This is a genomic window from Xanthomonas sp. NCPPB 1638 (genome assembly GCF_041475635.2).
Taxonomy (GTDB): domain Bacteria; phylum Pseudomonadota; class Gammaproteobacteria; order Xanthomonadales; family Xanthomonadaceae; genus Xanthomonas; species Xanthomonas cucurbitae.
Window position 1 is genome coordinate 1,429,971 of sequence record NZ_CM192984.1, and the last position, 55,794, is coordinate 1,485,764.

Here is a 55,794-nt window from a genome sequence, read left to right on the forward strand (position 1 = left end):
GCCTGTTTGGCCAACTGCGCCTGCGCGTCCGCCTGCTGGGTGGCCTGCGGGGTATGGCCCAGCGCCTGGTCATAGCAGGCCAGGCGCGCGGCATCGGAGGTCACGGAGGTACAGGCCTGCGGCGAGGCAGGTTGTGCGGCAATTTCCTGTGCCTGCGCCACCGGGGCGGTCGCCAGGGCGATCAGGAGCAACGGGCGGGTACGTGGTAGAGGCATGGGGCTGGGGCCAAGAGGGGCGCCAGGCCGGCGCGATGCTGGGCAGCTTAATGGCGACCCCTGCATACGTGACGTGTACACAGCCGCATAACAACTGTCGTCGCTGCGGCAGGTGCCGCCCACGTCGCGGCACGCGTCAGCGGCTTGTCTGGCCGGGGCGCCACGTCGGCCGCTGCCGTTTGGCCGGCGCTCAGAACAGCCAGGCGACCGCAAACACGCCGAGCATGCACAGCCCCAGCGCCAGCTTGGTGGCGGTGCCCAGCACGATGCCCAGCCAGGTGCCGACGCCGACCCGGGTGGCCTGGCCGGTCTTGCGGGTCTGCAGATATTCGCCCAGCCAGGCGCCGGCAAACGGGCCGACGAACAGGCCGATTGGCAGGAACAGCAGGCCGGCGAAGGCGCCGACCACTGCGCCCCACATCGCCGCCTTGCTGGCGCCCACGCGTCGGGCACCGTAGACGGTGGCCAGCAGGTCGACCAGGAACGACGGTGCGGTGATCGCGGCAAGGATGAGCAACGCCACCCAGCCCACATGCGCAAAGCCGTCGGCCCAGGCTACCAGCAGCAAGCCGGCGAAGACCAGCGGTAACCCGGGCAATGCGGGCAGGATCACGCCGGCCAGGCCAACCAGCACCAGCACGGTGGCCAGGACGTAATAGACGACGGTGGTGTCCATGGTCATGGAAAGGTGCCCTGTTTCAGACTTGAAATGCTTGCGCAAGGGGTGCTTGAAAATTGATTTTGCGCAAGTTAAGTTGCAGCCGCTGTCGTTTGCAAAGGTCACCGTGAATCGTGGCCTGATGCGGTAACTCACCCGATCCGCGACGTCCCGTTCCTCGCCTTCTCCTTGCAACCACAGCCACCACCGCCAGTCCATCACAGTGTCGTAGGGAGTCAGTCGAGATGTCCAACATCGAACGCGAACACGGTGTCGTGAAGTGGTTCAACGATGCCAAGGGCTTTGGATTCATCAGTCGCGAGAACGGCGAAGACGTCTTCGTCCATTTCCGCGCGATCCAGATCCAGGGCTTCAAGAGTCTCAAGGAAGGTCAGAAGGTCAGCTTCACCGTCGTGCAGGGCCAAAAGGGACTGCAGGCCGACGCGGTGCAAGTGGTCTGAACTGCAGGGTCGCCAGCGCGTTGCCTGCAGCAGAAAGGCCCGTCACCGGGCCTTTCTGCTCTCCGCCGTTGGCAGTGCGCAGCGGTCAGCGCAGCACGACACGCCCGTTGACCACGCGCACGTAGGCGTTCTCGCGCACGCCGTCCAGGTCGCGCTGGTTCACCACGATCACCCGGCCATCGTCCATGCGCACCTGCACGTCGAAACTGGAACTGGTGACGTTGTTCTGGATGGCATTGCCGGCCAGCGCGCCGGCCGCTGCGCCAGCCACGGCCGAGACGTTCTTGTTGCCCTTGCTGCCGCCGGTTTCCTTGGAAATCTGGCGGCCGGCCACGGCGCCGACGATGCCGCCCAGGACCGCGCCGGTGCCGGTCGGAGCCGTGCGGGTCGGGCCGACTTCGTCGATGCGGGTGACGGTACCGCAATCGACGCAGCGCGGTGCCGGCTGCGCATAGCCACGGTCGTAGCCGCGGTCACCGCGATAGCTGCCGTACTGGGGCTGGGAGGTGGCGCAGCCAACCAGGGTTGCGGTTGCAGCCAGGCCGATAACGAGCAGTCGGGTCTTCATGGGATGTCTCCGGAGTGGTTCTGAAGGCGGTCGGGGCCGCGGCGATGTCATCCTGTGGTGGTCCAGGTGAACGGCCTGCCAACTGGAGCACTCCAGGCTTAACGAAACCCGAGCGTCCTATTCATCGAAAGTCGCGGTGGCAGGCTTCACAGGCATCGGAAACCTGCGCTGCCAACCCGGCAATGGCGGCGCAATCGGCCGCTGGCGCGTGTTGCGCGCCGTTCAGCGTCGCGCGCAGCGTGCCGGCATGTTCCGCAAAGCGGCGGTCCTCGCCCAGGGGTGCAAATGCCGGTTCCAGCTCGTTGGCAAGCAGGCGCAACGAGCGCAGGCGCGCATGTTGCTGCGCCGGGACGCAGGCCGTGCCGGGCGGGGGGCGCAACGCGCGCAGTTGGTAGGCCATCACGTGCATCAGGCTGTCCGGCACCGGGTCGCGCCGGGCCTGCAGTACGCGTGCCACCATCACGGTGGTCACCAGTCCGATCAGCACGCCCAGCACCAGCATGAAGGCGTAGCGCGCCGCGCGCGATTGGTTTGGAGGGGCATCGGTCATGGCGATTGCTCTGGCAGCGGGGCGTGCGGATGGGCGGACGCGCCGCAGGTGGCGCGCGTAAAATAGGGCGATGAAAGCACAATGGCGTGAACGCTTTGCCGGTATCGACCGGCTGTATGGAGTCGGCACGGTAGAGCGCCTGGCCGCCTGCCGCGTGGCGGTGGTTGGCATGGGCGGGGTGGGCTCGTGGGTGGTGGAGGCGCTGGCGCGTACCGGCGTGGGCCACATCCGCCTGATCGATGCGGACGATCTGTGCGTGTCCAATACCAATCGGCAGTTGCCGGCGCTGGCCGGGCAGTACGGGCGCAACAAGGCGCGCGCGATGGCCGAGCGCTGCGTGGCGATCAATCCCGAGATCGCGGCCGATGCGGTGGAGTCCTTCCTCACCGCCGGCAACATCGACACGCTGCTGGGCGATGGCCTGGATCTGGTGATCGATGCCTGCGACAGCTTCCGGGTCAAGGTGGAAACCATTGCCTGGTGCCGCCGGCGCAAGCTGCCGCTGCTGACCGTAGGGGCCGCCGGCGGGCGTACCGATCCCACCCTGGTGCGGGTGCGCGATGTCTCGCGTACCGAACACGATGCGATGCTGGCGCTGATCCGCAAGAAGCTGCGCAGCGAGTTCAATTTCCCCAAGAATCCACAGCGCTATTTCGGCGTGCCGGCGGTGTATTCGCTGGAGAACGTCAAGTATCCGCAGGCCGACGGCAGCGTGTGCGGCATCCGTCCGCAGCTCGACGCCGATGCCACGCTCAAGCTGGACTGCGGCGCCGGGCTGGGCGCGGCCACGCATATCACCGGCACGTTCGCATTCGTGGCGGTCGGCAAGGCGCTGGAGATGCTGCTCAAGCCCAAGGCCGGCACGGCCACGGCAGCGGCAGCGCTTGCCGCAGCGTCGTAATCGCATCCAGACATGCCGCCGTGCACGGCTATCCGCTGGCCGGCAAGCCGAACAGGCGGCGCGCGTTGGCGGTGGTCTGCGCCGCGATGACGGCTGCGTCCTCCCCGCGCAGCTGTGCGATGCAGTCCAGCACCGTACGCAGCCGGGTCGGCTCGTTGCGCTGGCCACGGATGCTGGCGTCCGGCTGATCGGGGGCGTCGGTTTCCAGCAACAGGTGCTGCAGCGGCATGGTCGCTACCAGCCCGCGCAGGCGATTGGCGCGCGGATAGGTCACCGGCCCGCCGAGGCCGATCAAGAAATCCAGTGTCCACAGCTGCCGGGCCTGTTCGGGGCTGCCGGCAAAGCTGTGCACCACGCCGCGCAGGCCGCCCACGGCCTTGATGCGGGCGATGACCTCTTCGGTGGCGCGGCGTGCATGCACGATCAGCGGCAGGTCGAAGCGCTTGGCCAGCCGCAACTGGCCATCGAAGTAGTCGCGCTGCGCCTGCACATCCAGCCCATCCAGGTAGAAATCCAGCCCGCACTCGCCGATGGCGCAGGGGCGCTCGCGCGCAATCCAGTCGGCCAGCCCCTCCAGATGCTCGGGACGATGCTGGTCCAGAAAGATCGGGTGCAGCCCGTAGGCCGGGTATAACCCGGGTGCCTGCGTGCACACCTCGCGCAGGCCCGCCCAGCTGGCCGCAGTGATGGCGGGGATCACCTGTTGCACCACGCCGGCAGCATGTGCGCGGGCGATGACCGCAGCGCGGTCATGGTCGAATTCGCCGGCATCCAGATGGCAGTGACTGTCGATCAACTCCATCAGCGGCGGCGCGCGGGTGCCGGCAGCGGTGCCTTGCGGGTCTTCCAGTTCGCCAGCAGCAGCGTGGTCAGGCCAAACAACACCTCGTCCAGCAACGGAAGCGGGTCCGGCAGTATCAGATCCGCTGCAAACACCACCGCCGCCAGTTTGAATAGCGTGGGGTAGCGCAGTTTTCCGGCCCACTCCAGCGCCCGCGTGATGAAAGGATTTCGCATGCATCGGCTCCTGCTGTTAGAAGTGCATGAAGTAAGCGCTAGCTGAACTTAACTGTCGCGTTCATGAGCGAGCGCGTTTTCGTTCAGGGTTGCCATGCTGGAATCAAGCCGTCAACAACGCGGCGCGTTCCGCAGGGAGCTGGTGATGAAAAGCAATACGACAACTATACTGGTCGCTGCCGGTGCCTTGCTGGTGGGAGGCGTGGCTACGGCCGCCTTCATGAACAACCGTCCATCATCCGGCGACTTCGTCGCCAACGGCCAGCCGGCCCCGCGCGGTCTGGAATACGCCGACGTGGTCAAGGTGGCGCCGATCACCGAGCGCGAGCCGCAATACGCGCAGGTCATCAACAGCAACGCGATCCGCGAGACCACCACCAGTTCGTCGCCGCGCGAAGTGTGCCGCGACGTGGTGGTGCAGGAACGTCTGCCCGAGCGCGACGGCAACGTCGGTGGCACGGTGGCCGGCGCGGTCATCGGCGGCCTGATCGGCAACCAGATCGGTGGTGGCAACGGCCGCAAGCTGGCGACCGCCGCAGGTGCGGTGGGTGGCGGCTTTATCGGTAACCGCGTAGACCGCAACCATGTTGGCGGCCGCGTGGTGGACCGTACCGAGCGCCAGTGCCACACCGAAAATGCCAATTCGTCGTCCTCGCGCGTGGTCGGCTATGACGTGACCTACCGCAATGCCGATGGCACCACCGGCACCATGCGCATGGACAGCAAGCCGGGCGAGCGCATCTCGCTGGGCGATGCCGACAACGTGGTGGCCTATGACGTGACCTACCGCTACGACGGTTTCGAAAAGACCGTGCGCATGAACGACAAGCCGGCCAGCGATCGCCTGCCGGTGGTCGATGGCCAACTGGTGACCCAGACCGCCTCGGCGGCGGGCGATGCCGGCCTGCCTCGCGACGGCATGGGCCGTAGCCGCCAATAATCGGGGCATCGCGCAACGCACGACAGAGCCGGCATCGCCGGCTCTTTTTTTGCGTCGATCCACGCCGACAGCCGCCTTGCGCCACGGGCCGGGCAACTGGCAGATAATCGCTGCTTCCCCTGTTGCGAAGAGCGGAGCTGCCGGTGCGTCCCGATGACCTGTTCGATGTGCGTGCGCGACTGACCGAGGAAGAACGGGCGGTACAGGATGCGGTGGCGCGTTTTACCGATGCACGCGTGTTGCCGGCGATCGGCGCTGCCTTCGATGCGGGGCATTTCCCGCACGAGTGGGTGCCGGAGTTGGCGCAACTGGGCCTGCTGGGCGCCAGCCTGCCCACCGATGTCGGCGGCGCGGGCCTGGGCGCGGTGTCCTACGGGCTGATCTGCCAGGAACTGGAACGCGGCGACAGCGGCCTGCGCAGTTTTGTCAGCGTGCAGTCCTCGCTGTGCATGTATCCCATCCACGCCTACGGCAGCGATGCGCAGCGGCACCGTTGGCTACCGGAGATGGCGGCCGGCCGGGTGATTGGCTGTTTCGGCCTGAGCGAGGCGCAAGGCGGCTCGGATCCGGCGGCGATGACCACGCGCGCGGTGCGCGACGGCGACGGCTGGCGCTTGAATGGCGCCAAGATGTGGATCACCAACGGCAGCATCGCCGCGCTGGCGATCATCTGGGCACATACCGACGATGGCGTGTGCGGCTTTCTGGTGGAAACCGACAGTCCCGGCTTCAGTGCGCAGGACATCGCGCACAAGATGAGTCTGCGCGCGTCAGTCACCTCGGCCTTGTTCCTGGACAACGTATTCGTGCCCGAGCAGATGCGACTGCCGAATGCGGCCGGGCTGAAGGCGCCCCTGGGATGCCTCAGCCAGGCACGTTACGGCATCGCTTGGGGCGCGATCGGTGCGGCGGTGGCCTGCCTGCGCGAGGCGCTGGCCTATGCCGGCGAGCGCATCCTGTTCGGGCGGCCGCTGGCTGCCACGCAGAGCGCGCAGATCAAGCTGGCGGAGATGGCGCGGCGTATCTCCACCGCGCAGCTGCTGGCGCTGCAGCTCGGTCGCCTGAAAGAGGCCGGTACGCTGCGGCCGGAACAGATCTCGCTGGCAAAATGGAATAATTGCCGCATGGCACTGGACGTGGCGCGCGAGTGCCGCGATCTGCTGGGCGCGGCCGGCATCACCACCGACCATGTGGCGATCCGGCATGCGCTGAACCTGGAATCGGTGATTACCTACGAGGGCACCGAGACCGTGCATCAGCTGGTGGTGGGCCGTGCGTTGACGGGACTCAATGCGTTTTGACAAGGAGTGGGCGTTGATCGGCAAGGATGTGGAACGAGGCCTGCGCGGCGTGGTGTGGACGATCTGGGCCGCCGCCGCAGTGGCGATGATGGCGATCTTGCCCGTGCAGGCCAGCGACGCGCCGCGCATGGCGCCGGCGCCGGCTTGGGTGGTGGCCGATGCGGTGCCCGGCGCGGTGCCGGGCGCGGGCGGGTTGCGCTATGAGCTGGTGTCCGATCAGGTCGATCTGACCGGCCGTGCCGTGAGGGCGTACCGACGGCTGAGCTATACCGTGCAGCGCGCCAAGAGCCTGGACGAGGCCGGGCAGATTTCCATCGACTACCACCCGCTCTACCAGAGCCTGGAACTCCATAGCCTGGACGTGTGGCGCAACGGACAGCGCATCGACATGCGCCGCCGCGCGCACTACGCCAGCCTGCGCCGCGAAAGCGGGCTGGAGAACGGCTTGCTCGATGGCGCATTGACGCTGTCGATCACCGTGCCCGATCTGCGGGTCGGCGACCGGGTTGATTATGCGGCGACCGTCACCGGCGCCAATCCGGTGTTCGGCAAGGGCTACTTCGATGTGTTCGACGCGCGCTATGGCGTGCCGCTGGGCGAGCGCCGGGTGCGCCTGCGCTATCCCGCCGGGATGACGCTGCAGTGGCGAATCAGCGCGCCGGGTTTCAGCCGCAACCACGGCACGGCCGACGGAGTGGCCACCTTGGACATCGCGGCCAGCAACCTGGCCGCCGCGCAGCCGGAGCCACGCGCACCGGATGACGTGGATCCGTATGGAATGATCGAAATCTCCACCGCCGGCAGCTGGGCTGCGGTGGCAGCGTGGGCCGCGCAGCTGTATCCGGACGGGTTCAAGGATGCACAAGTGGCTGCCGACATCGCGCAGCGCCTGCAGCTGCGGGGCGACGACCCGCAAGGCGCTTTGCTGCGCGCAGTGGCCTTCGTGCAGGGCGACATTCGCTATCTCGGCCTGGACATGGGCGAGAACTCGCACGCCCCGCATGCGCCGGAGGCCACCTTGCGCAACCGCTACGGCGATTGCAAGGACAAGGCCACGCTGTTGATCGCCCTGCTGCAGCTGGCCGGTATTCGCGCCGAGCCGGTGCTGGTCAGCAGCGACAAGGGCGGCGCTTTGGATACGCGCCTGCCCAGCCCGTACGCGTTCGACCACGTGGTGGTGCGCGCGCACCTGCCGCAGGGCGCGGTGTGGGTGGACGCCACCCGCGACCGCGAGGACGGCCCGCTCGCCCAGCGTCGGCCGCTGCCGTTCGTGCGTGGGCTGCCGGTCCTGGCCGGGCAGGCGGCATTGGTCGACGTGCCGGCGCCGATGCCGTCGTTGCCGCAGGTCGAGGTGCATGAAGACATCCGCATTTCACTGCGCGCACCGCAGCGGGTGGCGACCTTTGCCGTAGAGACGGTCTATCGGCAGGGACGTAGCGAACGCGTGGCGTCCAGTTTCGACAGCGGTGGCGCGCACGCCATCGGCGAGCACTACCTGGAGTTCATGCAGCAGTACTACACCGCGCTGACCCAGCCCGCGCCGCCGACCATCGACGCGGCCGACAGCTTGAACGTGCGCACGCATGAGGCCTATCGGCTGCAATGGCCAGACACGGAGGGCGATGAAGTGGGCTTTCCGCTGTTTCAGCTGGCCGAGTGGATGGACGCCTTGCCGAAGGGCGCGCGCAAGACACCGCTGGCATTGGGCGGCCCGCAACTGGCGCGCCAGACCATCCAGATTCAGGTCGATCCGCCACTGCAGCTCAACGCCCAGACCCAGGTCGTGGTCAACCCCTGGTTCCGCTTCTCGCGCACGATCGCCATGCATGAAGGGCGCATTCGCATCGTCGGTCAATGGCAACGCTTTACCGATCGGATTCCTGCCGACGGTGTGGCACGCGCGGCGGCCGACATGCAGCGGGCGCGCAACCTGCTGTACTTCGAACACGATTTCAAGCCGCAGCGGCGGGCGCAGCCGCTGCAGTGGCGTGCGCTGGGCTACCCGCTGGCCGGGCTGGTGGTGCTGGGGGTGATGCTGCTGGCGTGCCTGGGCTGGTGGCGTGGCGGTGGGTTGGGCGGCCTGCTGTTCGACCCGCATGGCACGGTGCAGCGCATGCCGCACCAGCCGGGTTTGCGTTGGAGCGCCTGGGCGGCATGGGCGGTGAGCGCGCTGGTGTCGAGCTGGTTGTGGCTGCATGCATGGCCGTGGTGGATGCAGCTGCTTGGCACGCTGGCGGCATTGGCGAGCCTGCCGTTGGGCGGTGTGTTGCTCGAACAGGTATTGCGCTGGATGGGCAGCACGGCACAACGCGCGCGCCTGCTGCCGGCGCTGGCCGGATGCGGCTTGCCCTGGCTGGTCTGTGTGCTGGCGGCGCTGGTGGCGATCCGGGGCAGGGTGGCACTGCTGCAGGGCGGTGCGACCGATGCCACCGGCCTGGCGCAGCTGGCGATGTGCCTGCTGTTGCTGCTGCTGGGAGGGGTGTGGTGGTCGGCCTGCTCGGTCCAGGCAGTGGCCGCTGCGGCCGGTTGTGCACGCGCGCGCGCATTCGGCGCCTGGGCGCTGACGGTGTCGCTGCTGGGCATCGCGGTCGCGGTGCTGGGCGTGCCGCTGGCCCTGGTGGCACTGCGCTAAGGCAGCCTCGACGCGGGTGCTGGCGCGGGCCGAATGAAGATCGGCCTGCATCGCCTCAGGCGGGGCTTTGCAAAGGCGCACGGGGCTGTGACACTGCCAGCCCCCTCGTCGCTGCCGCGGAGCCAGCTTCATGTCGACCGTGCGTCCCCCGTTGACCGTCCATGGCATGTCCCGTTCCGGCAACTGCTACAAGGTGCGCCTGCTGCTGGAACAACTGGGCAGCCGCTATCACTGGGTCGAGGTCGACAGCGTCGCCGGGCAGACCCGCACGCCCGAGTACCTGGCCAAGAACCCCAACGGCAAGGTGCCGATGGTGGAGCGCGACGACGGCCGCGTGCTGACCGAATCCAATGCGATCCTGTTCTGGCTGGCCGAAGGCACCCCGTACCTGCCCACCGACGCATGGCAGCGCGCGCAGGCGCTGAGCTGGATGTTCTTCGAGCAATACAGCCATGAGCCGTACGTGGCGGTGGCGCGTTTCATCCGCCTGTGGACCGCGCCGGGTGCGGCGCGGCGCGCCGAGCTGCCGCAGCTGCGCGTGCGCGGCGAGCAGGCATTGGCGGTGATGGAACAGCATCTGCAGCAGCAGGCCTGGTTCACCGGCGGCGACTATGGCATTGCCGATATCGCGTTGTTTGCCTACACCCATTGCGCCGAAGACGGCGGCTTTGACCTGGAACGCTGGCCGGCGATCGGTGCCTGGCTGCAACGCGTGCGCGCGCTGCCGGGATTCGTGCCGATGCCGGCACCCGCAGCGGTGACCGCATGAGCGGAGCAGACAGGAACATGGCGGCGCCTGCGGCACTGACGCAGGCGTCTGAGCGTGCTGCGATGCGCGCCAGCTGCGCGTGCGCCAGCAGCCGAGGGGAGCCCTGACGATGTGCGGATTGGCAGGATTGCTGATGGCCTCGCCGCGGCTGCATGGCGAACAGCTGGAGGCATTGGTGCGGCCGATGGGCGCGGCGTTGCGTCATCGCGGCCCCGACGATGCCGGCAGCTGGTGCGATGCGCAGGCCGGCGTGGCCCTGGCGCACCAGCGCCTGAGCATCCTGGACCTCTCGCCGCTGGGCCATCAGCCGATGCGCTCGGCCGATGGCCGTTACGTGCTGGCCTATAACGGCGAGGTGTACAACTTCGCGCAGCTGCGCGGCGCGCTGTCGGCGCTGGGGCATCGCTTCCGCGGGCATTCCGATACCGAAGTGCTGCTGGCGGCGGTGGTGGAGTGGGGGCTGGACGACACCCTGGCCCGCTGCAACGGCATGTTCGCCATCGCATTGTGGGATGCGCGCGATAACTGCCTGTTTCTGGCCCGCGACCGGGTCGGCAAGAAGCCGATGTACTACGGCTGGGCCGGCGACACGCTGGTGTTCGGCTCCGAACTCAAGGCGTTGTGGCAGCACCCGGATTTCGACAACGGGGTCGATCGCAATGCGCTGACCCTGCTGCTGCGGCTGGGCTACATCCCGGCGCCGGCCTGCATCCACGAGCACACCTTCAAGCTGATGCCGGGCCGGGTGCTGCGCCTGGATGCGCAGACCGTCGCCGCCGGGGCGGCCGCGCATCGGCCAGATCAGGCACAGCAACCGTTCTGGAATGCGCGCGAGGCGATGCAGCGCGCGCTGGCGGCGCCGTTCACCGGCACCGATGCGCAGGCCGAAGACCAGCTGGACAGCGTGCTACGCGATGCGGTGGCGCTGCGCATGGTGGCCGATGTGCCGGTGGGTGTGTTCCTGTCCGGTGGCACCGATTCGTCCATCGTCACCGCGATGATGCAGGCACAGAGCGCGCAGCCGGTGCACACCTTCAGCATCGGCTTCGAAGGTTCGCACCACGACGAGGCGCCGCTGGCGCGCGAAGTGGCCACGCATCTGCAGACCGACCACACCGAGCTGTACGTCAGCGGCGCCGACGCGCTGGCGGTGGTGCCCATGCTGCCGGACATGTTCGACGAGCCGTTCGCCGATGCCTCGCAAGTGCCCACGGCGCTGGTGGCGCGGCTGGCGCGCGGCGGGGTGACGGTGGCGCTGTCCGGCGACGGCGGCGACGAATTGTTCTTCGGCTATGGCCGCTACCAGCGCGCATTGCGCAACTGGCGCATGCACGGACTGGTGCCCGGCCCGTTGCGTCGGCTGATGGCGGTGGCGGCGCGCAGCAACGGCGAATCCTCGCGTACCGGCGGGCTGGCCGCGCTGGTGGCCGAGGCCGGCGCGCGTGGCATCGGCGACATCTACCGCAACCGCATCTCGCGCTGGCGCGACCCGGCTGCAGTCGTGCTGGGCGCCACCGAGCCAGACAGTTTCTACAGCCTGGCCGACCCGTTGCATGGCTCGGGCACGCCGGCCGACGCGATGATGCTGGCCGACTTCGCCGCCTACCTGCCTGACGATCTGCTGTGCAAGGTGGACCGCACCACCATGGCGGTGGGGCTGGAGGCGCGCGCGCCGCTGCTGGACTGGCGCGTGGCCGAGTTTGCCTGGTCGCTGCCGCTATCGCTCAAGTACCGCGACGGGGTCAGCAAGTACCTGCTCAAGCGCGTGCTATGCCGCTATCTGCCCGATGCGATGGTCTACCGTGGCAAGCGCGGCTTCGGTGCGCCGGTCAGCGCGTGGCTGCGCGGTGATCTGCACGGCTGGGCGGATGATCTGCTGGCGCATGGCATGCTGCAGCGCGAGGGTGTGTTCGCCGCCGACACCGTGGCCGGGCTCTGGCGCGATTTCAACAAGGGCGAACGCAAGTGGCATACCCATCTGTGGACGGTGCTGATGTTCCAGGCCTGGCAGGCGCACTGGCGGGCCCAGCGTGCCGCGCTCGGCCGCTGAGTGATGCGCTTCACCGCCCGTGTGCGCTGCCGACTAAGGTGCGCCACTGGTTTTCCAGATGAATTGACCACAGCCTGGCGCGTTCGGGCGGTGCGTGTCGCAAGGGTATTGATAGGGTGTTCAAACCCTGGCAGCGCAAGGGTCGCGACTGGTGCGACAGTGGCGGTGTAGAACAGTGCTGCACTGGCTGTCCACCAGTTATCCACAGAGTTGTGCATGGTCGTCGGCGCTGCCGATGACTATGCTTCCTGCCCTCGTGTCCCCTGCGTCAGGTCTGTTTGTCCATGTCCGCTCGTCCTGGTTTCCGTTCCAAGCGCAATCGCGATCGCGACGATGACGATTACGATCGTCCCGAGCCACGGCTCGATCAGTTGCGGGTGCCGCCGCATTCGGTCGAGGCCGAACAGGCGGTGCTCGGCGGGCTGATGCTGGCGCCGGATGCGTTCGACCGGGTCAACGACCAGCTCACCGAGAACGACTTCTACCGGCGCGACCACCGGCTGATCTATCGCGCCATCCGCGAACTGGCCGAGAAGGATCGCCCGTTCGACGCCGTGACCCTGGGCGAGTGGTTCGAATCGCAGGGCAAGCTGGAGCAGGTGGGCGATGGCGCCTATCTGATCGAGCTGGCCAGCACCACGCCGTCGGCGGCCAACATCGCCGCGTATGCGGAGATCGTGCGCGACAAGGCCGTGCTGCGGCAGTTGATCGAAGTGGGCACCACCATCGTCAACGACGGCTTCCAGCCGGAAGGCCGCGAGAGCGTGGAGCTGCTGTCGGCGGCGGAAAAAGCGGTGTTCAAGATCGCCGAGGCCGGCGCCCGCGGGCGCACCGACTTCGTGGCGATGCCCGGTGCGTTGAAGGACGCCTTCGAGGAACTGCGCATCCGTTTCGAAAACGGCGGAAACATCACCGGCCTGCCCACCGGCTACAACGATTTCGATGCGATGACCGCCGGCCTGCAGCCGACCGATCTCATCATCCTGGCCGCACGCCCGGCCATGGGCAAGACCACCTTCGCGCTGAACATTGCTGAATACGCCGCGATCAAGTCCAAGAAGGGCGTGGCGGTGTTTTCGATGGAAATGTCGGCATCGCAGTTGGCGATGCGCCTGATCTCCTCCAACGGCCGCATCAACGCACAGCGTCTGCGCACCGGTGCGCTGGAAGACGAGGACTGGGCACGCGTGACCGGCGCGATCAAGATGCTCAAGGAAACCAAGATCTTCATCGATGACACCCCGGGCGTGTCGCCGGAAGTGCTGCGCTCCAAGTGCCGCCGGCTCAAGCGCGAACACGACCTGGGCCTGATCGTCATCGACTACCTGCAGCTGATGTCGGTGCCGGGCAACAGCGAAAACCGCGCCACCGAAATTTCGGAAATCTCGCGTTCGTTGAAGGGCCTTGCCAAGGAACTCAACGTGCCGGTGATTGCCTTGTCCCAGCTCAACCGCTCGCTGGAAACGCGCACCGACAAGCGCCCGGTGATGGCCGACCTGCGCGAATCCGGCGCAATCGAGCAGGACGCGGACATGATCGTGTTCATCTACCGCGACGATTACTACAACAAGGAAAATTCGCCGGACAAGGGCCTGGCCGAGATCATCATCGGCAAGCACCGCGGCGGCCCGACTGGTTCGTGCAAGCTCAAGTTCTTCGGCGAATACACCCGCTTCGACAATCTGGCACACGACTCGGTGGGCAGTTTCGAGTAGTCGAAGTGTTGTGGGGTCGCTCATATGACGACTGCGCTCGCCGCTCCGCAGGACGCAGTCAGCGTTTGGTTGTATCCGCGCAGACGCTGCGGATGTGTCTGGTGCAGGGCGGGCGATCTGCGGCTTGGCTGCAGGGTCCTTGCCCGCTCACCATCGCAGGACACGCTGCAAGTACGTCCCTGTAAGCTCTTTGGCGGCGTCCATGCCGCCAAAGGTCCCGCGACGGTGAGCGGGCAAGGACCAGTCGAGTTGGTCGGTGCGTAGAGCTTTCAAAAACCACCAGCCAACTGTCTGGTGCGGTGAGAGCACCGCGCACTCGACCGAAGCTGAGAGTTTGCTGCAGGGCCCTTGCCGCAGCAGAATCGCCCGCCAATGCATCGCGCCATCGTTGCATCTGCTCGCTTATGCTGCGTAGCCTTATCGTCGCTGCCGAGTCCGTATGTCCTACGCCATCGTCTGGTTCCGTCGCGACCTGCGCCTGGAAGACAATCCGGCCATGCGCGCCGCGCTCGATGCCGGCCACCACCCGATCCCGCTCTATATCGATGCGCCGCACGAGGAAGGCGAGTGGATGCCGGGCGCGGCCTCGCGCAGCTGGCGGCATCGTTCGCTGGCCGCGCTGGAGGCGGGCTTGCGCGCGCTGGGCAGCGGCCTGGTGATTCGCGCCGGCAACAGCGCGCAGGTGCTCGATGAGGTGATCGCGCAAACCGACGCGGTGGCGGTGTACTGGAATCGCAAGTACGAACCGGCCATCCAGCCGCGCGATGCACAGATCAAACGCGGCCTGCGCGAGCGCGGCATCGAGGTGCAGAGCTGCAATTCGGCGCTGTTGTTCGAACCCTGGCAGCTGAGCACCCAGCAGGGCGGCCCTTACAAGGTCTTCACTCCGTTCTGGCGCAACGCGCTGACCCAATTGCAATTGCCCGACCCGGTGGCGGCGCCGCGCAGCCTGGCGCCGCTGCCGGCCAAGCTCAAGAGCGACGCGCTGGAGACCTTGGGGCTGCTACCGACGCTGAGCTGGGACCAGGGTTTCTGGGAGCATTGGCAGCCAGGCGAGGCGGGCGCGCACGAGATGCTGGAGATCTTCATCGACGGCGCGCTTTCCGGCTACCGCGAAAATCGCGACCGGCCCGATCGTGTTGGCACCTCGCAACTGTCGCCGCACCTGCACTTCGGCGAGATCGCGCCGTGGCGGATCGCCGCTGCGTTGAACGTACAGCGCAACGCGCGCAACGGTGCGGAGATCGATGGCTATATCCGGCAGCTGGGCTGGCGCGATTTCGCCTATCACCTGCTGCACCATTTTCCGGAGACCACCAACCAGAATCTCAATCCGCGCTTCGAAGGCTTCGATTGGGCCAAGGCCGATCCGGTGGCGTTGCAGGCCTGGCAACGCGGGCGTACCGGCATTCCCATCGTCGATGCCGGCATGCGCCAGCTCTGGCACACCGGCTGGATGCACAACCGCGTGCGCATGATCGTGGCGAGTTTGTTGTGCAAACACCTGCGCATGCACTGGGTCGAAGGTGCGCGCTGGTTCTGGGACACGCTGGTGGATGCGGATCTGGCCAACAACACCATGGGATGGCAATGGGTGGCCGGTACCGGCGCCGATGCCGCGCCGTATTTCCGCGTATTCAATCCGGTAACGCAGGCGGAAAAGTTCGATCCGCAGGCGGTCTACATCACGCGCTGGGTACCGGAGCTTGGCAAGTTGCCAGTGAAGGAGCGCTTTGCGCCATGGCAGCATCCGCTGTCGCTGGCACGCCTGGCACCGGAGTATCCGCGTTCGCCCATCATCGGGCTGGCCGAAGGGCGCGATGCAGCCCTGGCGGCGTATGCGAAAACGCGCGGCTAGCGTCCCTGCGCCATGCGCAGGATCTCGATGAGTGCGGCCGGAAACGCTTTCCTGAATGGTGAGCCAGTTGCGTGCAACCAGTGCGCAGCTTCCTCATGTGGTAGTCGCACAGTGCTGTTTATGCTCGCCCACACGATTGAGTGCCGGAAAATCCGGCGATAGGAGAACCGCATGTCTTCAGCAGCCACCAAGCCTCTTGCCGTCGCCCTGGCCAGTGCCATCGCACTGTCCGCCTGCGCCACTGGCGGTTCGTACGTGCAGCGCGATCAATATGGCGACCAGACCCAACAGCAGAACCGTACTGGGCGCAATGCGCTGATCGGCACCGCCATTGGCGTGGCTGCCGGCCTGCTCACCGGCGACAGCGCCACCGAGCGCCGCCAGCATGCAATGGTCGGTGCGGGTATCGGCGCGCTGAGCGGCGCGGCAGTGGGCCAGTACCAGGATCGCCAGGAGCGGGCGCTGCGTGAGCGCACCGCCAACACCGGCATCGACGTGCAGCGGCAGGGCGACAACATCACCTTGAACCTGCCGGACGGCATTACCTTCGACTTCGGCAAGTCTGCGTTGAAACCGCAGTTCTACAGCGCACTCAATGGTGTTGCCTCCACCCTGCGCGAATACAACCAGACCATGGTGGAAGTGGTGGGGCATACCGATAGTGTCGGCAGCGATGCGGTGAACCAGCGCCTGTCCGAAGAACGCGCCAATGCCGTGTCGCAGTACCTGACCGCGCAGGGCGTGCAGCGCGAACGTATGGAGACCATGGGCGCCGGCAAGCGCTATCCGATCGCCGACAACAGCACCGATGCCGGGCGTGCGCAGAACCGCCGTGTCGAAATCCGTCTGATCCCGCTGCGTTCGGAAGGTGCTGCCGGCAATACCGGCATGCGTTGAGTCGCGCGCGCTCATGCAGGGCACGGCGCGTGAGTGGCCAGCGCCGGCGTCATGATGCAGGCCGCGAAAGCGGCCTGTTTTCATGTGCCCTCATCCGCCCTTCGGGCACCTTCTCCCGCGAGCGCGAGAAGGCGTCACCCAGGCGCCCTCAGTGCGTCGTCGCGGCCCGACTCATGCCGTCGCATTTTCCAGAATGCGCTTGCCTTCGGCACGTAGCGCCGCCTCGCTGCCTGCCTGCAGGTCCGTCGCACTGTTGGCGTTCTGCGCCACAAGCCGGGCAGGGCATTGCGCCATCATGTAGTCGGCATCGAAGTTCATGCGCGTGACCAGGAAGTCCACAAACGCGCGCACCTTGGGCGAGACCAGTCGCCCGCCGGCAAACACGGCATTGAAATCCACTTCCGGCCCGGTCCAGCCAGCCAGCACGCGGCGCACCAGGCCCGATTGCACGAACGGCTTGGCCATCACATCGCCGGTCAGCAACAGGCCTTCGCCGCACAGTACTGCGCCGTTGAGCGCGGCCGGGTCATTGGCCACCATCAGTGGATTGACCGGGAAATCGCGCACGTCGCTGCCATCGCTGAGCGACCAGAAAAAGCGGTTGTTGTGCACGTTGCGGTTCTTGCGTAGCGCCAGCGTGCGGTGGAATTGCAACTCGTCCGGATGCAACGGCTCGCCATAGCGTTCGATATACGACGGGCTGGCAAACACCTGCGTGCGCAGGCTGCCGAGTTTGCGTGCGACCAGGTTGGAGTCGGGCAGGGCACCGACGCGCAGGGCCAGATCGGCTTCGCCACCGATCAGGTCCAGCTTCTCGTTGCCCAGATGCATGTCCAGCTGGATTTCCGGGTATTGCGCATGGAATTCGCCCAGCAACGGCGCGATCCAGGTGATGCCCAGCGAATACGGCACGGTGAAGCGCAACCAGCCGCGCGGGCCGGACTGCAATTGCCCCACCGCGCTTTCGGCTTCTTCCAGCTCGCGGGCGATGCGCTGGCAATGTTCGTGGTACACCGAGCCGGCTTCGGTCAGCCCGATGCGGCGCGTGGTTCGATGCAGCAGGCGCGCGCCCAGCCGCGTTTCCAGCTCCTGCACCTTGCGGCTGACGGTGGTCTTGGGCAGGCCAAGCGCGTTGGCGGCGGCGATGAAGCTGCCTTGTTCGACCACCTTGACGAAGATCAGGGTGTCGTTGAGATCGTGAGTCATGGGACTGCCTTCCGGGGGTCAGGAGGGATTAGACCGCTTGCGGGATGATTATTCCCCTAAATCCGGACTAATCAAGTGCTGCTTTGAGGCCTAGCGTATGCGGCCTCCCTTCCATCCAGGAGCACGGCCATGTGGTTGTGCGATGTCTTCGGCGTGTCCTCTCCCTCCCGCAGCGCCATTGAAAGCGCCTTCGATCCGGTGCTTTCCCCGGCGAAAGGCCAGCGTGCCAGCGTTTCGCGCAGCCTCGCCGCCTCGCCGAGGCGGCAGGCCGGTGGCGCGCCAACGAAGCGGACTGGACTGTATTTGCGTTGGGCGCAGCGCGGTATTGTCCCGATGTCGGGAACAAAAGTCCCATGAGCGGGATGGTGCAATCCGAGACAGCCGTGATCGGCGGCGCGGGCGACGTGGGCGCCGGCATCGTGGCCGCGTTGCTCGATGCCGGCATGCCGGTCGTGGCGATCGGACGCGATGCTGCCAAGCTGGCCGCCTTGCGTGCCCGGCATGGCGATTCGGCGCTGCTGGACACGGTGCAGGGCTCGGTGGCCGACGATGCTTCCGCGCAGCGCCTGGCGACCGAACTGGCGCAACGGCCGCGGCCGCTGGGCGCGGTGATCGCCAGCCTGGGTAGCCCGCCCAAGGCCGGGCGACTGTTGGACCGGCCGGTGGCCGCGCTACGCCGCCGCCTGGAGCGCGACGTGCTGCCGCATCTGGCGGCCGCCCGCCATCTGCTGCCGCTGCTGGCCGAAGCCGATGGTGGCGGCCGTTATCTGCTCCTGGGCAGCCCGTGCGCGTTGCGTGCGTGGTCGGCGCACGGCGATCGCTCGGTAGCCGCGGCCGCTAACCGCATGCTGGCGCAGGTGCTGCACGAGGAAGCCAAGTCACTGGGCGTTCGCGTGCACCTGCTGTCGGTCGAGCAGCCGGTGTGTACGCCGGGCCGTGCCAAGGAGGCGTGTCCGGAATGGATTCGCGCCGTGGACGTCGGTCGCGCCGCCGTTTCCCTGATCGCCGGGCCTGGCCAGCCCGGACAACCCATCGTGACCGTCAGCCGTCGTCCGTATGCCGCCCCGTCGGCGGACCGGCTGGCCGGTCTGCATTTGCCTATCACCACCCGAGAGATCTCCCCATGACCCCGAACGCCACCCCGTTCCGTTTTCCCGTGCGCACCGTCCTGACCGCCGTTGTCCTGGCGGCCGTGCTTGCCGCGTGCGGCGGCGGTGCCGCGCAGACCGGCGCACCGCCGCCGCCCAGCGTCAGCGTCGCGCCGGTGCTGATGAAGGACATCAGCCAGTGGGACGAATTCAGCGGCCGCATCGAGCCGGTGGAAAGCGTCGCGCTGCGCCCGCGCGTGTCCGGCTACATCGACAAGGTCAACTACACCGAAGGCGCGGAAGTGAAGAAGGGCGATGTGCTCTTCAGCATCGACGACCGCAGCTACCGCGCCGACTTCGCGCGTGCCAATGCCGCGCTGGTGCGTGCGCGCACCCAGGCCACCCTGGCCAGGAGCGAGGCGGCCCGCGCGCGCAAGCTCTCCGAGCAACAGGCCATTTCCACCGAGATCTGGGAGCAGCGCCGCGCCGCCGCCGATCAGGCCGATGCCGACCTGCTGGCCGCGCAGGCGGCGGTGGACACCGCCAGGCTCAATCTGGACTGGAGCCGCGTGCGTGCCCCCATCGACGGCCGCGCCGGGCGTGCGATGGTCACCGCCGGCAACCTGGTGACCGCCGGCGATAGCGCCAGCGTGCTGACCACCCTGGTATCGCTGGACAAGGTGTTCGTGTACTTCGACGCGGATGAAGGCACCTTCCTGCGTTATGCGCAGATGGCGCGCAGCGGTGAGCGCCCGGACGAGCGCGGCGGCCAGTTGCCGGTACGTATCGGCCTGGTTGGCGAGCAGGGCTTTCCGCACACCGGGCGGGTGGACTTCCTGGACAACCAGGTGACCCGCAGCACCGGCACCATCCGCGTGCGTGCCGTGCTCGACAACGCGCAGCGGCAGTTCACGCCGGGCCTGTATGCGCACGTGCAGTTGCTGGGCAGCGGCCAGTTCAAGGCCATGCTGGTCGACGAAAAGGCGGTGCTGACCGACCAGGACCGCAAGTACGTGTACGTGGTGGACAAGGACGGCAAGGCGCAGCGCCGCGACGTGGAGCTCGGCCGCAGCGCCGATGGTCTGCGCATCGTGCGCACCGGCCTTGCCGCCGGCGACCGCGTGGTGATCGACGGCGTGCAGAAGATCTTCATGCCCGGCATGCCGGTCGATGCCAAGGCCGTGGCCATGGCACCGGCGGCGGACAAGCGCACCGCTTCGAACTAGGACTCGCCCACGCACGTTGCGCGCAGTCGTGCCTGCCCGGCGACTGCGCGCCACCTGCCACGGTTGCACTGCTTCATCGCTTCATCGCTGCATCGCAGCCCATGGCCGCCGGCCTTCTCATCAGGCCGGCCCGGGGCCGCTGTGCCGCGCCGCCACCCGGCGGCACCCTCTTTCAGGACCACCCCAATGGACTTTTCCCGTTTTTTCATCGACCGGCCGATCTTTGCCGCGGTGCTGTCGATCATCATCTTCGCGGCCGGCCTGATTGCCATGCCGCTGCTGCCGATCAGCGAATACCCGGAAGTGGTACCGCCGAGCGTGCAGGTGCGCGCGGTGTATCCGGGCGCCAATCCCAAGGTCATCGCCGAGACCGTTGCCACGCCGCTTGAGGAAGCCATCAACGGCGTGGAAAACATGATGTACATGAAGTCGGTGGCCGGCTCCGATGGCGTGCTGGTGGTCACCGTGACCTTCAAGCCGGGCACCGACCCGGACCAAGCCCAGGTGCAGGTGCAGAACCGCGTCAGCCAGGCGCAGGCGCGCCTGCCCGAAGACGTGCGCCGGCAGGGCGTGACCACCCAGAAGCAGTCGCCGACGCTGACCATGGTCGTGCATCTGACCTCGCCCAAGGGCAAGTACAACTCGCTGTACCTGAGCAACTACGCCACCTTGAAGGTCAAGGACGAGTTGTCGCGTCTGCCCGGCATCGGTCAGGTGCAGATCTTCGGCTCGGGCGATTACGCCATGCGCATCTGGCTGGATCCCAACAAGGTGGCCGCACGCGGGCTCACCGCCAGCGACGTGGTCGCCGCGATCCGCGAGCAGAACGTGCAGGTTTCCGCCGGCCAGCTCGGTGCAGAACCCATGCCCAACAAGAGCGATTTCCTGCTCTCGATCAACGCGCAGGGCCGCCTGAGCACTGAAGAAGAGTTCGGCAACATCGTGATCCGCAGCGGCAACAGCGGCGAGATCGTGCGGCTGAGCGATGTGGCACGGTTGGAGCTGGGCGCGGGCAACTACACCTTGCGCTCGCAGTTGGACAACCAGAACGCGGTGGGCATGGGCGTGTTCCAGGCGCCCGGTGCCAACGCGATCGAATTGTCCGATGCGGTGCGCGCCAAGATGGCCGAGCTGGAAAAGCAGTTCCCGCAGGACATGGCCTGGTCGGCCGCCTATGATCCCACCGTGTTCGTGCGCGACTCCATCAGCGCGGTGGTGCACACCCTGCTGGAAGCGGTGCTGCTGGTGGTGCTGGTGGTGATCCTGTTCCTGCAGACCTGGCGCGCGTCGATCATTCCGTTGCTGGCAGTGCCGGTGTCGGTGGTCGGTACGTTTGCCGCGCTGTATGTGCTGGGTTTCTCGATCAATACGCTGAGCCTGTTCGGGCTGGTGCTGGCGATCGGCATCGTGGTCGACGACGCGATCGTGGTGGTAGAAAACGTCGAGCGCAATATCGAAGAAGGCCTGAGCCCGCTGGCCGCTGCGCATCAGGCGATGCGCGAGGTATCCGGACCGATCATCGCCATCGCGCTGGTGCTGTGCGCGGTGTTCGTGCCGATGGCGTTCCTATCGGGCGTGACCGGCCAGTTCTACAAGCAGTTCGCGGTGACCATCGCCATTTCCACGGTGATTTCGGCAATCAACTCGCTGACCCTGTCGCCGGCACTGGCGGCCATGCTGCTCAAGGCGCACGACGCACCCAAGGACGGCCCGTCGCGGTTGATCGACCGGTTGTTCGGCTGGCTGTTCCGTCCGTTCAATCGCTTCTTCAACAGCAGCTCGCACAAGTACCAGGGTGCGGTGTCGCGTGCGCTGGGCAAGCGTGGTGCAGTGTTCGTGGTGTATCTGTTGCTGCTGGTCGGCACCGGTTTCATGTTCAAGGTGGTGCCGGGCGGCTTCATCCCGACCCAGGACAAGCTGTACCTGATCGCCGGCGCCAAGCTGCCGGAAGGCGCATCGCTGGAGCGCACCAACGAGGTGATCCGTCAGATCACCCAGATCGCGCTGCAGACCGAAGGCGTGGACCACGCGATTGCGTTCCCGGGTTTGAATCCGCTGCAATTCACCAACACCCCCAATACCGGTACGGTGTTCCTGACCCTCAAGCCGTTCAGTCAGCGCAGCCGTAGTGCGGTGCAGATCAATGCGGAAATCAATGCGCGCATCAGCCAGATCCAGCAGGGCTTTGCGTTCGCCTTCATGCCGCCGCCGATTCTGGGGCTGGGCCAGGGCTCGGGCTATTCGCTGTACATCCAGGACCGTGCGGGCCTGGGCTATGGCCAGCTGCAGAGCGCGGTGAATGCGATGTCCGGTGCGATTTCGCAAACGCCCGGCATGCAGTTCCCGATCGGCACCTATCAGGCCAACGTGCCGCAGCTCGATGCCAAGGTCGACCGCGACAAGGCCAAGGCGCAGGGCGTGCCGTTGACCAATCTGTTCGACACGTTGCAGACCTATCTGGGTTCGTCGTACATCAACGACTTCAATCGCTTCGGTCGCACCTACCAAGTGATCGCCCAGGCCGATGGACCGTTCCGCGATAGCGTCGAAGACATCGCCAACCTGCGCACCCGCAATGCCAACGGCGAGATGGTGCCGATCGGCAGCATGGTGACGCTGGGCCAGACCTATGGCCCGGATCCGGTGATCCGCTACAACGGCTACCCGGCCGCCGACCTGATCGGTGAAGCGGACCCGCGCGTGTTGTCTTCCACCGAAGCGATGCAGACGCTGTCCAGCATGGCGCCGCAGGTATTGCCCAACGGCATGAACATCGAATGGACCGACCTGAGTTATCAGCAGTCCACGCAAGGCAACGCGGCGTTGATCGTATTCCCGATGGCGGTGCTGCTGGCGTTCCTGGTGCTGGCCGCGTTGTATGAAAGCTGGACGTTGCCGCTGGCGGTGATCCTGATCGTGCCGATGACCTTGCTGTCTGCGTTGTTCGGTGTGTGGCTCACCAATGGCGACAACAACGTGTTTGTGCAGGTGGGCCTGGTGGTGTTGATGGGCCTGGCCTGCAAGAACGCGATCCTGATCGTGGAGTTCGCCCGCGAACTCGAAATGCACGGCAAGGGCATTGTTGAAGCAGCACTGGAAGCCTGCCGCCTGCGCCTGCGCCCCATCGTGATGACCTCCATCGCCTTCATCGCCGGCACCGTGCCGCTGGTGTTCGGCCATGGTGCCGGCGCCGAAGTGCGTTCGGTCACCGGTATCACGGTGTTCGCCGGCATGCTGGGCGTGACCCTGTTCGGACTGTTCCTGACGCCTGTGTTCTATGTGGCGCTGCGTAAGTGGGTGACCCGTCGAGGGCCCGCTGCACCGGCTGTGGTTCCGCATGACGCCGTCAAGGCGTAATTCCTCATATCCATCATCCAAAAGGATTCAGCACATGAGCAACACCAAGATCGCAGTGGTCACCGGCGCCACCCGCGGCATCGGCCTGGAAACCGTTCGTCAACTCGCCCAGGCCGGCGTGCACACGCTGCTGGCCGGCCGCAAGCGCGACGACGCGGTGGCCGCCGCGCTCACGCTGCAGGCAGAAGGCCTGCCGGTGGAAGCGATTCAACTGGACGTCAACGACGACATCAGCATCGCCGCGGCCGTCGGCACGGTGGGGCAGCGTCACGGCCACCTGGACATCCTGGTCAACAACGCCGGCATCATGATCGACGACGTGCAACGCAAGCCGTCCGAGCAAAGCCTGGACACCTGGAAGCGCAATTTCGACACCAACCTGTTCGCGGTGGTGGGCGTGACCAAGGCGTTCCTGCCGTTACTGCGTCGCTCGCTGGCTGGCCGCATCGTCAACGTGTCGAGCATCCTCGGCTCGTTGACCTTGCATAGCCAGCCCGGTTCGCCCATCTACGACTTCAAGGTGCCGGCCTACAACGCCTCCAAGAGCGCCTTGAACAGCTGGACCGTGCACCTGGCTTACGAACTGCGCGACACCCCGATCAAGGTCAATACCGTGCACCCGGGCTACGTCAAGACCGACATGAACAGTGGCGAGGGCGAGATCGAGGTAGCGCAGGGCGCGCACAGCAGCGTGCAGATGGCGCTGCTGGACGCCCACGGCCCCACCGGTAGCTACACCCACCTGGGAGAGACCTTGCCATGGTAAGAACATTGCTCGGCACGGCACTGGCCGCGCTGGTGCTCGGCGGTTGCGCGGTAGGGCCGGATTACCGGCCCGACCCACCCGCCTCGGTCACGCTGCAGGGCGCGCAGAACGCGTCCTTCAGCGCCGAATCCCCGGTCGGCACCTGGTGGTCGCAATTCGACGACCCGGTGCTGGAACAGCTGGTACGCGATGCCTTGTTCGCCAACCACGACCTGCGCATCGCCGTGTCGCGTGTCAAGCAGGCGCGCGCGGTGTTCGTCGAACGTCGTCTGGATCAGGCGCCGCACATCGCCGCACAAGGCAGCTTCGATCGTCGCGAACAGCAGCAGGTGATCGCCGGCAATCAGCGCTTCCTCACCGAACAAACCACCCTTGGTCTCGATGCAGCCTGGGAACTGGATCTGTTCGGCCGCCAGCGCCGCGCATCGGAAGCGGCGCGTGCCGACCTGGATGCCGAGCAGGCCAACCTGCAGGACGTGCAGGTCACCGTGGCGGCCGAAGTAGCGCGCAATTACTTCCAATTGCGCGGCACCCAGAAACAGCTCGCTGTCTCCAGGCGCACCCTGAGCAATCTGCACGACACCCAGAAGCTGACGCAGACGCGTTGGGACCTGGGTGCCGGCAGCGAGCTGGATGTGCAGAGCAGCCTGGCCCGCCTGAAAGCCATCGAAGCGGATATTCCGTTGCTGGAAACCGCCGAGGCACAGTACCGCCACCGGCTGGCCGTGTTGCTTGGCCAACAGCCCAATGCGCTGGACGCCACCCTGGTCGCGCGCAGCATGCCGGCATTCGTGCGGCCGTTGCCGCTGGGCGATACGGCCGGATTGCTGCGTCAGCGCCCGGACGTGCGTCGCGCCGAACGCCAGCTGGCGGCAGCCACCGCGCAGGTGGGCGTTGCCACGGCCGATCTGTTCCCGCGTATCAGCGTCAGCGGCTTTGTCGGCTTCCTGTCCGGCGATGCAGCGCGGCTGACCGACGGCAATGCCAAGGCCTGGTCGATCACCCCGTCGATCAGCTGGGCGGCGTTCGATTTCGGCACCGTGCGGGCGCGCTTGCGTGCCAGCAAGGCGCAGGCCGAAGGTGCGCTGGCACAGTATCAGCAGGCCGTGCTACTGGCGCTGGAAGACACCGAAAACGCCTTGATCGGCTACGGCCGCCAGCAGGCGCGCCTGGCCATCGTGGTCGAGCAGGCCAATGCCGCACGGCGTGCCGAACAGTTGGCGCAGATCCGCTACCGCGAAGGTTCGCAAGACTTCCTCACCTTGCTGGATGCACAGCGCACCCAGCTGGCGGCCGACGATGCCCTGGCGCAGGCCGAGGCGGCAGTCAATGTCGGCGTGGTCGGTGTATACAAGGCCTTGGGCGGGTGGAAGCAGGGCCAGGCGCCGACGGCCGTTCCTCTGGCAATGGGTGCCGTCGAGGCATCCGGGCAGATGGCAAGCGGCACCTCGTTCGAGCGCGGGCAGACCGCGCGCTGACGATCCGGCATCGCGGTCTGCCAGTGCTGCTGGTCGACATCGTCACGCGGCGCGGGAGGTCCCGCATCTGACCGGTGACGCCGCGTCGCCCGGCGGGCGAGGACGCATGCGCGTTGTGGCGATGGTCGCCGCGCGCATGTCCTGCTGTCCCTTAGTCGGCAAGCCGCACGCTGTCGCGGCCGCTGTTCTTGGCCAGGTACAGCGCCGCATCTGCGCGCGAAAACCAGTCCTGCCAATGGGTTTCGCCATCGTGCCGTGCCGCGCCCAGCGAGACGGTGATGCGCCCGCCCGGCCCGCGTAACCCGTTGCGGATCACCTTGCGCAACCGCTCGGTGGTCGCCTCCAGTTCGGCCAGCGAAGCGGCGCGCAGCAGCACCACGAACTCCTCGCCGCCAAAGCGGAAGACCTGATGCGGCGCGCGTACTTCGAAGCGCAGGATGGTGGCCAGGTCCGACAGCGCCGCATCGCCTGCGGCATGGCCGTACAGATCATTGACCTCCTTGAAATGGTCCAGATCCAGGATGATCAGGCTGTTGAGCCGGTCCTGCGGTTGACGTTGCTGGATCTGGTGGGTCAGCGCGCGTTCGAGCATGCGTCGGTTCGGCAGGCCGGTCAGCGCGTCAAGCGACGCCAGCTCTTCCAGATGTACGCGGTCGTCCTGCATCCGCAGCGAAAACACGTAGCCCACCGCCAACGTGACCAGGGTCACCGCCACGGTCGACACGCCCTGGCCGGCACTCACGATCAGGCCGGGCAGGAACAGCAAGGCGGCCAGCAGCGGCAGGCTCAGCAATACCGCACGCTGCGGCCCACACAGGAAATAGTTGGTCGCCAACACCGGAAACAGCCAAGGCAGCGCGCCGTCGCCGCCGGTCCAGCAGGCCACCAGGCAACCTCCGACATTGATCGACGCCAACCAGACGCCACCGGCGCCCGTACGTTCGGCGATACGCATCCGCCAGCCGCGCCAGATCGCCAACATGCCCAACGTAGTGGTGACCAGGCACGCCACCACTTGGCCGGACACAGCCAGATAGACCGCGTAAAGGCAGAGCAGTAGCGCAGTGATTGGCCCAAGCAGCTTGACGATGCCCAGACGAAAATCCCGCCGCAGGTGGAGGATCACATTGAAGGTTCTTTAGGAATCTGCAACATTATCGACCGGGCTCGGCAGAAATTGAGCCAGCGGGTGCCGCGACCACGGGTCGGAAAATGAAGCGTTGTCTGGCCGGATTTTCGCCTGCTTGACGGCTTCGTCGTCGCGGCCTTGATGCCGCCGAGGCAGCCGGGCGTGCCCTGCTGCGCACAACTTGACAGATCTCTGGATGCATTGCCGCAGTTGGCTACCAGTCGGGATGCAGGTTCCGATTATCTGGATTTTTTTTGCACTGTGCCAGGTTGCTGCTAAGCAGCACAGGACCTGGCCGGACCGCAGGAAGTTGCTGAGACGGGCGGCCGTATCGCTCGCATGACAGCAAATGCGGGCCGGTTGGCCCCTGGCAAGCAGGTGCGCGGCGTCAGTCAGCTAGCAGACGGAACCGTGGGCCTTTCCGCATGGATCGAGACGTTCACGTACCCGCTGCTTCATGCATGAAAAAGGCCGAGAACCCTTGTTTTACAGGGGTTCCCGGCCTCTCCAGGACCTCATCGGTCCGCTCATTGGTGGAGGTGGGCGGAGCCTGTAAACGCCCTCAGACAATCCACTGATCCTAAACAAATTAGAACTCAATGGATGGGTTTGCTTTGATACCTCAGATGATACCCGACCACCGTCACAACCGTGGACGGATCCAATCCCAGACATCTTTGGCGAGCCATCCAGCGTATTGATCGACACTGAGTTTGCTCACAAAGAGGCGATCATTGTTGTCAAGCTTCTGACGGAGGTCATCACTCAACTGCTGAGCAGTTCCGGTGCTCTGCATCCATCGCACGCTTTCCAATCCGCTGTCCTGCGTGTTGGCGTAGCGCTCCAAATGCTGGATGAACTGGCGGCGCGCAGCGTCATAGTTGCTGCGTTCTTTGTTGAGGTTCCAAGTCACGACGTAGACAGCCATTGCACTTCCTCCGTCCCAAGACCCGTCAGAGAATTCCGACTACAAGGACTTGTCGAAGTCGACAATTACCGACCACCGGGGTTGCAACGAAGCAAAAGATACGCTAAACGTAAGATACGGGAAACGTAATTTACGAGAAACGTAGCTTACGTTCATCCTTGGGGCATGACTTCTCCCAACGCCCGCAGTGTTCGTGTCGTCTTCGCCGCCCGCATGAAGAAGCGGAGGAAGACACTTCGGCTCAGCCAGAAGGCATTAGGAGTGCTCATGGGACTACCAGAAGATGTCGCAGCCGTTCGAATCAATCGATACGAGCGGGCAGTGCACGAGTGCGACAGTGAGACCGCCCAGAAGATGGCTGATGCCCTAGGCGTCTCTCTCGCCTACCTCTATGCAGAGACAGAGGAACTAGCAGAACTCATCCAGGAGTTCATGCAGCTTCCCACCAAAGATCAGCACGCGCTTTTGGCTGACATCAAGTCTCGTTCCAAGACCAATCGTGTGCGTTAACTGGCATCACATGTGTCGGTGAAGTTCGAGCTAGCTGTGTAAGCGTCCGCCAACCTCACCTACCCCGAAACCTCACTCCGTGCGCAACGGCAGCAATTGATCGATGTCCCGATCCAAGGTCGTCGGCAGCCGCGCCAGGGTGTCATGCAGCCAGGCATGCGGTTCGATACCGTTGGCCTTGGCGGTGGCCAGTAGGCTCATGATCGCCGCCGCGCGCCTGCCCGCCTGCGCTGAGCCGGCAAACAGCCAATTCTTGCGTCCCAGCGCCACCGGACGAATCGCGTTTTCGATCAGGTTGTTGTCGATCGGGTAACGTCCGTCCTGGACATAACGCGTCAGCGCGTCCCATCGCTTGAGCGTATAGGCCAGTGCACGCGCGGTGCCGCTGTTGCCCATCACCGTCTGCTGCAACTCCAACAACCAGCAGTTCAGCCGCGATAGCACCGGCACGGCGTGTTCTTGTCGGTAAGCCAGACGCTCATCGGGCTTCAGCGCGCTGGCTGCCGCTTCGATGGTGTAAAGCACGCCGATGCGCGCGATCGCTTCAGCCGCAATCGCGCTGCCGCTGGCCGCATGCTGCTCATGCCACTTGCGCCGGGCGTGGGCCCAACACCCCAGCTCCGTGACACCCTGCGCAAAGCTGGCTTTATAGCCGCTGTAGTCGTCCACCATCAGTGCGCCGCGCCACTTCCCAAGGAAATCGCGTGCGTGCTGGCCGCTGCGGCTGGTCTGGAACTGGAATACCACCATCGGTGGATCGGCGCCCGGGTGGTGGGCGGTGGCATACGCAAACAGATACGCACGCTTGGAGGAGCCTGCTGTTGGATCCAGCAGCTGCACCGGGGTTTCATCGGCATGCAGCACCGATTGCTGCTGCATCCGCACCGCCAGGCGGTCGGCCAACGGTTGCAGCGCCACGCCGATGGCGCCGATCCACTCGGCCATCGTGCTACGCGACAAGGCAACGCCGCTGCGTGCATAAATGGCTTCCTGCCGATACAGCGGCAAGTGATCGACATACTTTGCGACAGCGACCTGGGCCAGCAGGCTGGCATCGGCCTGGCCGCGCTCGATGATCGCCGCCGCCACCGGCTCGGCGACGATCAGCTCACAGCGACGGCAGCAATACTGCGGGTACACATCGCGCTTGACGTAGAACTCCAGCGGCTTGCAGGCCAGACGCTCGCTGACATGCTCGCCGATGGCCACCAGCGCGCTGTTGCACTGCGGGCAGTTGCAGTTGGCCGGCTCGTGCCGAGTTTCTACACGCTCAAGATGCTCGGGTAACGGCTTGCGCCCGGCGTTTGCTGCACGCCGACGCTTCTGGGTCACCGCTGCGGTCTCGCCCTCGGCCTGGAGCGCGGCCAACTGCGCTTCCACTGCGGCGATATCGGCGGCCATGGTGTCTTCGAACAGCTGGCGCTGGTCCGGGTCCATGCGCTCGGTCTTGGCCGAGAATTGCAGCCGGCGCAGGCGGGCGATCTCGGCGGTGAGCGCGGCGATCTGCGCATCGCGCAGGGTGATGGTGCGTTCGCGCGTATCGATCAACGCCTGCTGGCGTTCAATGGTGGTCTGCGCGGTCGCCAGCAAGGCGCGTGCAGCCTGGCGCAGCGCATGCGGATCATCAATCGTATCGAGGGCGGACAGGTCCATGTCCGCCACGATGCCACGGGTTACAGCTGACGCACACCTGCCATTGGTGCAATGGACAACCGCTGCCAGTCCACGCCCACGCACAACCAGGCCCATTGCTCAGCGCTCAAGGTCCACGCGGTATCGCCCACACGCGGCCAGATGAAGTGTCCCTGATGCAGCCGGCGCGCGCACAGCCAGACACCATGACGATCAACGCACAGCACCTTGAGGCGGCTACGCGCGCGATTGACGACGACGTAGGCCTCGCCCTCGGCCACGGGGCGATCCAGCAGTGACTGCATCTGCAGCAAGAGCCGGTCCATGCCACAGCGCAGATCCACCGGGGCGGTGACAAGATGCCACGCCGACACGCTCAGCATGCACCAAGCTCGCGCAGCAGACGCGCAAGCCAGCCCGGATCACCGGCCGCCACGCTGAGGCTGATGCCACCGGCGAGACGGATCTCCACGCTGGTCGTGGGAACGGCGGGGGTGATGTGCAGCGGTAGTGTGGCTGGAAGTGCTGCAGGCGCTGCGGACGCTGCAAGTTTGCCGCGCCAGTAGGTGAAGCTGCTCAACGAGACACTGTGCTCGCTGCACCACGCCGATGGCGTGGCGCCGCTGGCGGACCAGGCAGCAATGCGGTGGGACCAATCATCGTGCTTTGAAGACATCGGGGAGATCCGTTGGGAAGAACGCGATATCCCAACGGGCTGCTGGCTGCTTGTATAGGTGAGGTTGGCGGACGCTTACCTAGCTGTAAGGGTTTTCTGATAATCATCGAATTTTAACCATTTTTGTGACGCGCATTCATTCATTCATTATTTTTACCTTGCTTTGACATAGTTGTCAGGGCATGTTGCCCGGGCTTGGTCAGTGCGTCGAAATTTTATGGATGGAAATTTTGAGTTAGCGCCGCTTGATTTGGCCTTTGCGCCACTTCCAGGACGACGCGATGCGCCTGATGCTTCGGTTTGGCTCGATGCATCGTTTTCGGTCTATACGCCAGCGTTGTTGGATCCACCACTTCGAACCTATGAAAAAATAGGGGATTACCAACGGTTTGAGTCAGATGCTCAATGCGTTGGCTACCTTTCAGCTCTGTCTTCTCGGTTAGTTCATGTATGCAGAGGAACCTGGAAGTTCTCCGGCATTGCTGATTTGAGGGCAAATCGCTATGCGACATCAGCCATCAATGCATCCCTTAAAGCAGGGCTTCCAGATGCGCATGGTATTTTAAACTGGTCATTAAATTTGGCCAAAAATTTAGGCAATAGCCAAGTCAGAAGTCGCACAGATAATGCATGGGTCGGTGGAAAGAAGCCGTCAGAAGCCTGGCTTGTTTTACCGCAGGCAAATCAACTACCTTATCTTCTGAGAAACCTCGAAGATTTACTACAAGGCAAGAGCGCCCAGACAATCAACTGCGCATTTTTCGAAGCCATTGCGTATCAGATGATCTGCATCCATCCACTTAGTGATACTAATGGACGGGTGACCCGCACCCTCTTGATGAATCTTGCGGGACGCTATCGAAACCTCTATCCACTATACATTGCTCACTGCCTGACCTTTGCCAAACAGCGAACGGGTCAAACCTGGATGCAGGCATCTTCGACAGCCATAAGCACAGATCTCAGTAATTCAAATTTGTGGTTAGATCAAATCAATTTGATCTTGCAAAAAATATCCGATCTCGCCACGGCTGGCTTGGATCCAAGAGTGTTGTGGTCGCTTCTTTCATACGGATATGTATCCGAAGACACGCTTTGTGCTGGCAAAAATGCATGCAGTCCGGCACTTGCTGCAAAAATTATGAGGCGCCTACCGGCGCTATTAGAACAGGAACAGGGGATATTTTACTCAGCCGAGCTTGAAATCCTGAACATCGGAATTGATCGCTCTATTAATAAGGATAGTTATGAAATTGAATGAGTCGCAAGACGGCAAGTCCAAGCAGCTCAAAGCTGCGATCAGGCGAACCATTTATCTGACCTTGGTGCTAGCAGGGGTTGCCAGCGTCTTATCGCCATTGGCAACAGCCTCCGATACTGAGGGGACCACGACAATGCCGCCCGTCGAAGTTCCGCCTCCCTACATCCCGCCGCCGATTGAAAATCCGACACCACCTTACTATCCAGATCCGGGCGACGGCGGCGGTGACAATGGTGGTGGTGGTGGCGGTAGTGGGGAGGATCCGGAAGTGGTTTGCGCAAACCTGAGGGCAACGAAGCCTGCGATGTGCCCCAACCCAATACCGCTTCCATCTGGCGCGACCTACGCCCAAGACAAATTGCCCGGGGCTAGCATTAATGGAAAATCTACTGTGCTGATGGCTATTGGCTATTCGCAAGGTAGAGCATTTGGCCCCAATGGAACGACCGCTGCACCCAATGTTACGGCAGCATGGCTGATGGACTTTGTTTTAAAAAAACAGACGGAAAATTATGCAAATCCCGGCATGTCTTTTAAGGACGCGACCAAGATTTTTCGAGACGACATAAAGCAAGTCTGCGAGTTGGAGAGTATTGAGTCTAGCAAGTATCGAATTCCTGGCCAACTGACCGTCCCTGAGTATTATTGCTTCGAGATTATGAAGGCGCTTGATATTGAAGCAGACGACCAGATGAATTTCGTGCAGTTTTTCATCGATTGGTCCAAGCGCTATGCAGTTAATCTTGAAAGCTATGTGCCAGGAGCAGTGATAAGCTCAGGGAGCTTGGATAACTCTATTGGCGTCAAATGGAAAGTCACATCTGCTGACGGTGCATGCTCAGCATGGTGGACCAACTTCCAGCAGAATCAGTGCAGTCTATAATGGATAGAACTATGAAAGCCAAAATGATCTTGTCCATGGCACTGCTTTCCGGCGCGCTTGCTGCGTGTGGAAAAGCCGACAAGCCAGCGGAAGACACCAATACAGCGGCTTCGCAGGCTGAAACGTCTGCGACGGCAAATCCCGACCACAGCGCAGCTGTGAATGGAGCGCAGCAGACGGCAAAGCTAGAACAGCCTAGCGGCGTGCAAGATGCTAAGCAGTATTTGTGTCAAGGTGGCGGGAGTGCCTGCAAGGCAAGTGGCCCGCTGGTGGCTAACTCGGATGCCGAGGCAAAGTGGCTTTTGTCTAACGGCTATCCGACTGAGGCCGAACTTGCACGACTGGACAAACTGTCTTTGGATCAGCTGAAAGCAGAGTCGCAGGCAGGCAACAAGGCCGCAACTGTCATCTATGGAAAGAAAACGGCAACGAGTGGCCACTTCCAGGAGGGGCTTGGCATTTTGAGGAATGCAGCATCCTCTGGAAACTTGTATTCGTATTATGGTCTATCGGATATCTATGCCAGCGAGACAAAAGATAAAAACCTGATCGATAGTGCCGCGTATCTACGCCTGGCCTATCTGTTGGGCGATGGCAAAGCGTCTGCTGACATTGCTCTGAGAGGGTTGAGTAGCGTCGAAAGTGTGGCTGCTGATGAGCGTGCAGCTTCGCTTTATAAAACATTCTCAAAATATCAACGTCCGTCTCCAAGGCCTGTTGAGTAAATGGTTTAACGAATAAACAGAAATGAGGAGGTTTCGCCTCCTCATTTCTGTGTGAGTTTAAGTTGTGATACTACGCATTTGCGCTTATCTGGCGTTCGTCAAGGATGGCTTTGAGCATGTTCGCTGAGAGAAGCTCTCTGAATACTGTGTAGAACTGCCAGGCGCACCACAATGCGAAAAGAAAGCCTGCCAGTGAAACAACTCGTTGCTTAGGCACTTCTTTTGCAAGATGGGTTTTTAGAGCGGGATCAGTCCAGACCTGGCAAAGAATTTCCTGATTAGCCCCATTCCTCAGCCGGTAGTTGCAGGATTTGCGACGGGTCGGCTGGACAATGGCCCCACTTGAAGGCAACGGAGGTGGGGCATGGGTATCAACATCGTGCAGTTTCAGCCTGGATTGTCGATGACAGAGTTCGTGGATCGTTACGGAACCGAAGCCAAGTGTTATCGGGCCTTGTATCGGTGGCGCTGGCCGAATGGATTTCGCTGCCCGCAATGCGAAGGCCGCGCGCGCTCGCGCTTTCGACGCGATGGGCAGGTGTACTACCAGTGCCGTGCGTGCCGGCATCAGACCACCTTGCGTGCTGGCACGCTGTTTCAGTCCAGCAAGCTGCCCTTGCGCTTGTGGATGCAGGCGATCTACCTGCCGACATCCAGCAAGACCAACCTGGCGGCGCTGGAGTTGAAGCGGCATCTTGGAGTGAACTACAAGGCGGCCTGGCGCATGAAGCACAAGATCATGCAGGCGATGGTCGAGCGCGAAGAACCGCGAAAACTCAGCGGATTTGTGCAAATCGATGACGCGTACCTTGGCGGCGAACGCACCGGAGGCAAGCGCGGACGAGGCTCGGAGAACAAACAGCCGTTCGTGATCGCAGTGCAAGTGGACCAGAACAATGAACATCCTACCTTTGCGGTGATCGAGCCGGTGAAGGCTTTTGACAACGCCTCGCTGAAGGACTGGATCGAACGGCGTCTGGAGCCGGAATGCGAAGTTTACAGCGACGGATTGGCTTGCTTTCGCCGTCTGGAGGAGGCTGGGCATGCCCACACCACCCTCGATACCGGCGGTGGTCGTGCCGCAACCGAAGTCCAGGGAGCACGTTGGTTGAATGTGGTGCTGGCCAACGTCAAACGTGCCATCAGCGGCACCTACCATGCGGTGCGCCAAGCCAAGTATGCGCGGCGCTACCTGGCCGAAGCAGCTTATCGATTCAACCGCAGATTTCGTCTGGAACAGATGCTGCCGCGACTGGCGACGGCGCTGATGCGCTGCAAGCCTTGCCCAGAGCGAGTTTTGCGCATGGCAAGCAACTTTCTTGGCTGAGGGATGGGGCTAATCAGGAAGAATTTTAAGGTCTCGTGGGTCGAATGTTTGAGGGATGGTCTGTTTTTGAACAGGGCTTTTGCACTGTTCAAGTGTCAATGTGTCGCTTCCAACAGAGAAAAGTCCTTGTGTTCTTGCCTCTGCTTCAGAGATGAAGATCCTGGTATGTGTTTCTTTTGGGTCTTCGCGGATCACTGTGGGTGCAATCGAGCATTTTCGGGTAGCGCGGGCAGGAAGCTGGCGATGATCTTGAGCCTCAGGAACTCCTCGTCGCGATAGCCGTAGGCGCTGCGCTGGATGACCCGGATCTTGTTGTTGAGCCCTTCCACCAGGCCGAGGCTGACCTTGTTCTCCGGCCTGCAGTACGCCGCGATGCCGTCCCAGTGCCGCTCGATCATCCCCACGAACGTCTGGTAGGGCGCAAGCCGCTGCCAGCGCAGACTCTGCTTCCAGCGCTCGAAGAACTCCCGTGCACCTCGCTCGGTGCGGTAGCTCCACAGCTGCCCGAAGGACTCTTTCAGCAGGTACGCCGTGTTCAGACGTTTGTTGGTCGCCAGCAACTTGGCGAGCGCCTTTCGACCGTCCAGGGTAAGGTTTTCGCGATTGCTCAGCAGGGTGTAACGCTGGCCCTTGATGTAACTGCGATCCTGGCCTTGAAGGCGCTTGTACTCGTCGCGCCGCACCTGATCGAGCGCGTCGGACAGGTGGCGCATGATGTGGAATTTGTCGAACACGATGCTGGCGTTGGGCGCGTTCTTGCCCACCGAGTTGCGAAACGGCCGCCACATGTCCATCACCGCCACGTCGATGCCGGCGCTACGTTTTGGGCCCAATTCGGCGAAGAACTGGTCGATGTCCGCCTCGGTGCGCCCACTGCCGCCGAACCAGATCGGTCGGCCGCGCTCCAGATCGCTGACCACAACGCGGTAGTCATGGCCCTTGTGGATCGCGATCTCGTCGATGCCGATGGCGCGCGGCGCCGGCGTCCCCGCCCGGCGCACCTGCTCGGCCATGTACAGCTTGGACAGCTCCTTGACCGTGCTGTCGTGCAGGCGCTCCAGCTCAGCCACGGCCTTGTGCGTCATGCTTCGGCACAGATTGCCCACATGTAGGGCGAATCGCTCGGTGTAGCGCGGATTCTTGGCCAGCCAGTCCAGCCGCTCTACGTGCACGCCGCCGCACCCCGGGCAATCGACCCGCCAGCGCTCGAACTCCACGAACAGCATCCAGCCGGCCGCCCGCAAGTCGCGGGCGCGGCACAGGCGCTTGTCGTAGCGGCTGCGACACCGATGGCCACAGTTGGAACACACGGCCGTTTTTTTCGGCGCCGCAAGGTCACGATCCGCGCCTTCGGGGCGCCGAACACGCCCTTGAGCGTGGACTCCGCCGCGAAGCCAGGGAAGGAAAACAACTCACTCAGCCGACGGCCCGTTTTCATGCAGAACACCGCGTCAAGAAGTCAGCACAGGATGTACCACCTTCTGGGACGGTGGAAAGGGCCTGTTTCCAAGGCTCAACGCAGATTCAGGGGCCTCAAGGCACCCACACGAATCCGCGATGAGCCTGAATTTTTATACTGAGTCTTTAAGCTGCGTTTCCGTTATGAGCTGGATTGTTTCATTGCGAATTCTTTCGCACATATTTACGAGATTGATATCCAAATCAATAGATTTATTTCGACTTCTCCGCGCCTCATCAATGGCAGTTTTTAAGCATGTCAGTAGAGCCTCGATATTTGGATCTTTCAGATCTGTCTTCGAAATTCCCCATGCAAGTGACATGGCAATAATTGTTAAGTGGTTTGCTTTGATGCCCTTGGATTGGCGGAATGTTTCTTTATTGTGATTCCAGCAGTTATCAACAATGTATTGAGCGAAGATGTAAGGGTTTCCATGAAATCGGCCAACCGCCTGTTGGAATTCCAATAGCGTTGCAATCGACCCTGCCGCATTTTTTCTAGCGAAGAAGTTGGAAATAAAATCGATCACTATCTCAGTCCATTAAGTTTAATTTTGCCAGCCCGTTGAATTGGGCATCTTCTTGGATTTTTGGGCTGCGACCTTTCTCCTTGTTTCCATTCTCTTTACTCTTTTGAACGATTGGTCGAATTGCCCAGCGAGGTATGCAGGTAGGGCGATAGGTGGGCCAAACAATTCAAGTGCTCTATGCCTTGCTGGAATGGACGGCGGATCCACATAGTGTTTCAATCCAGCTGGCAAAGTCAGCTCATGCCCCGTAATTTGCTGGGAAATAAGGGGCGAAACCCCGTGCTCATTGATGAGAGAATTAGAAAGCGTGTGGCGGAAACAATGGAAGCTTTTAAGGCGCTGAGTCAGTCCCTGCTTGATTGCATAGGCTCTGAACTGATCGCCGAGGGCGTCGCCATAGCCGTTGTCTTTCGAAAACGGTAGGTGAGGAAAAATCCGCTCATGCCCGGCCGCTTTGACTTCTTCAAGATAAGTCAAAAATCCTGCGTCAATGAGTTTAGTTGGCAAGGGCACAAAGCGCGATGAGTGTGGATTTTTCAAACGCTGGTCGGGGCGAGTCACACGGTAGTGAACACCCCATTGCCCTGCGACTTTTGAAATGTCGTCCGTATAAAGCTGTCCAATTTCATTAACTCGGGCGCCCGTGGCAAGCCCTAAAAGCGTGCCAAACCAGCGATGCGGATATTTGCTTGCCCAGGTCGTGAACGCCTCTGGATCGAATAAAGCGGCAAGCTCGGCTTGACTAAACGGCTCACGGCTTGGCTCATCGGTCACAGCCTTTGAGCGGTTGATGATGGCCTTGTGCGGTGCTTTGCTGATTAGGTCTTCATTGGCTAACGCGTTGAAAAATGCCGCTACGCGGTCGCGGTGCTTTTCCTTCGTGCGCATGCTGAGCTTGGCGTAGTCGCCCGCTTGCGCTTTCTTCAAGATATCAATGGGCGCAAGGTTGGCGAATACAGCCATCTTTGACGCGTTGCTCGGGTAGCTCTCAATGGCTTTCAAAAAAGCGCGCACATCGTCGGGCTTGTAGTCTTGGACAGGCTTGTCACCGACCAGGGCGACGAAGAGAGAAAGCGTGTGCTCGGTGTCAAGCACATTTTTCGAGCTTCGGCCTACGCGCTTCATCTCGCCGATGTGGATGGCTGCGCGTTCGGACAACATAGGGCTGTCGGGCTTGGCGACGGGCGCGGGCATGTTGGGAATTGCCCTCAACGCTTCCATCAAGCGCGCGTGGTCCTCGGGGCCGTCGGCTGACAGCTCCAAGCCACCGCTACCGGTCCTGATCGTGTAGGGGCGCGTGGCGTTCCCTTGGAGCGCAGCAAGCGCTTTCTTGAACATGTCATCGGTCATCGCCGCCCCCCTGCGTGCGGTCGCAAACAACTCTGATAGTGACACGGCCATTTGAGCGGCGGCCAGTCGCGCGGTGTCACCACGACCAGGCAGAGCGCGCACGAGGAAGCGAGAGCCCACACGCTCGCGCAGATCGACGGGCACAAGGAAGCGGGCGTAGAGGCCGCTCGGGCGCTTCAATAAGAAGGGTTTGGGCAAAACGATACCTCAAACGATACCTTTGAAGGGCATCGTTTGAGGCTCGTCATTTCACCAAAAAACCTTGAAAAATCAACGCACTTAGCGTAAACTTCAAGGCGAGAATGGTGGAGGTGGGCGGAATCGAACCGCCGTCCGGAAGCACTCCATCCCCGGCACTACATGCTTATCCCTCCGTTAGATCTCGTCCCCAGGCAGCACGGCGGGCAAAGCGCACCTGAGAACCAGCCTGCTTGATCTAACCGGCAGCTGACAGGCAGCCACTACCGGCGGTTCCGTGATAATGACCCTACATCTACGAGCACGGGCACAAGTAGTTTCGGGGGTTCGCCTTAGGCGGCTGTAGAACTACAACTAAAGCCAATTAAGCGGCGATAGCGAAGTCCGAACCGTAGTTGTCGTCGTTGGCAACTAAAAGTTTGCTGCTGGATTAACGAGGAAAGCTGCCCCCTCGGCATGCGCCAAGCGACTTCGCGACCCCCGTCGAAACCAGTGCACCCCCGGGGAAAGCATCAAACGCTGACCCGGTCAGTGTAGGGATCGGCGCGGCCTGTCACAAGGGGTGAGATCTCCAGCGCTTACAGTGGCTTCAGTCCGGACCCAACGGAATGGTCCGCAAGCGAAGGAGCGAAGCAATGGCGACAGGCAAGCCCTCACGTCCTCGGCCGGCGCGCGTGGCGCGGGGCAAGACAGAAAAGTCACCGGCGCGGCGGAAGCGCGAGGTCCGGCAACCTGCGGATGAGGCGCAGGCCGCCACCACCCGCGTGCAAGGCAAGGCGCGCACGGTGATCTACATCCACGGTATCGGTAACAAGCCGCCGGCCGACGTGCTGCGGTGCCAGTGGGACAAGGCCTTGTTCGGGCGGCCGATGGGCGAGCGCACGCGCATGGCCTACTGGGTCAACCGCGAACGCTATCCGGTGCCCGAGCCAGGCAGTTGCGACAGCCGCGATGTCGGGCCGGCGCTGAACCAGAGCGTGCAACGGGCGTTGAGCACCCTGGGGTTGGTGCCGGGCGCGCAGGACCTGCATCTGCTGGCCGACGCGTTGGCCAAGAACGCACAGGAACGTGCGGATCTGCACCGCCTGCTGGACGAGCTGGAGGGCGCCGGCGCGCCGGGCAGCGTGCAGGCCAAGGGGCCGATCGATGCCATCAACCGGGTGCTGCTGCGGCTGATCTCCGCCGCGCTGCTGCAGGATGTGCATGACCTGTTCTTTGTGCCCGAACGTGCGGCGCTGATGCGCGAAAGCCTGGCCCAGCGGTTGCGTGCCGGTGGCGGGCCGTTCGTGGTGGTTGCGCACAGCCAGGGTTCGATGATCGCCTACGACGTACTGCGGCAACTGCAGGCAGCTGAGTGCGAGGTGACGCTGTTCTTGAGCGTGGGGTCACCGCTGGGGTTGCCGCAGGTGCGCAGCATGTTCAAGCGCTGGACCGGCACCCGCAAACTGCCGTTTCCCGCATGCGTGCAGCGTTGGGTCAATGTGGCCGACACCCGTGACCCGATCGCGCTGGACCCCGATCTCACCGACGACATCAGCAATGCCAAGGGGCGCTTTGAAAATCTGGCCGCGGCGCGCCTGAATCCGGATTGGCAGGACAACCCGCATTCGGGCTCGGGCTATCTGTCGATTCCGCAGGTGCGTGCGGCGGTGCGCCAGGCGGTCGGCGTCGGTTTCGACCAGCCGGTGTCCAATGCGGTGCTGATCAAGGATCTCAGCGAGCAGCTCGAGGCACACAGTGCGGAGTATCGGCATGAAGTGTTGATCGAGCTGGATCGGCGAGTGCTGGGCATGGACCCGGACGGCGTGCGCGCCCAGTTGCTGAGCCAGTTGCGGCAGGTCGCCGCGCACAGCACCGGATTGAAGGGCGAGGCGCTGGACGAGGCGATCGAACTGGAAGACGGCTTGCAGCGTTTCGTCTCGGCACGGCTGACGCGCTACGAGATCGAGTCGTTGCAGGACCGCTACCGCGCGCTGGGCTTTCGTCGGGTCTGGCGCGATGCCGGCAAGCGTGCGCTGATCCATGTCTCCGGTAACGTGCTGCACGCCGATGCGGCGCGCACCGCGTATCGGGCGCGCGGGCAGCAGATCGGGTGGGCGGTGCTGGATACCGGCATCGTGGCCAGTCACCCGCATTTCTACGTCAAGGGCCAGCGCGACAACGTGGTGGCGCAGTGGGATTGCACGCGGCGTGGCGCGCCCAGGCAACTCACGCGTGCCGATGGTCAGGCGTTTGCCCGGCTCGATCGGCATGGGCACGGCACCCACATCGCCGGCATCATCGCCGGCCACTGCCATGCTTCGATTCCCGACGCGCAAGGCAATCCCGGTAGCCCGCTGGAGTTTGCCGGCATGGCGCCGGACACGCGCCTGTATGGCTTCAAGGTGCTTGACGATGCCGGAAACGGCCGCGATTCGTGGATGATAAAAGCGGTGCAACAGGTGGCCGCGATCAACGAACGTGCTGGCGAATTGGTGATCCACGGGGTCAACCTGAGTCTGGGTGGCTGCTTCGACCCGGAAAGCTACGGCTGCGGCTTCACGCCGCTGTGCAACGAACTGCGCCGGCTGTGGCGGCAGGGTGTGCTGGTGGTGGTGGCGGCCGGCAACGAGGGCCTGACCTGGCTGATGCAGAACGACGGCGGCGTCTACCCGGCCAACATGGATCTGTCGATCAGCGACCCAGGTAATCTCGAAGAAGCGATCGTGGTGGGCTCGGTGCACAAGAGTAGCCCGCACAACTACGGGGTGTCGTATTTCTCATCGCGCGGCCCCACTGCCGATGGTCGCAGCAAGCCCGACGTCGTGGCGCCGGGCGAGAAGATCGTCTCGGCCTACTACGACTTCGACCCGAAGGATCTTGCCAGCCTAATGGTGGAAATGAGCGGCACCAGCATGGCCGCACCGCACGTCTCCGGCGTGCTGGCCGGCTTTCTGTCGGCACGCCGCGAGTTCATCGGCTTCCCGGACCGGGTCAAGCAACTGCTGCTGGACACCAGCACCGACCTGCAACGCGATCGCTATGTGCAGGGCAGGGGAGTGCCGAATTTGATGCGCATGCTTGGGGCGACGTGAGGAATCGGGAATCGGGAATGGGGAATCGCAGGAGCAGCGGCTGTTTGAGCTGAGTTGCCGTCAGGCTGGATACAGCACCGCCCGACCAGCCAAGCTTTTACGATTCCCGATTCCCGATTCCCGATTCCCGATTCCCGATTCACGCATCGCGATTATGCCGCCGCATCACGCGCTGCTTGTCGCGCTGCCAGTCGCGGTCCTTGGCGGCGTCGCGCTTGTCGTGGTTCTGCTTGCCCTTGGCCAGGGCGATCTCCAGCTTGACCTTGTTGCTGCTCCAGTACAGCGCGGTGGGTACCAGGGTATAGCCCTCGCGCTCGACCCGGGTGAGCACCTTGTCGATCTCGTTCCGGTGCAGCAGCAGCTTGCGGTCGCGGCGTTCTACCGGCACGGTGTGGGTGGAGGCCTGGATCAGCGGGGTGATCTGCGCGCCGATCAGGTAGATCTCTCCGGAGCGCACGTACGCATAGCCATCGACGATGTTGGCGCGACCGGCGCGGATCGCCTTGACCTCCCAGCCCTGCAGCGCCAGACCGGCCTCGTAGCGTTCTTCCAGGTGGTATTCGTGGCGCGCACGCTTGTTCAACGCGATGGTTTTCGTGGCCTTCGCGCCGTTTGCTTTATCCTTGGATGGTTTCTTGCTCATGACGCCATTGTCGCCGATTCGGTGTCGTCAAACGATCTTCCGTCTTTCACAAGTTAGCGAATGCCTACCATCCGTCGTAGCGCCCTGGTCGAACACAGCGCCTCCCGCATGTTCGATCTGGTCAATGATGTCGCCGCCTATCCGCGCCGCTTTGGCTGGTGCGATGCCGCCCATGTGATCGAGCAGGATCAGGCGCATACCGTGGCGCGGCTGGACTTGGGGCTGGGCACGTTCCGTACCTGGTTCACCACCGAGAACGTCCTCGAACGCCCCGAACGCATTGCGATGCACCTGCGCGACGGGCCGTTCAAGCGCCTGGAAGGCCTGTGGGAATTCCAGGCGCTGGGCGAAAACGCCTGCAAGGTGAGCCTGACCCTGGAAGTGGAGACCAGCGCGCGCTTGCTGGGGCCGGCGCTGGCGCTGGGGTTTCAGGGCCTGGCCGATCGCATGGTCAACGATTTCGTGCGGGTTGCCGACCGCGGCGACGTGTGAAGTGACCGTGCGGGTCGAGGTGGTGCTGGCCTGGCCGGACCGCTACAGCGTGGTGCAGCTCGCGCTGCCCGAAGGTGCCACGGTGGCCGAGGCGGTTGCAGCATCCGGTCTGTTGCAGGAGATTCAGCCTGCGGCGCTGGCCATCCACGGCCAGGTGACGCAGCCGCCGCAGGTCCTGCGCGACGGCGACCGGGTGGAGTTGCTCAGGCCGCTCTTGCTGGATCCGAAGGAGGCGCGCCGTCGGCGTGCCGGGCCGGGCAAGCGGGTGGGCGGGTAGCGCCCCAAGCCATCTGGTGGCTGCAATATCCCGGCTGCCGTTGCCGATCAGCTCGGTCACCGAGAGCCGCGTGCTGAGTGCCAGGCCCAGCTGGCAGCGAACCTGCACTGGCCTTCGGCAGCTGCGACAACGCGTCTGATGAGCCGTGGTGACCGGCCTCTGGGCGGCGAGCCGCGAAGGTTCGCTAGAAGCCCGAGTGTCTGCGGCCAGGCGTCGAGCGACCCCTGACCGAACGCATCAACGGCCGCGCTGCTTCTTCTTGTCGCGTGCCAGATTGCGGCCGAACTGCTTGGGTGCCGACTTGGCCAGCTGCTCGTCCTGCGACGGGAAATAGTCGCCCTCCCAGCGCGTGACCTGGTCGTTCTCGAAGAACACGGTGAAGTTCTTGACCTCGGTATGCGCCAGGCGATCCACCCGCTGGGTGGAGGTGTAGTCCCAGCGCTGCGCGTGGAATGGGTCGGGGATCGACGGGGTGCCCAGCAATGCACTGACCTGCTGCTTGCTCTGGCCTACCTGCAGTTGCTCCACGGCGTTCTGCTTGATCAGGTTGCCCTGGTAGATCGGCTGCTTGTAGATGATGCCGCAGCCAGCGGTGGACAAGGCAATGGCGGCGACCAGCAGGAGATTGCGCATCGGGGAGTAAGTGCTTAGGAAATCATGCCGATGATACACTTCTGCCGGTCGCCGCGACCCGTTTGAAGGCAGCTGGCGCTAAATTGCCAATGAACGGAGAACCCATGGAAACCCACGACCTGCGCAAAGTCGGGCTGAAGGTGACCCATCCGCGGATGCGGATCCTGGAGCTGCTGGAACAGAAGAGCAACCAGCACCACCTCAGCGCAGAAGATATCTATCGCCAGCTGCTCGACCACGGCGACGAGATCGGGCTGGCCACGGTCTACCGCGTGCTGACCCAGTTCGAGGCCGCCGGCCTGGTGCTCAAGCACAATTTCGAGGGCGGCCAGGCGGTGTACGAGCTGGACCGCGGTGGCCACCACGACCATATGGTGGATGTGGATACCGGCCATGTGATCGAGTTCGAAAGCGAGGAGATCGAGGCATTGCAGCGGCAGATCGCCGCCAAGCACGGCTACGAGCTGGAAGAGCATTCGCTGGTGCTTTACGTGCGCAAAAAGCGCCAGCGCTGAGCGCGCTACATCGCCAATACGAACGACAAGGCGGCTTCGGCCGCCTTGTGCGTTCTGGGGCGTGTTGGTGGGTGTGCTGCAGGCCCATGCCCCCATCCGCCCTTCGGGCACCTTCCCCCGCAGGCGGGGGAAGTGAGCGGTGGGTGGTCAGTTGCAGTGCCATCGAGAGATCACGCGCAGCCAGGCATCGCTTCTCCCGCTGGCGGGAGAAGGTGGCGCGCAGCACCGGATGAGGGCAACACCATTTGCGCTTGTCGCGCCCGTGGTGGTCGTGTCGCAGCGATGTTGCCCCCATCCGCCCTTCGGGCAGCTTCCCCCGCAGGCTGGGGAAGGGAGCGGTGGGTGGTCAGTCGCAGTGCAATCGAGAGATCACGCGCAGCCAGGCATCGCTTCTCCCGCTGGCGGGAGAAGGTGGCGCGCAGCACCGGATGAGGGCAACACCATTTGCGCTTGTCGCGCCCGTGGTGGTCGTGTCGCAGCGATGTTGCCCCCATCCGCCCTTCGGGCAGCTTCCCCCGCAGGCTGGGGAAGGGAGCGGTGGGTGGTCAGTCGCAGTGCCATCGAGAGATCACGCGCAGCCAGGCATCGCTTCTCCCGCTGGCGGGAGAAGGTGGCGCGCAGCGCCGGATGAGGGGCAACACCGTTTGCGCTTGTCGCGCCTGTGGTGGTCGTGTCGCAGCGGTGTTGCCCCCATCCGCCCTTCGGGCACCTTCCCCCGCAGGCTGGGGAAGGGAGCGCTGGGTGGTCAGTTGTAGTGCCATCGAGAGATCACGCGCAGCCAGGCATCGCTTCTCCCGCTGGCGGGAGAAGGTGGCGCGCAGCGCCGGATGAGGGGCAACACCGTTTGCGCTTGTCGCGCCTGTGGTGGTCGTGTCGCAGCGATGTTGCCCCCATCCGCCCTTCGGGCACCTTCCTCCCGCGGGCGGGGGAAGGGAGCTTCGTCAGCACGGGAGGGAACGGGGGCCCTGAATTTGCAAGCTGCTCGCTGCGCTCAGGCGCTCTGCAGCAGCTTGCGCGCCGCCGCGCGGGCTTCCTTGCTGACTTCCACGCCGCCCAGCATGCGTGCCAGCTCTTCCTGGCGGGCCTGCGGGCCGAGCAGTTCCACGGCGCTCTGGGTCATGCCGTCCACCGGCGCCTTGCTGACCCGGTAGTGCGCGTGGCCCTTGGCCGCGACCTGCGGCAGGTGGGTGACACACAGCACCTGGCGCTCCTCGCCCAGCGCGCGCAGCTTCTGCCCGACGATATCGGCCACCGCGCCGCCGATGCCCGAATCCACTTCGTCGAACACCATGGTCGGCACGCTGTCCAGGCCAAGCGCGGCCACTTCGATGGCCAGCGAAATGCGCGACAGCTCGCCACCGGAGGCCACCTTGCGCAGCGCGCGCGGCGGCTGCCCGGCGTTGGCGGCGACCAGGAATTCCACCCGCTCGGCGCCGTTCGGGTCTGGACGCAGGGTGTCCTGGGGTTGCAACTGAATCAGGAACTGGCCGCCGCCCATGCCCAGCTCGCCGATCAGCGTGGTGGTGGCCGCTGACAGGGCTTCGGCAGCGGTCTTGCGACTGTCGCTGAGCACCCCGGCCGCGTTGCGCCAGACACCGGTGGCCGTCTCGATGTGCTTGTCCAGCTGCTGCAGGCGCTCGTCGGCGCCACGCAGGCTCTCGACCTCGGCGCTCAGATGGTCGCGGTGCGCGGCCAGCTCGTCCGGCGCAACGCGGTGCTTGCGGGCCAAGTCGTGCAGGCGGCCCAGGCGGCGTTCCATCGCCTCGAACTGGGTGGGGTCGGCCTCCAGGTCGTCGCGCACGCGGTCGAGCAGGGCCAGCGCTTCTTCGATCTGGATGACGGCGCTGTCCAGCAGCGCGTCCACCTCGCCCAGGCGCGGTTCGTGCTCGGCCACGCGGGACAGGTCGTGGCGGCTGTCCTGCAATAGACCCAGGGCCGAGGGGCCATCGTCGCCGTTGAGCTGCCGGGCCACGCTGTCGCAGGCGCTAATCAAGGCGGTGGCATGGGCCTGGCGGCGGTGGTTGACGTCCAGCGCGGCAATCGCGGCTGGGTCCAGGTCTTCGCGTTCCAGCTCGGCCAGCTGGTGTTCCAGAAAGCCGATACGATCGGAGACATCGCCCTGTGCCGACAGCGCATCACGCTCGTCCAGCAGCGCCTGCCAGCGCTGGCTGGCCTGGCGCACCTGCTCGCGCTGGGCGCTGTTGCGTGCATAGGCGTCGAGCAGGGCGAGCTGGCTATGGCGGGCCATCAGCGCCTGGTGTTCGTGCTGGCCGTGGATTTCCACCAGCCGCGCCGCGAGCTCGGCCAGTTGCGAGGAGGTGACCGGGCGGCCGTTGATCCAGGCGCGCGAGCCGCCATCGGCGCGGATGATCCGGCGCAGCTGGCATTGGGCGTCGTCGTCGAGCTCGTTGTCGGCCAGCCAGGCCAGGCCGGGATGCTCGGCCGGCAGCTGGAATTCGGCCGACAGTTCGGCGCGGTCGGCGCCATGGCGCACCACGCCGCTGTCGGCGCGCAGGCCGGACAGGAAGCCCAGCGCGTCCACCATCAGCGACTTGCCGGCGCCGGTTTCGCCCGACACCACGGTCATGCCCGGCCCGAATTCCAGTTCGGTGGCGCGGACGACGGCGAAATCCTTGATCGAGAGGTGTGTGAGCATGAGGGTCGAGAGTGAATGCGTTGGGGAAGCTTAGGGCCTGACGGTGCGGGCAGGGAGTCGGATGCTTGCCATCCCCGGGGCCAGACATTATCTATGCCCAGTCTCACCGGATGATCCCATGCGCGCGTCCCAGCCCCCAATGCTCGCCCCCCGCGCCCGCCAGTTGCTGCGCACGCTGATTGCGCGCTACATCCGCGACGGCGAGCCGGTGGGGTCCAAGACCCTGGCCCAGCACGCCGGGCTGGACGTGAGCCCGGCCACCATCCGCAACATCCTGGCCGATCTGGAAGACGTGGGGCTGCTCAGCTCCCCGCATACCTCGGCCGGGCGGGTGCCCACCGCGCATGGCTACCGGGTGTTCGTCGATAGCCTGGTGCAGATGCAGCCGCCGGGCGAAGAAGAAGTGCGCCGGCTGCGCGCGGAGCTGGCCAGCGGCAACGGAACCCAGTCGCTGCTGGGCAGCGCTTCGCAGATGCTGTCGGCGATGAGCCATTTCGTCGGGGTGGTCAGCGCCCCGAAGCGCGAGCAGTTCGCGTTCCGGCATATCGATTTCGTGTCCCTGGATGCGCGGCGGGTGCTGGCGATCCTGGTGTTTGCCGACAACGAGGTGCAGAACCGGGTGATCGAGCCGCGCCGCGCCTACGAGCCGGCCGAGCTGGAGCGGGTGGCCAATTACCTCAATGCGCAGTTCGCCGGGCGCGCGCTGTCCGATATCCGCGCCAGCCTGCTGCGCGAGCTGCGCATGGCCAAGAACCAGATGGAGCAGCTGCTGGAGCACAGTGTGGACCTGGCCAGCGAGGCGCTGGTGCCGGCCGAGGCCGACGACATGGTGATGGCCGGGCAGACCCGGTTGATGGGGGTACAGGACCTGTCGGACCTGGACAGGCTGCGCGAGCTGTTCGAGGCCTTCGCCAGCAAGCGCGAGATCCTGCAGCTGCTCGAACGCACCATCCAGGCGCCGGGCGTGCGCATCTTCATCGGCGAGGAGACCGGCATGCTGTCGCTGGACGACGTCTCGTTGGTCACCGCGCCGTATACCGCCGGCGGGCAGGTACTGGGCGTGCTGGGGGTCATCGGCCCCAAGCGCATGGCCTACGACCGGGTGATTCCGCTGGTGCAGACCGCCGCCCAGGTGCTGGGCGCGGCGATGGAGCCGGCCGGGGCGCGATAGTCGCGCTCCATCGCGGCAATGGGTTTCGCTTGAAACGCGCCCCGGCGCCCATATACGGGGTGACGTTGGGGCGGGCGTTCCGCTTGCCCGGGAACTGCACATGAACCAAGACCACCCCGAATTCGATTCAGAAGACCCGTCCCAGAACCTGCCCGAGACCGATCCGCTCAAGTCCGAGATCGAGTCGCTGCGCAGCGAGATCGCCCTGGTCAAGGCCGATGCCCTGCGCGAACGCGCCGACCTGGAGAACCAGCGCAAGCGCATCGCGCGCGACGTGGAGAATGCCCGCAAGTTCGCCAACGAGAAGCTGCTGGGCGAGTTGCTGCCGGTGTTCGACAGCCTGGATGCCGGGCTGACTGCGGCTGGTACCCAACCCAGCCCGCTGCGCGATGGCCTGGACATGACCTACAAGCAATTGCTCAAGGTTGCCGCCGACAACGGCCTGACCCTGCTCGACCCGGTTGGCCAGCCGTTCAATCCGGACCAGCACCAGGCCATCAGCCAGGGCGAAGCCGAAGGCATTGCGCCCGGCCACGTCGTGCAGGTGTTCCAGAAAGGCTACCTGCTCAACGAACGTCTGCTGCGCCCGGCCCTGGTGGTCGTGGCCAAGCACGATTGACCGATCGCGCCGGCTGAACTGCCAGGCGCACGGATGACACACAGATGCGCACGGGTGGCTTGAACACCTGCGCGCCACCCCCACATCTCAGCCAGACCCGGCGTCGCCGGACACAGCTAAAGACTCATCAGGAGCGTATCCATGGGCAAGATCATTGGTATTGACCTCGGCACCACGAACTCGTGCGTGGCGATCATGGACGGCGGCAAGGCCCGCGTCATCGAAAATTCCGAGGGCGACCGCACCACGCCCTCCATCGTCGCCTACACCAAGGACGGTGAAGTGCTGGTTGGTGCCTCGGCCAAGCGCCAGGCGGTGACCAACCCGAAGAACACCTTCTACGCGGTGAAGCGCCTGATCGGCCGCAAGTTCACCGACGCCGAAGTACAGAAGGATATCTCGCATGTGCCGTACGGCATCCTGGCGCACGACAACGGCGACGCCTGGGTGCAAACCAGCGATGCCAAGCGCATGGCGCCGCAGGAAATTTCCGCGCGCGTGCTGGAAAAGATGAAGAAGACTGCCGAGGATTTCCTCGGCGAGAAGGTCACCGAGGCCGTCATCACGGTGCCGGCGTACTTCAACGACAGCCAGCGCCAGGCCACCAAGGATGCCGGCCGCATCGCCGGTCTGGACGTCAAACGCATCATCAACGAGCCGACCGCCGCAGCCCTGGCCTATGGCCTGGACAAGAACGGCGGTGACCGCAAGATCGCCGTGTACGACCTGGGCGGCGGCACCTTCGACGTGTCGATCATCGAGATCGCCGAGGTCGATGGCGAGAAGCAGTTCGAAGTGCTGGCCACCAACGGCGACACCTTCCTGGGCGGCGAAGACTTCGACAACCGCGTCATCGAGTACCTGGTTGACGAATTCAACAAGGACCAGGGCATCGACCTGCGCAAGGATCCGTTGGCGCTGCAGCGCCTGAAGGACGCCGCAGAGCGCGCCAAGATCGAGCTGTCGACCAGCCAGCAGACCGAAGTGAACCTGCCGTACGTCACTGCCGATGCCTCAGGTCCGAAGCACCTCAACATCAAGTTGACCCGTGCCAAGCTCGAAGCGCTGGTGGAAGATCTGGTCAAGAAGTCGATCGATCCGTGCCGCACCGCGCTGAACGACGCTGGCCTGCGCGCCAGCGACATCAACGAGGTGATCCTGGTCGGCGGTCAGACCCGTATGCCGAAGGTGCAGCAGGCGGTTGCCGATTTCTTCGGCAAGGAACCGCGCAAGGACGTCAACCCGGACGAAGCCGTGGCCGTGGGCGCCGCGATCCAGGGCGGCGTGCTGGCCGGCGACGTCAAGGACGTGCTGCTGCTGGACGTGACCCCGCTGTCGCTGGGTATCGAAACCATGGGCGGGGTGTTCACCAAGATCATCGAGAAGAACACCACCATCCCGACCAAGGCCTCGCAGACCTTCTCCACCGCCGAAGACAACCAGTCGGCCGTGACCGTGCATGTGCTGCAGGGTGAGCGCGAGCAGGCCCGCTTCAACAAGTCGCTGGCCAAGTTCGACCTTTCCGGCATCGAGCCGGCGCCGCGCGGCATGCCGCAAGTGGAAGTGTCCTTCGACATCGACGCCAACGGCATCCTGCACGTCTCGGCCAAGGACAAGAAGACCAACAAGGAACAGAAGGTCGAGATCAAGGCCGGTTCGGGCCTGTCGGATGAAGAGATCCAACGCATGGTCGCCGACGCGGAAGCCAACCGCGAGGAAGACAAGAAGTTCCAGGAGCTGGTGCAGACCCGCAACCAGGCCGATGGCCTGATCCACGCCACCCGCACCGCGATCACCGAGCATGGCAGCAAGGTCGGTGGCGATGTGATCGGCAAGGTGGAAGCGGCGCTGGCCGACCTGGAAACCGCCATGAAGGGCGACGATAAGGCGCAGATCGAAGCACGCAGCAAGACTCTGGAAGAAGCCGGCCAGTCGCTGTACGCGGCGGCGGCAGCAGCAGAGCAGGGCGGTAACGCCGATGCGGCCAGCGGCAACGCGCAGACCTCCAAGGCCGCCGACGACGTGGTGGACGCCGAGTTCACCGAGGTCAAGGACGATAAGAAAGCGTGAGTCGGGAATAGGGAATAGAGAATCGGAGGAGCGATGCGACGGCATCGCTCCTTCGCTGTTCTGACCCCACCGAACGCTGATTGATTTGAGGATGTACGCTTTGAACGATTCCCTTCTCCCGATTCCCGATTCCCTGTCATGAGCAAACGCGATTACTACGAAGTGCTGGGCGTTGCCCGCGGTGCCAGCGACGAGGAGCTGAAGAAGGCTTATCGACGTTGTGCGATGAAGCACCACCCCGATCGCAATCCTGGTGACGCGGCTGCCGAAGCGGCGTTCAAGGAATGCAAGGAAGCCTACGAAGTGCTGTCCGATGGCAACAAGCGGCGTGCCTACGATGCGCACGGCCATGCCGCGTTCGAGCACGGCATGGGGGGCGGCGGCGGGCCGGGTGGCCCGGACATGGGCGATATCTTTGGCGATATCTTCGGCAATATTTTTGGCGGTGGCGCCGCCGGTCCGCGCGCTGCGCGACGTGGTGCCGACGTCGGTTACGTATTGGAGCTGGATCTGGAAGAAGCCGTCGCCGGCATCGAGCGACGCATCGAGATCCCGACCCTGATCGAATGCACGTCCTGCCACGGCAGCGGCTCGGAAGACGGCAAGGTCGAGACCTGCGGCACCTGTCATGGGCGCGGCCAGGTGCGCATCCAGCGTGGCATCTTCGCCATGCAGCAGAGCTGCCCGCATTGCGATGGGCGCGGCACGCTGATCCGCAATCCATGCAAGGTCTGCCACGGTGCCGGTCGCGTGGAAGAGAACAAGGTGCTGTCGATCAAGGTGCCTGCCGGGGTGGATACCGGCGACCGCATCCGGCTGGCAGGCGAGGGCGAGGCCGGCCCGGCCGGCACCCCGCCGGGCGATCTGTACGTGGAAGTGCGGGTGCGCGAGCATGCGATCTTCCAGCGCGACGGCGACGATCTGCATTGCGAGGTGCCGATCCGTATTTCGCAGGCGGCGCTGGGCGATACCGTGCGTGTTGCGACCCTGGGTGGCGAAGCGGAAATCCGCATCCCGGCCGAAACGCAGACCGGCAAGTTGTTCCGCCTGCGCGGCAAGGGCGTGCGTTCGGTGCGCAGCCGCAGCGAAGGCGATCTGTATTGCCGCGTGGTGGTGGAAACGCCGGTCAACCTCACCGCCGACCAGCGCGAGCTGCTGCAGCAGTTCGAGGCCACCTTCACCGGTGAGGATGCCCGCAAGCATTCGCCCAAGTCGGCGACCTTCATCGACGGCGTCAAGGGCTTCTGGGACAGGATGACCTCGTAAGCGACGTCTGTTTTTGTCACCAAGGCTGCTGACATAAGTGCCTGTTCCTTGCAGGAGCAGGTGTCGCAAGACGTGCCAGAAGAACAACATCCTTCTCCTGCCGGGATATTGGCCGCCTTCATGGAGAGAATCTGCTCCTTAGAGGCGGATGAGGGCATGCGCGAAGCCTGCTGAAGCCTGGGTCCATGTGGGCTTCGCCGCGTACCCTCACCCCAACCCCTCTCCCGCAGGGAGAGGGGCTTTGCTCGCCTTCTTCGGGAGAAGGTGCCTTGTTCCCTTCTCCCTCCGGGAAAATGTGCCTTGTTCCCTTCTCCCGCCGGGAGAAGGTGCCCGAAGGGCGGATGAGGGTACGCCGTACCGATCGTCAACCCAACGCCCGCTTGCAAGCGGCACCGTTGGCGTCGAAAAGACTGCAAGTCATGCGCACAGCGCTGAAGCGTCCGGCCGCGTTTGCAAAGCAGATCAAGTCGAACGTCGGCGCCGTTCAAAAGAGCGCACCCACTTCAGCGCGCAACACGCAACGTCGCCTCATTCCAGTCACGTCACGCGCTCACGCGTTGCGGCGGATAATGGCGTCCTGTTCTCACGACGGCGTTTCCCATGAGCGATGCAACCGATAGCCACCTTGTCCACGGTCGCCGCCAGCGCCCGGAGGGTCCTTCGCCGATCGATGTGATCTCGGTGCAGTCGCAGCTGGTCTATGGCCACGCCGGCAACAGTGCGGCGGTGCCGCCACTGCGCGCGCTTGGCCTGCGCGTGGCCGAAGTGCCCACTACGCTGTTGAGCAATGCGCCGTTCTATTCCACGCTGCGTGGCCGCATCCTGCCGGCCGACTGGCTGGCGGATCTGTTGCTCGGCGCCACCGAACGCGGCCTGCCGCAACGCGCACGCATGCTGGTGTCCGGCTACTTCGGCAGCCTGGCCAACGGCGAGGCGTTTGCCGACTGGCTGCAGCAGACCCTGCCGCAGGCACCGCAACTGCGCTACTGCCTGGATCCGGTGATTGGCGATACGCATACCGGCCCCTACGTCGAGCCGGGATTGGAACGGGTCTTTGCCGAACGCCTGCTGCCGCATGCCTGGCTGGTGACGCCCAATGCGTTCGAACTGGGACGCTTGACCGGCCTGCCCAGCCTGCAACAGGACGATGCCATCGTGGCCGCCCGCGCCTTGCTCGCGCGCGGGCCACACTGGGTGCTTGCACACAGCGTGGCCGGCGGTGCCGGCGAGCTGGTGACGCTGGCGGTCAGCAACACGGCGGTGTATCGCTGGGCCAGCCCGCACCTACCGGTGGATGTCGCCGGTACCGGCGACGTGTTGATGGCGTTGTTGATCGGATTCCTGCTGCGCGACCTGCCGTTCGAGCAGGCGGTGGGCCATGCGCTTGGTGGTGTGCATGGCGCCCTGGAAGCGACCCTGGCTGCAGGGCATGAAGAGTTCGATGTGCTTGCCGCCGCCCCGGCCGCACTCGCCGCATCGCCACGCTTCGCCGTCGAGCGCCTGGCATGATCGCCCAACCGGTCGTCGGGATCGTCGGCAGTGCCGGTGCCTACGGGCGATGGCTGGGGCAGTTCCTGCGCACGCGTATGCAGCTGCAGGTGATTGGCTTTGATCCTGCCGATGCCGGTAGCATGGACGAGGCCACGCTGGCGCAGCAGGCAGATGTACTGATCTTTGCCGCACCCATCCGCCACACGGCCGTGTTGATTCAGCGCTATGTCGCGCTGGCCGGCCCGCGCGCGGTCTCGCAACTGTGGATGGACGTCACTTCGATCAAGCAGGCGCCGGTGGCGGCGATGCTGGTGTCCTCGGCCGAGGTGGTCGGCCTGCATCCCATGACCGCACCGCCCAAGTCGCCGACCTTGAAGGGCCGGGTGTTGGTGGTCTGCCAGGCGCGCCTGCAGCACTGGACGCCGTGGGTGCAGGCGTTGTGCACCGCCTTGCAGGCCGAGTGCGTCTACGCGACTGCCGAACACCACGACCGGGTGATGGCGCTGGTACAGGCGATGGTGCACGCCACCCACCTGGCGCAAGCCGGCACCTTGCGCGACTACGCGCCGCTGCTGGGCGAGCTGCAGGCGCTGATGCCCTACCGCTCGGCCGCGTTCGAGCTGGACACTGCGGTCATCGCGCGCATCCTCTCGCTCAATCCGGCGATCTACGAAGACATCCAGTTCGGCAACCCCTACGTTGGCGAGATGCTGGACCGGCTGCTGGCGCAATTGCAGCAGTTGCGCGCGCTGGTGGCGCAGGGCGATGACGCGGCGCGTGTACAGTTCCGCCGCCGCTTTCTGGACGACACTGCTGCGGCCCTAGAACCGCAGACCCTGGCTGCCGGCAACTACACCTACGAACGGCTGGGCTACCTGTTGGCCGACCTGACCGAGTCCCTGGCCTTGAGCGTCTACCTGCCTGAAGACCGGCCAGGTTCGCTACGCGCCTTGCTGCACGTGTTCGAACGGCACACGGTGAACCTGTCGTCGATCCACTCCTCGCGCACGCCGCTGGGTGAACTGCACTTCCGGATCGGATTCGAGCCCGATAGCGATCCTGCTGCGCTGAGGCGGGCAGCCAGCGAGATCGACCACAGCGGGATCGGGCGTGTGCTGGAGCGTGTGGAGCGCAAGGCCTGAGCGTGGCGCGCGCATTGCACACAGGCACGTGTTCCATCCACAACGGATGTGGATGAAACCTGCACAAGCATGTGGATAACTGCCGACGGCCCCTGTCCGGCAAGGCCGTCGATCGCGTTGGTCAAAAAATGACCAGGCAATCATCAGGGCGTGGAGAGCTGCAATTCGCCGCCCTCAGCGGCTCAGTCGCAGCGCATCGCGGTCGGCGGTAGCCGCGGCCAGCTCGGCACGCGCCGAGGCGATACGGGCCTGTGCATCGACCAGGCGCACGCGGGCATCGTTGGCGGTTTCCTCGCGCTGGTTGACCAGGAAGAAGTCGCCCGACCCCAGCTCGAAGCGCCGCCGCTCGGCTTCGGCCAGGCGGTCGGCCAGGCTGCGTTCCTCATCGGCGATCTTGGCCAGGCGCTCGGCGGCGGTGAGCGAGATCACCACCGATTCCACCTCGACCGAGATCTGGTCGCGCAGGAAACGGCTGCGCTGATCCAGCGCTTCGATCTCGGCGCGCGCTTCGGCGACCCGACCCTTGGCGGCGCGGTTCTCCAACGGCACGCTGAAACGGAAGCCGATGATGGCATCGGTGGGCGAGCGGTTGGGGCCGCCCACGCCGGGCGGGCCGAAGTCCTTGCTGACCTCGACGCTGACATCCAGGCGCGGCTTCAGGTCGTTCTGCGCCAGCATCAGCCGCGCAGTGGCCTGGTCGATGCGCGTCAGCACGGCGCGGTAATCGGGCCGCTCCACCGGGGCGGTGATCCTGCTGGCGCCGGCTAGCCCTTCCAGCGCGGAGGTATCGGCCGGCAGGCGTTCGGCGGTCACCGTCAGCGGCATGCCGGCATCGTCGCGCAGATACAGCGACAAGCCATTGGCGGCGCTTGCGAAGTCCTGCTCCGAGCGCACTACCAGCGCGCGGCGACGCACCAGGTTCTGGTCGTTCTCGGTCAACAGGATCGTGGGACGTGCGCCCAGCGTCACCTGCCGGGAAATCGCGGTGCGGCGGCGCTCGGCCAGCTCCAGCAGGTCCCGATAGGCGCGCAGTCTCAGGCCGGCCGCGACCCAGCTCTGATAGGCGTCCACCGCGCGGCGCTGCACGCCGATGGCCACCATCTGCGCTTCGTACTGGGCCACGTCGATGTCGGTGCTGGCCACGCTACGACGGGTGCGGCGCTCGTCCACGACGCGGTCGCGCAGCAGCGCGTACAGCGCGCCGACCTTCACTTCGCCGCCGCGGTCGGTGTAGGACTTGTCTTCGTAGATCGGAAACTCGCCCCGCGAGGAGCGGTAGCCGCCGTAGTAATAGCCGCCATTGGTCTCGAATGGCCGCTTGACGCCGGTTTCGATGGTGCTGCCGTCGTAATAGCCGGCCTCGCGCGAGCGGCCCTCGATGTCGAAAACGGTATCGAAGGCGCCGTCGGCCGAGATCCCCTTGCCTTCGGCCTGGCGGACCTTGGCCAGCGCTTCGACGATCTGCGGCGCCGAGCGCGCCGAGGA

The 55,794-nt window shown here is 64.3% G+C and carries 50 protein-coding genes, 1 other RNA gene and 1 pseudogene (2 of these 52 running past the window's edge); 31 read left to right on the top strand and 21 right to left on the bottom strand.

Annotation, left to right across the window (positions count from 1 at the left end):
* Nucleotides 1-215 carry the start of a phospholipase A gene (locus tag ACCQ13_RS06185; protein WP_104603568.1) on the bottom strand. It extends 916 nt beyond the left edge of the window, so the window shows 215 of its 1,131 coding nt (coding positions 1-215); its start codon is at nucleotides 213-215; its stop codon lies off the left edge, out of view.
* Nucleotides 216-405: 190 nt separating this feature from the next.
* Nucleotides 406-891: a DUF456 domain-containing protein gene (locus tag ACCQ13_RS06190; RefSeq protein ID WP_159407936.1), complete on the bottom strand. Its 486-nt coding sequence runs from the start codon at nucleotides 889-891 to the stop codon at nucleotides 406-408.
* A 227-nt stretch (nucleotides 892-1,118) separates the two neighbouring features.
* Between ACCQ13_RS06190 and ACCQ13_RS06195 the strand changes: the two genes are divergently transcribed.
* Nucleotides 1,119-1,334 (top strand): cold-shock protein, encoded by a 216-nt coding sequence (locus tag ACCQ13_RS06195; protein WP_104588011.1) that lies wholly within the window; start codon nucleotides 1,119-1,121, stop codon nucleotides 1,332-1,334.
* A gap of 85 nt (nucleotides 1,335-1,419) precedes the next feature.
* Here ACCQ13_RS06195 and ACCQ13_RS06200 read toward each other — a convergent pair whose 3' ends face one another.
* Nucleotides 1,420-1,902 (bottom strand): outer membrane lipoprotein, encoded by a 483-nt coding sequence (locus ACCQ13_RS06200; protein WP_104603569.1) that lies wholly within the window; start codon nucleotides 1,900-1,902, stop codon nucleotides 1,420-1,422.
* A gap of 121 nt (nucleotides 1,903-2,023) precedes the next feature.
* Nucleotides 2,024-2,452, bottom strand: a complete 429-nt coding sequence (locus ACCQ13_RS06205; RefSeq protein WP_372372360.1) for a hypothetical protein — start codon at nucleotides 2,450-2,452, stop codon at nucleotides 2,024-2,026.
* A 70-nt stretch (nucleotides 2,453-2,522) separates the two neighbouring features.
* Between ACCQ13_RS06205 and ACCQ13_RS06210 the strand changes: the two genes are divergently transcribed.
* Complete coding sequence (locus ACCQ13_RS06210) at nucleotides 2,523-3,353, top strand: tRNA threonylcarbamoyladenosine dehydratase (RefSeq protein WP_159406838.1); 831 nt, start codon at nucleotides 2,523-2,525, stop codon at nucleotides 3,351-3,353.
* 28 nt (nucleotides 3,354-3,381) lie between these two features.
* On the opposite strand, the gene ACCQ13_RS06215 is transcribed toward ACCQ13_RS06210, so the two are convergent.
* Complete coding sequence (locus ACCQ13_RS06215) at nucleotides 3,382-4,155, bottom strand: TatD family hydrolase (RefSeq protein WP_159406839.1); 774 nt, start codon at nucleotides 4,153-4,155, stop codon at nucleotides 3,382-3,384.
* Complete coding sequence (locus ACCQ13_RS06220) at nucleotides 4,155-4,370, bottom strand: DUF6116 family protein (protein ID WP_159406840.1); 216 nt, start codon at nucleotides 4,368-4,370, stop codon at nucleotides 4,155-4,157. The genes ACCQ13_RS06215 and ACCQ13_RS06220 overlap by 1 nt, the downstream gene beginning before the upstream one ends.
* Before the next feature lie 145 nt (nucleotides 4,371-4,515).
* Here ACCQ13_RS06220 and ACCQ13_RS06225 point away from each other — a divergent pair, with 145 nt between their 5' ends.
* The 8 genes from ACCQ13_RS06225 to ACCQ13_RS06260 all read left to right on the top strand — a co-directional run bounded on the left by ACCQ13_RS06225 (nucleotide 4,516) and on the right by ACCQ13_RS06260 (nucleotide 16,532).
* Nucleotides 4,516-5,310, top strand: a complete 795-nt coding sequence (locus ACCQ13_RS06225) for a glycine zipper 2TM domain-containing protein (RefSeq protein ID WP_104603592.1) — start codon at nucleotides 4,516-4,518, stop codon at nucleotides 5,308-5,310.
* Nucleotides 5,311-5,447: 137 nt separating this feature from the next.
* Complete coding sequence (locus ACCQ13_RS06230) at nucleotides 5,448-6,611, top strand: acyl-CoA dehydrogenase family protein (protein ID WP_104603593.1); 1,164 nt, start codon at nucleotides 5,448-5,450, stop codon at nucleotides 6,609-6,611.
* Between the two features lie 88 nt (nucleotides 6,612-6,699).
* Nucleotides 6,700-9,243 (top strand): DUF3857 domain-containing protein, encoded by a 2,544-nt coding sequence (locus tag ACCQ13_RS06235; RefSeq protein ID WP_159407937.1) that lies wholly within the window; start codon nucleotides 6,700-6,702, stop codon nucleotides 9,241-9,243.
* A gap of 130 nt (nucleotides 9,244-9,373) precedes the next feature.
* A complete protein-coding gene (locus tag ACCQ13_RS06240) occupies nucleotides 9,374-10,012 on the top strand; it encodes a glutathione S-transferase family protein (protein ID WP_167526842.1) in 639 nt (212 codons plus the stop codon).
* Nucleotides 10,013-10,121: 109 nt separating this feature from the next.
* Nucleotides 10,122-12,062, top strand: a complete 1,941-nt coding sequence (gene asnB / locus ACCQ13_RS06245) for an asparagine synthase (glutamine-hydrolyzing) (protein ID WP_104603574.1) — start codon at nucleotides 10,122-10,124, stop codon at nucleotides 12,060-12,062.
* A gap of 284 nt (nucleotides 12,063-12,346) precedes the next feature.
* Entirely contained in the window at nucleotides 12,347-13,777 is a 1,431-nt protein-coding gene (locus tag ACCQ13_RS06250) for a replicative DNA helicase (protein WP_104603575.1), read from the top strand.
* A gap of 439 nt (nucleotides 13,778-14,216) precedes the next feature.
* Nucleotides 14,217-15,635 (top strand): cryptochrome/photolyase family protein, encoded by a 1,419-nt coding sequence (locus ACCQ13_RS06255; RefSeq protein ID WP_274392071.1) that lies wholly within the window; start codon nucleotides 14,217-14,219, stop codon nucleotides 15,633-15,635.
* A gap of 171 nt (nucleotides 15,636-15,806) precedes the next feature.
* Complete coding sequence (locus ACCQ13_RS06260) at nucleotides 15,807-16,532, top strand: YiaD family glycine zipper/OmpA-like lipoprotein (RefSeq protein ID WP_104603577.1); 726 nt, start codon at nucleotides 15,807-15,809, stop codon at nucleotides 16,530-16,532.
* A gap of 171 nt (nucleotides 16,533-16,703) precedes the next feature.
* Here ACCQ13_RS06260 and ACCQ13_RS06265 read toward each other — a convergent pair whose 3' ends face one another.
* A complete protein-coding gene (locus tag ACCQ13_RS06265; RefSeq protein ID WP_159406842.1) occupies nucleotides 16,704-17,738 on the bottom strand; it encodes an XC_2801 family transcriptional regulator in 1,035 nt (344 codons plus the stop codon).
* 129 nt (nucleotides 17,739-17,867) lie between these two features.
* On the opposite strand from ACCQ13_RS06265, the gene ACCQ13_RS06270 reads away from it, so the two are divergent.
* From ACCQ13_RS06270 to ACCQ13_RS06295, 6 genes and pseudogenes are all read left to right on the top strand, one after another.
* Nucleotides 17,868-18,095: a hypothetical protein gene (locus ACCQ13_RS06270; RefSeq protein WP_104603579.1), complete on the top strand. Its 228-nt coding sequence runs from the start codon at nucleotides 17,868-17,870 to the stop codon at nucleotides 18,093-18,095.
* The gene (locus ACCQ13_RS06275) at nucleotides 18,092-18,865 is read left to right on the top strand and encodes an SDR family oxidoreductase (protein WP_159406843.1); all 774 of its coding nucleotides are present in this window, start codon (nucleotides 18,092-18,094) and stop codon (nucleotides 18,863-18,865) included. The genes ACCQ13_RS06270 and ACCQ13_RS06275 overlap by 4 nt, the downstream gene beginning before the upstream one ends.
* Nucleotides 18,862-20,052 carry an efflux RND transporter periplasmic adaptor subunit gene (locus ACCQ13_RS06280; RefSeq protein WP_159406844.1) on the top strand — a complete coding sequence of 397 codons (1,191 nt, stop codon included), beginning with the start codon at nucleotides 18,862-18,864 and terminating at the stop codon, nucleotides 20,050-20,052. The genes ACCQ13_RS06275 and ACCQ13_RS06280 overlap by 4 nt, the downstream gene beginning before the upstream one ends.
* 186 nt (nucleotides 20,053-20,238) lie before the next feature.
* On the top strand, nucleotides 20,239-23,409 hold the full coding sequence (locus ACCQ13_RS06285) for an efflux RND transporter permease subunit (protein ID WP_159406845.1): 3,171 nt from the start codon (nucleotides 20,239-20,241) through the stop codon (nucleotides 23,407-23,409).
* Nucleotides 23,410-23,443: 34 nt separating this feature from the next.
* The gene (locus ACCQ13_RS06290) at nucleotides 23,444-24,175 is read left to right on the top strand and encodes an SDR family oxidoreductase (protein ID WP_104603583.1); all 732 of its coding nucleotides are present in this window, start codon (nucleotides 23,444-23,446) and stop codon (nucleotides 24,173-24,175) included.
* A pseudogene (locus ACCQ13_RS06295) lies at nucleotides 24,169-25,584 on the top strand (efflux transporter outer membrane subunit); the annotation flags it as partial. The gene ACCQ13_RS06290 and the pseudogene ACCQ13_RS06295, both read left to right, overlap by 7 nt.
* A 220-nt stretch (nucleotides 25,585-25,804) precedes the next feature.
* Here ACCQ13_RS06295 and ACCQ13_RS06300 read toward each other — a convergent pair.
* Both ACCQ13_RS06300 and ACCQ13_RS06305 read right to left on the bottom strand, forming a co-directional pair.
* On the bottom strand, nucleotides 25,805-26,779 hold the full coding sequence (locus ACCQ13_RS06300; RefSeq protein WP_104603584.1) for a GGDEF domain-containing protein: 975 nt from the start codon (nucleotides 26,777-26,779) through the stop codon (nucleotides 25,805-25,807).
* 646 nt (nucleotides 26,780-27,425) lie between these two features.
* Nucleotides 27,426-27,710 (bottom strand): hypothetical protein, encoded by a 285-nt coding sequence (locus ACCQ13_RS06305; protein ID WP_104603585.1) that lies wholly within the window; start codon nucleotides 27,708-27,710, stop codon nucleotides 27,426-27,428.
* Nucleotides 27,711-27,923: 213 nt separating this feature from the next.
* On the opposite strand from ACCQ13_RS06305, the gene ACCQ13_RS06310 reads away from it, so the two are divergent.
* Nucleotides 27,924-28,220, top strand: coding sequence for a helix-turn-helix domain-containing protein (locus ACCQ13_RS06310; RefSeq protein ID WP_104603597.1), 297 nt, complete (start codon nucleotides 27,924-27,926; stop codon nucleotides 28,218-28,220).
* Between the two features lie 72 nt (nucleotides 28,221-28,292).
* Here ACCQ13_RS06310 and tnpC read toward each other — a convergent pair whose 3' ends face one another.
* Genes tnpC through tnpA form a run of 3 tightly spaced genes read right to left on the bottom strand, consistent with a single transcriptional unit; the run spans nucleotide 28,293 to nucleotide 30,528 of the window.
* Nucleotides 28,293-29,873, bottom strand: coding sequence for an IS66 family transposase (tnpC, locus tag ACCQ13_RS06315; RefSeq protein WP_159406550.1), 1,581 nt, complete (start codon nucleotides 29,871-29,873; stop codon nucleotides 28,293-28,295).
* A 20-nt stretch (nucleotides 29,874-29,893) separates the two neighbouring features.
* Nucleotides 29,894-30,235, bottom strand: a complete 342-nt coding sequence (tnpB, locus tag ACCQ13_RS06320) for an IS66 family insertion sequence element accessory protein TnpB (RefSeq protein WP_159406699.1) — start codon at nucleotides 30,233-30,235, stop codon at nucleotides 29,894-29,896.
* Complete coding sequence (tnpA, locus tag ACCQ13_RS06325) at nucleotides 30,229-30,528, bottom strand: IS66 family insertion sequence element accessory protein TnpA (RefSeq protein WP_274391989.1); 300 nt, start codon at nucleotides 30,526-30,528, stop codon at nucleotides 30,229-30,231. The genes tnpB and tnpA overlap by 7 nt, the downstream gene beginning before the upstream one ends.
* Before the next feature lie 202 nt (nucleotides 30,529-30,730).
* Here tnpA and ACCQ13_RS06330 point away from each other — a divergent pair, with 202 nt between their 5' ends.
* The 3 genes from ACCQ13_RS06330 to ACCQ13_RS06340 are packed head-to-tail and all read left to right on the top strand — an operon-like array spanning nucleotide 30,731 to nucleotide 33,397.
* Entirely contained in the window at nucleotides 30,731-31,789 is a 1,059-nt protein-coding gene (locus ACCQ13_RS06330; RefSeq protein WP_372372361.1) for a Fic family protein, read from the top strand.
* Nucleotides 31,776-32,672: a hypothetical protein gene (locus tag ACCQ13_RS06335; RefSeq protein WP_223214413.1), complete on the top strand. Its 897-nt coding sequence runs from the start codon at nucleotides 31,776-31,778 to the stop codon at nucleotides 32,670-32,672. Before ACCQ13_RS06330 ends, ACCQ13_RS06335 begins: the two co-directional genes overlap by 14 nt.
* Nucleotides 32,673-32,683: 11 nt before the next feature.
* Nucleotides 32,684-33,397: a hypothetical protein gene (locus tag ACCQ13_RS06340; RefSeq protein WP_223214414.1), complete on the top strand. Its 714-nt coding sequence runs from the start codon at nucleotides 32,684-32,686 to the stop codon at nucleotides 33,395-33,397.
* Nucleotides 33,398-33,467: 70 nt separating this feature from the next.
* Here ACCQ13_RS06340 and ACCQ13_RS06345 read toward each other — a convergent pair whose 3' ends face one another.
* Complete coding sequence (locus ACCQ13_RS06345; RefSeq protein ID WP_223214415.1) at nucleotides 33,468-33,749, bottom strand: DUF6216 family protein; 282 nt, start codon at nucleotides 33,747-33,749, stop codon at nucleotides 33,468-33,470.
* 12 nt (nucleotides 33,750-33,761) lie between these two features.
* On the opposite strand from ACCQ13_RS06345, the gene ACCQ13_RS06350 reads away from it, so the two are divergent.
* The gene (locus ACCQ13_RS06350) at nucleotides 33,762-34,724 is read left to right on the top strand and encodes an IS1595 family transposase (protein WP_159406849.1); all 963 of its coding nucleotides are present in this window, start codon (nucleotides 33,762-33,764) and stop codon (nucleotides 34,722-34,724) included.
* A gap of 191 nt (nucleotides 34,725-34,915) precedes the next feature.
* Here ACCQ13_RS06350 and ACCQ13_RS06355 read toward each other — a convergent pair whose 3' ends face one another.
* From ACCQ13_RS06355 to ssrA, 4 genes are all read right to left on the bottom strand, one after another.
* Complete coding sequence (locus ACCQ13_RS06355; protein ID WP_159406850.1) at nucleotides 34,916-36,034, bottom strand: ISL3 family transposase; 1,119 nt, start codon at nucleotides 36,032-36,034, stop codon at nucleotides 34,916-34,918.
* 261 nt (nucleotides 36,035-36,295) lie between these two features.
* Nucleotides 36,296-36,712, bottom strand: coding sequence for a hypothetical protein (locus ACCQ13_RS06360; protein ID WP_146090380.1), 417 nt, complete (start codon nucleotides 36,710-36,712; stop codon nucleotides 36,296-36,298).
* Nucleotides 36,713-36,730: 18 nt separating this feature from the next.
* Nucleotides 36,731-38,260, bottom strand: a complete 1,530-nt coding sequence (locus ACCQ13_RS06365; RefSeq protein WP_159406851.1) for a site-specific integrase — start codon at nucleotides 38,258-38,260, stop codon at nucleotides 36,731-36,733.
* A gap of 105 nt (nucleotides 38,261-38,365) precedes the next feature.
* Nucleotides 38,366-38,762: a transfer-messenger RNA gene (gene ssrA, locus ACCQ13_RS06370) on the bottom strand.
* 133 nt (nucleotides 38,763-38,895) lie between these two features.
* Between ssrA and ACCQ13_RS06375 the strand changes: the two genes are divergently transcribed.
* Nucleotides 38,896-41,334 (top strand): S8 family serine peptidase, encoded by a 2,439-nt coding sequence (locus ACCQ13_RS06375; protein ID WP_159406852.1) that lies wholly within the window; start codon nucleotides 38,896-38,898, stop codon nucleotides 41,332-41,334.
* 139 nt (nucleotides 41,335-41,473) lie between these two features.
* Here the strand turns inward: ACCQ13_RS06375 and smpB are convergent, their stop codons facing one another.
* On the bottom strand, nucleotides 41,474-41,977 hold the full coding sequence (gene smpB, locus ACCQ13_RS06380) for an SsrA-binding protein SmpB (RefSeq protein WP_029221007.1): 504 nt from the start codon (nucleotides 41,975-41,977) through the stop codon (nucleotides 41,474-41,476).
* A 60-nt stretch (nucleotides 41,978-42,037) separates the two neighbouring features.
* On the opposite strand from smpB, the gene ACCQ13_RS06385 reads away from it, so the two are divergent.
* Together ACCQ13_RS06385 and ACCQ13_RS06390 are read left to right on the top strand one after the other, a co-directional pair.
* Nucleotides 42,038-42,469 (top strand): type II toxin-antitoxin system RatA family toxin, encoded by a 432-nt coding sequence (locus ACCQ13_RS06385; RefSeq protein ID WP_104601795.1) that lies wholly within the window; start codon nucleotides 42,038-42,040, stop codon nucleotides 42,467-42,469.
* A gap of 7 nt (nucleotides 42,470-42,476) precedes the next feature.
* Complete coding sequence (locus ACCQ13_RS06390; protein ID WP_159407938.1) at nucleotides 42,477-42,746, top strand: RnfH family protein; 270 nt, start codon at nucleotides 42,477-42,479, stop codon at nucleotides 42,744-42,746.
* A gap of 237 nt (nucleotides 42,747-42,983) precedes the next feature.
* Here ACCQ13_RS06390 and ACCQ13_RS06395 read toward each other — a convergent pair whose 3' ends face one another.
* Nucleotides 42,984-43,379: an outer membrane protein assembly factor BamE gene (locus ACCQ13_RS06395; protein ID WP_039403293.1), complete on the bottom strand. Its 396-nt coding sequence runs from the start codon at nucleotides 43,377-43,379 to the stop codon at nucleotides 42,984-42,986.
* A gap of 104 nt (nucleotides 43,380-43,483) precedes the next feature.
* Here ACCQ13_RS06395 and fur point away from each other — a divergent pair, with 104 nt between their 5' ends.
* Nucleotides 43,484-43,894 carry a ferric iron uptake transcriptional regulator gene (gene fur, locus ACCQ13_RS06400; RefSeq protein ID WP_029221003.1) on the top strand — a complete coding sequence of 137 codons (411 nt, stop codon included), beginning with the start codon at nucleotides 43,484-43,486 and terminating at the stop codon, nucleotides 43,892-43,894.
* 991 nt (nucleotides 43,895-44,885) lie between these two features.
* On the opposite strand, the gene recN is transcribed toward fur, so the two are convergent.
* Complete coding sequence (gene recN, locus ACCQ13_RS06405) at nucleotides 44,886-46,550, bottom strand: DNA repair protein RecN (RefSeq protein ID WP_104601793.1); 1,665 nt, start codon at nucleotides 46,548-46,550, stop codon at nucleotides 44,886-44,888.
* Nucleotides 46,551-46,689: 139 nt separating this feature from the next.
* Here recN and hrcA point away from each other — a divergent pair, with 139 nt between their 5' ends.
* The 6 genes from hrcA (at nucleotide 46,690) to ACCQ13_RS06435 (ending at nucleotide 54,309) form a co-directional block, all read left to right on the top strand.
* Complete coding sequence (gene hrcA, locus ACCQ13_RS06410; protein WP_167526998.1) at nucleotides 46,690-47,721, top strand: heat-inducible transcriptional repressor HrcA; 1,032 nt, start codon at nucleotides 46,690-46,692, stop codon at nucleotides 47,719-47,721.
* A 100-nt stretch (nucleotides 47,722-47,821) separates the two neighbouring features.
* Nucleotides 47,822-48,340: a nucleotide exchange factor GrpE gene (gene grpE, locus ACCQ13_RS06415; protein WP_104601791.1), complete on the top strand. Its 519-nt coding sequence runs from the start codon at nucleotides 47,822-47,824 to the stop codon at nucleotides 48,338-48,340.
* A gap of 141 nt (nucleotides 48,341-48,481) precedes the next feature.
* Entirely contained in the window at nucleotides 48,482-50,410 is a 1,929-nt protein-coding gene (dnaK, locus tag ACCQ13_RS06420; RefSeq protein ID WP_104601790.1) for a molecular chaperone DnaK, read from the top strand.
* Nucleotides 50,411-50,548: 138 nt separating this feature from the next.
* Nucleotides 50,549-51,676, top strand: a complete 1,128-nt coding sequence (dnaJ, locus tag ACCQ13_RS06425; RefSeq protein ID WP_104601789.1) for a molecular chaperone DnaJ — start codon at nucleotides 50,549-50,551, stop codon at nucleotides 51,674-51,676.
* 600 nt (nucleotides 51,677-52,276) lie between these two features.
* Nucleotides 52,277-53,185: a pyridoxal kinase gene (gene pdxY / locus ACCQ13_RS06430; RefSeq protein ID WP_104601788.1), complete on the top strand. Its 909-nt coding sequence runs from the start codon at nucleotides 52,277-52,279 to the stop codon at nucleotides 53,183-53,185.
* Nucleotides 53,182-54,309: a prephenate dehydrogenase gene (locus ACCQ13_RS06435; protein ID WP_159406853.1), complete on the top strand. Its 1,128-nt coding sequence runs from the start codon at nucleotides 53,182-53,184 to the stop codon at nucleotides 54,307-54,309. The genes pdxY and ACCQ13_RS06435 overlap by 4 nt, the downstream gene beginning before the upstream one ends.
* Nucleotides 54,310-54,483: 174 nt before the next feature.
* On the opposite strand, the gene ACCQ13_RS06440 is transcribed toward ACCQ13_RS06435, so the two are convergent.
* Nucleotides 54,484-55,794 carry the 3' portion of a TolC family protein gene (locus tag ACCQ13_RS06440; protein ID WP_104601786.1) on the bottom strand. 93 nt of this gene lie beyond the right edge of the window, so 1,311 of the gene's 1,404 nt are visible here — the last part of the coding sequence; its start codon lies beyond the right edge, outside the window — the gene reads right to left on this strand; it ends in the stop codon at nucleotides 54,484-54,486.

Excerpts from the sequence above, each read along its gene's own strand:
- fur (WP_029221003.1), top strand. The coding sequence starts at position 43,484 with ATGGAAACCCACGACCTGCGCAAAGTCGGGCTGAAGGTGACCCATCCG.
- ACCQ13_RS06235 (WP_159407937.1), top strand. The coding sequence starts at position 6,700 with ATGGCGATCTTGCCCGTGCAGGCCAGCGACGCGCCGCGCATGGCGCCG.
- pdxY (WP_104601788.1), top strand. The coding sequence starts at position 52,277 with ATGAGCGATGCAACCGATAGCCACCTTGTCCACGGTCGCCGCCAGCGC.
- ACCQ13_RS06260 (WP_104603577.1), top strand. The coding sequence starts at position 15,807 with ATGTCTTCAGCAGCCACCAAGCCTCTTGCCGTCGCCCTGGCCAGTGCC.
- ACCQ13_RS06195 (WP_104588011.1), top strand. The coding sequence starts at position 1,119 with ATGTCCAACATCGAACGCGAACACGGTGTCGTGAAGTGGTTCAACGAT.
- ACCQ13_RS06285 (WP_159406845.1), top strand. The coding sequence starts at position 20,239 with ATGGACTTTTCCCGTTTTTTCATCGACCGGCCGATCTTTGCCGCGGTG.
- recN (WP_104601793.1), bottom strand. The coding sequence starts at position 46,550 with ATGCTCACACACCTCTCGATCAAGGATTTCGCCGTCGTCCGCGCCACC.
- dnaK (WP_104601790.1), top strand. The coding sequence starts at position 48,482 with ATGGGCAAGATCATTGGTATTGACCTCGGCACCACGAACTCGTGCGTG.
- ACCQ13_RS06190 (WP_159407936.1), bottom strand. The coding sequence starts at position 891 with ATGGACACCACCGTCGTCTATTACGTCCTGGCCACCGTGCTGGTGCTG.
- ACCQ13_RS06200 (WP_104603569.1), bottom strand. The coding sequence starts at position 1,902 with ATGAAGACCCGACTGCTCGTTATCGGCCTGGCTGCAACCGCAACCCTG.
- ACCQ13_RS06210 (WP_159406838.1), top strand. The coding sequence starts at position 2,523 with ATGAAAGCACAATGGCGTGAACGCTTTGCCGGTATCGACCGGCTGTAT.
- ACCQ13_RS06215 (WP_159406839.1), bottom strand. The coding sequence starts at position 4,155 with ATGGAGTTGATCGACAGTCACTGCCATCTGGATGCCGGCGAATTCGAC.
- tnpA (WP_274391989.1), bottom strand. The coding sequence starts at position 30,528 with ATGTCTTCAAAGCACGATGATTGGTCCCACCGCATTGCTGCCTGGTCC.
- ACCQ13_RS06375 (WP_159406852.1), top strand. The coding sequence starts at position 38,896 with ATGGCGACAGGCAAGCCCTCACGTCCTCGGCCGGCGCGCGTGGCGCGG.
- ACCQ13_RS06220 (WP_159406840.1), bottom strand. The coding sequence starts at position 4,370 with ATGCGAAATCCTTTCATCACGCGGGCGCTGGAGTGGGCCGGAAAACTG.
- smpB (WP_029221007.1), bottom strand. The coding sequence starts at position 41,977 with ATGAGCAAGAAACCATCCAAGGATAAAGCAAACGGCGCGAAGGCCACG.
- tnpB (WP_159406699.1), bottom strand. The coding sequence starts at position 30,235 with ATGCTGAGCGTGTCGGCGTGGCATCTTGTCACCGCCCCGGTGGATCTG.
- dnaJ (WP_104601789.1), top strand. The coding sequence starts at position 50,549 with ATGAGCAAACGCGATTACTACGAAGTGCTGGGCGTTGCCCGCGGTGCC.
- ACCQ13_RS06385 (WP_104601795.1), top strand. The coding sequence starts at position 42,038 with ATGCCTACCATCCGTCGTAGCGCCCTGGTCGAACACAGCGCCTCCCGC.
- asnB (WP_104603574.1), top strand. The coding sequence starts at position 10,122 with ATGTGCGGATTGGCAGGATTGCTGATGGCCTCGCCGCGGCTGCATGGC.
- hrcA (WP_167526998.1), top strand. The coding sequence starts at position 46,690 with ATGCTCGCCCCCCGCGCCCGCCAGTTGCTGCGCACGCTGATTGCGCGC.
- ACCQ13_RS06280 (WP_159406844.1), top strand. The coding sequence starts at position 18,862 with ATGACCCCGAACGCCACCCCGTTCCGTTTTCCCGTGCGCACCGTCCTG.
- ACCQ13_RS06265 (WP_159406842.1), bottom strand. The coding sequence starts at position 17,738 with ATGACTCACGATCTCAACGACACCCTGATCTTCGTCAAGGTGGTCGAA.
- ACCQ13_RS06225 (WP_104603592.1), top strand. The coding sequence starts at position 4,516 with ATGAAAAGCAATACGACAACTATACTGGTCGCTGCCGGTGCCTTGCTG.
- ACCQ13_RS06340 (WP_223214414.1), top strand. The coding sequence starts at position 32,684 with ATGAAAGCCAAAATGATCTTGTCCATGGCACTGCTTTCCGGCGCGCTT.
- ACCQ13_RS06250 (WP_104603575.1), top strand. The coding sequence starts at position 12,347 with ATGTCCGCTCGTCCTGGTTTCCGTTCCAAGCGCAATCGCGATCGCGAC.
- ACCQ13_RS06240 (WP_167526842.1), top strand. The coding sequence starts at position 9,374 with ATGTCGACCGTGCGTCCCCCGTTGACCGTCCATGGCATGTCCCGTTCC.
- ACCQ13_RS06275 (WP_159406843.1), top strand. The coding sequence starts at position 18,092 with ATGAGCGGGATGGTGCAATCCGAGACAGCCGTGATCGGCGGCGCGGGC.
- ACCQ13_RS06335 (WP_223214413.1), top strand. The coding sequence starts at position 31,776 with ATGAAATTGAATGAGTCGCAAGACGGCAAGTCCAAGCAGCTCAAAGCT.
- ACCQ13_RS06435 (WP_159406853.1), top strand. The coding sequence starts at position 53,182 with ATGATCGCCCAACCGGTCGTCGGGATCGTCGGCAGTGCCGGTGCCTAC.
- tnpC (WP_159406550.1), bottom strand. The coding sequence starts at position 29,873 with ATGGACCTGTCCGCCCTCGATACGATTGATGATCCGCATGCGCTGCGC.
- ACCQ13_RS06305 (WP_104603585.1), bottom strand. The coding sequence starts at position 27,710 with ATGGCTGTCTACGTCGTGACTTGGAACCTCAACAAAGAACGCAGCAAC.
- grpE (WP_104601791.1), top strand. The coding sequence starts at position 47,822 with ATGAACCAAGACCACCCCGAATTCGATTCAGAAGACCCGTCCCAGAAC.
- ACCQ13_RS06395 (WP_039403293.1), bottom strand. The coding sequence starts at position 43,379 with ATGCGCAATCTCCTGCTGGTCGCCGCCATTGCCTTGTCCACCGCTGGC.
- ACCQ13_RS06205 (WP_372372360.1), bottom strand. The coding sequence starts at position 2,452 with ATGACCGATGCCCCTCCAAACCAATCGCGCGCGGCGCGCTACGCCTTC.
- ACCQ13_RS06350 (WP_159406849.1), top strand. The coding sequence starts at position 33,762 with ATGGGTATCAACATCGTGCAGTTTCAGCCTGGATTGTCGATGACAGAG.
- ACCQ13_RS06255 (WP_274392071.1), top strand. The coding sequence starts at position 14,217 with ATGTCCTACGCCATCGTCTGGTTCCGTCGCGACCTGCGCCTGGAAGAC.
- ACCQ13_RS06290 (WP_104603583.1), top strand. The coding sequence starts at position 23,444 with ATGAGCAACACCAAGATCGCAGTGGTCACCGGCGCCACCCGCGGCATC.
- ACCQ13_RS06310 (WP_104603597.1), top strand. The coding sequence starts at position 27,924 with ATGAAGAAGCGGAGGAAGACACTTCGGCTCAGCCAGAAGGCATTAGGA.
- ACCQ13_RS06270 (WP_104603579.1), top strand. The coding sequence starts at position 17,868 with ATGTGGTTGTGCGATGTCTTCGGCGTGTCCTCTCCCTCCCGCAGCGCC.